Genomic DNA, 57,334 nt, shown 5'->3' with positions numbered 1-57,334 from the left:
GACGTGTTCCGCGTGTTTGATGCGATGAACGATCCGCGTAACCTGGAAACAGCCATCAAAGCTGTGCTGGAAAATGACCGTCATGCTCAAGGTACTATCGCTTACACCATCAGTCCGGTTCATGATCTAAATTTGTGGTTAGACATGGCTAAACGTATTGAAGACATGGGTGCCCACTCTTTATGTATTAAAGATATGGCTGGTTTGCTTAAGCCTTATGTGGCTTATGAATTAGTTCAAAGCCTTAAGCAAACGATTGATATCCCAATTCATATGCAGTCTCACGCCACTACTGGCTTATCAACCGCCACAATTATGAAGTGTGTGGAAGCCGGTATCGATAATGTTGATTCGGCTATTTCATCGATGTCTATGACCTACGGTCACTCGGCAACAGAATCTGTGGTGTCCATTTTTGAGGATACGGATCGCGATACGGGTCTTAATATCGAACTCCTTGAAGAAGTCGCCGCCTACTTCCGTGATGTGAGAAAAAAATACGCCCAGTTCGAAGGTTCATTACGTGGTGTAGATTCACGTATTTTGGTTGCACAGGTGCCTGGCGGTATGCTGACGAATATGGAAAGTCAGCTGCGTGAGCAAAATGCGTTAGATAAAATGGATGCAGTTTTAAAAGAAATTCCACGTGTTCGTGAAGACTTAGGCTTTATTCCTCTAGTCACGCCTACCTCACAAATTGTCGGTACACAGGCCGTTATCAATGTGCTGACTGGCGAACGATACAAGACCATTGCGGCAGAAACCGCCGGCATTTTGAAAGGTGAATATGGTGCAGCGCCAGCGGCATTCAATAAAGAGCTTCAAGATCGCGTTCTGGAAGGCGCCGAGCCTATCAGTTGTCGTCCTGCTGATCTCATTGAAGCAGAGATGGAAAAACTCACCACCGAACTCCTTGCTGTCGCCGATGAAGAACAAATTAACCTGGCAGAAGGCGAACATCAAGTCGATGATGTTTTAACGTATGCCCTGTTTCCACAAATTGGTCTTAAATTTCTTAAAAACCGTCACAACCCAGATGCATTTGAACCTGTTCCTGTTATCGATAACACACCATCAGCCAATCGTTCTGCAAGTCAGGAACAAGAAACTTATACCATTAAAGTCAATGGTCAGAGTTACGTCGTTCAAGTGAATGAAGGTGGTGATATCAGTCATGTTGAATCCTCATCACCCGCGCCAGCTCAGAGTACACCGGCAGGTGAAGGTGACCCCGTTGAAGCGCCGTTGTCAGGCAATATCTGGAAAATTGAAGTCAGCGTCGGTCAACAAGTCAACGAAGGTGACACCCTGTTAATTCTCGAAGCGATGAAAATGGAAACACAAATTGTGGCTTCCAAGTCTGGGACGGTGTCGTCCATTTTTGTTAAACAAGGTGATTCCGTCAAAGTCGGTGATCAGCTGGCCACTATCGCTTAATTGGGGGATCTTATGGATAAACTACTTCATCTCTGGCAAGTAACAGGTTTTAACCAAATGACACCAGGCCAAGGTGTCATGATTCTTATTGGTATGTTGCTGCTGTATCTGGCCATCAAGAAAAACTTCGAGCCGTTATTACTGGTACCTATTGGTTTTGGTGGTGTGTTAGCCAATATTCCAGGTGCTGGTTTGGCAGAAGCCAATGGTATTTTGCATATTTTCTACAGTGTCGGTATTGAAAGTGGTGCCTTCCCACTCATTATATTTATGGGTGTCGGTGCCATGACGGACTTTGGTCCATTGCTTGCCAACCCCAAAACGCTGTTTCTTGGAGCTGCCGCTCAGTTTGGTATTTTTGCGACATTGATGGGCGCTGTTGTTTTAGCTCATTATGGTATTTTTGACTTTAGTCTGGCTGACGCAGCAGCGATTGGTATTATCGGTGGTGCAGATGGACCAACATCTATTTATGTGGCGAGTAAGCTTGCCCCAGACTTATTGGGTGCTATTGCTGTAGCGTCATATTCATACATGGCATTAGTGCCATTAATTCAACCTCCTATCATGCGTGCGCTGACTAGCGAATCAGAGCGCAAAATAAAAATGGTACAACAGCGTCACGTTTCACAACGTGAGAAAATCGTCTTCCCATTGTTATTACTGATTCTTGTCGCCTTTTTACTACCCGATGCAGCGCCATTACTCGGTATGTTCTGTTTTGGTAACTTAATGAAAGAATGTGCGGTAGTGGATCGTTTAAGTAATACGACTCAAAACTCGCTGATTAATACAGTCACCATCTTTTTAGGATTAGCTGTAGGCTCAAAATTAAGTGCTGATAAATTCCTGGATTTACAAACTCTAGGGATTTTGGTTCTGGGTATGGGCGCATTTGCTATTGGTACGGCATCAGGTGTCATCATGGCTAAAGTGTTAAACAAGCTGATTAAAGAACCTATCAACCCACTGATTGGTTCGGCAGGTGTTTCTGCTGTACCTATGGCAGCTCGTGTATCGAATAAGCTTGGCTTGGAATCTGATCCGCATAACTTTTTGTTAATGCACGCGATGGGACCGAACGTTGCCGGTGTCATCGGCTCAGCCGTGGCTGCGGGTATTCTGATTAATTACGTTGGTGCATAAAAGACTAATAGACACCTTATCTCTTTGATAAGGTGTCTATTCTTCATCGATGATTCTGGCATTAGCGACTTTATTGGCTATACCGCTGATCGCACAACGGTAATCAGAAATGGTCGACTTGGCTCTAACTTCGGCCAACCAATGCCCTTTTTCTACATATCCTTCTTCCAAACCGCTCAACTTGAGATGATATTCATCAGCAACTTCCATCAGTCTTACATCCGTCATGCCTGGTTTGATTTCACGGCAGAAATTATCAATATGCTCCGTCTCCCATATATAAAAGATGGGATAAATGATCACCCCAATCACCAAAATTTGTATTAGATTTACCAGTAATTTCATTCACAAACACTCCGTGTTAACTCAGCCAATATATAAGTATCTGAGTTAATAGTGCGCGACTTAATTCACAGTACGAGATAAATTAGTGGTGTTGACTTCACAAATCGTTATCACCCTGTCATAGATACCCTTTATGATGGGTATTTTTTGAGAGAAGCGACCTATGTCCCAGACAATCGAAGTAGAGCTGACCAGCTCACCCGTAGAGTTATATAAAGTGCTTAAGTTTGAAGGTATTGCAGCCAGTGGTGCTGAGGCCAAGCTATTCATAGAACAAGGCCTCGTTTCTGTGAATGGTGAATTAGAAACACGCAAGCGCAGAAAAATTATCCCAGGTGATGAAATCGATTTTGAAGATATCACCTTAGTCATTACTGAATAACCATTTATTATTAAATAATTTTTCATAGTGGTCATTACGCTACTTGAGAATCACTACCTATACTTACAATCTTATATGCAACTGAATACGACCGTGCCCTGGGGACGAAGTCTGCAGGAATATCAAGACATGTTTCTACTTCGCGAAAGTGAGTTGCAATCGTCTATATTGGCGTGTGCTGATGGACCAGCCAGTTTTAATACTGAAGCAAGAAAACAAGGGGCAAAGGTCACGTCTGTGGATCCCCTCTATCAGTTTACTGCTGAGGAGATTAAAACACGTATTAATGTGGTGGCAGAGGAAGTTATCGGTCAGGTAAAAGCACATCAAGATGATTTTTTCTGGACAGCTTTCGCTAATCCCGAGGCCTTGTATCAGCAGAGAATGCGATCGATGCAACTGTTTTTAGATGACTATGCCATGCCAGCATCATCTCCCTTTTACATTTCTGCTCAACTACCAGAATTACCTTTTGCAAATAAGCAGTTCGACTTGGCGCTATGCTCACATTTTTTGTTTTTATATAGTGAACATTTCGATGCTCAATTTCATCTCGATTCGATGCATGAACTTTGTCGAGTTGCGAGCCAAGTCAGAGTCTACCCTCTTGTTGGGTTGGACAATACACCCTCACCTCATCTAGGCTTAATAGTAAAAGAATTAAGTCGACAAGGGCACGAGGTAAAACAACAGACAGTCGACTACCAGTTTCAAAAAGGCGCCACACAAATGTTAGTGGTCAATACAGCCCCATAAGACAACATACAAAAAGGGAGACACATGCGAATTTTAATGATTTTGACATCTCACGATACCTTAGGTGATACAGGTAAAAAAACCGGTTTCTGGTTAGAGGAGTTTGCCTCTCCGTATTATGTATTCAAAGATGCTGGCGTTGACATCACGCTTGCCAGCCCAAAGGGTGGCCAGCCCCCACTGGATCCCAAAAGTGACGATCCAGACGCACAAACAGAATCAACAACACGCTTCAAGCAAGACAAAGAAGCTCAAGCAGCACTTGCCAATACTCTGGTCTTAGAGAGTGTTCAGGCAGACGATTATGATGCGGTGTTTTATCCAGGAGGCCATGGTCCTTTATGGGATCTGACTGTCTCTGAGAAATCGATTGAACTCATTCAGCAATTCATCTTTCAAGATAAACCAGTGGCCGCAGTCTGCCATGCACCAGCCGTGTTACTCAATGTAAAAACACTCACCGAAGAACCATTGGTTAAAAACCTGTCAGTCACTGGGTTTTCAAATTCAGAAGAAGATGCTGTGGGCCTTTCCGATGTTGTTCCATTTTTACTTGAGGATGAATTAAAAGACGCTGGTGGCTACTATCATAAAGCTGATGACTGGGCTCCGTTCTGCTGTGAGGATGGTTTATTAATCACTGGACAAAACCCACAATCATCAGAAGTCACAGCTCAAGCCTTACTGAGTCGCCTCCGTAAATTTGCCTAAACTGATATAATGCGGCCTTTATCACAAATTAGAGAGATAACATGGCAAAAGCAACAGCAAGACATATCCTGGTTGATAGTGAAGAAATCTGTTTAGAACTTAAACGTGAAATCGAACAAGGTGCCGATTTTGCTGATATTGCTAAAGAACACTCTTCATGCCCTTCTGGTCGTTCAGGTGGAGACTTAGGGGAATTTGGTCCCGGAATGATGGTGCCTGAGTTTGATAAAGTGGTTTTTTCTGCTCCAGTCAAAACTGTACAAGGCCCTGTAAAAACACAGTTTGGTTATCACTTATTAGAAGTCACCAGCCGTACTGAATAAGGCATAAAAAAACCCGGCTTTCGCCGGGTTTTTTATTTCAATCTGAAACGTGCTTATGATTGACGAGCGTGCGTCTGTAAATAAGCATCACTGACAGGGTTGAACTGTTGCTTGCGCAGCAGTGATTTTTGGCTATCCAACTGCTCTTTGAAACTTAAAACAACAGGCTGTTTTTTTGCTTGTATTTGCATGTAACGGTCAGAGAAAAAGTTGAAAGCATGTGGGCGTAACTGTGTTTTTTGTAACTGTAATTGCTCAGAAAATGTTCTGCTTTCAATATCAGCAAATGCAGGCGCTACGACAAGGCTCAATGCAGTTAAAGCAGCAAGAGTTGTTTTTTTCATTTCAGATTCCTTCCTCAGGTTAAATAAAATTCAGTTGTTCTAGGACTATCTAGCTTAGGAAATAGAATAGAATAATGAGGATGAAATAGATGCAGCAGAACCTCCCATTCGCCATGACAGAAAATCCTTTTGATTTAGGAAGCGCTTCCTGCTCGACGGGAAGATATGACCTGCAGGATTAGCAATTAAGACTGTTCAAGTTGATAATCGGGTAGATGTGCCAGCAGTTTTTTACCATAACCTTTTGTTAATAAACGTTTATCAAGAATAGTAATTCTTCCCGAATCGGTTTCCTTTCTCAGTAACCTGCCACATGCCTGAATGAGTTTTACGCTCACGGCTGGCAATGACAGCGCAGTGAAAGGCTGCCCCCCTTTACGGATTATCCACTCTTGTTTCGCCTGTTCTATAGGTCTGGTAAATACAGGAAATGGCAGTTTAGTAATAATCACATGCGTGCATAAATGACCGGGGAGATCCACACCTTCTGCAAACCGATCCAAACCAAAAATAATACTGCCTTTCCCTGATTCGATCTGACGAATATGCCGATGCACCATATTTTTAGGTGACAAACTATCGCCCTGCACCATAGTTATGGCTGTAATTGCTGCTGGACATTGTCTGTATACCGCCTCCATGACCAGTTTTGAGGTAAACAGCACCAGAGTTGCCTCTTTTGTATCAATAATATCGGTCAGTTTTGTAACGACTTCCTGTTGCCATTGCTGCTGTTGTTCATTTGGCTGAAAGCGCATATCAGGAATATGCAGGATCGCTTGTTTTTGATAGTTGAACGGCGATGGCACGGCGAGAAAATGCTGTTCATCAAAGCGATGCAAACCGCAGTCAAGTCTAAAACGGTGGAACAAGCCCATACCCCGTAAAGTCGCCGAGGTCAGCACCACACCATAGGAACGTGACCATAAACTTCGATCAAGAAAGTAGGCAGCGGTCATCGGGCCAGCATGGATGACCAAGGTTTGCTGCTTAGAAAACGATTCCACCGAAAGCCAACGCACATTAGGCGGGCGGTCCTCCTGATCTGGCTCGAGAAATAAAGCCATAAAATCAATCAGGTAACCGAATATATTCTGGACGGTGCCCACTTGTGGCAATAAGGCCTCACCCACTTTATTGGATAATTGTGTTTTTTCCAGTCCCTCTTTGATCCATTTTGCTAATACCGAGTAATGTTTGTATATGGAATTGGCTCGCTGCAATACCCCCTGACACGGGATTAATAAGGCATTCACCAAGGGACTATTCCAGAAAATACGCGGCTCACTGATATGCTTTTCTAATAAATCCTGCACGACGCCATCACTGTGCAAAATCGTCTCAATCTGTTGCAGATGGCTGATGACTGCCGGTAAGTCCCGTCGTAATTCTGACAGCATATAACCAAAATCATGTTGTCGATAAGCTAAAGCGGATGGAATTTTTTTCAGCACACTGTCTGCTGTTTCAGTAGTTTGATAAAGCTGAATAAAATTTAATGCTTTGGCGGCATGATCCAACGCTTTTCGTGGCAAGTTATGGGCTTCATCAAATACAAACAGGATTTCTTCCGGATTTGGCAATACCAGTCCGCCCCCCAGATCGGCATCGCTTAAAATTAAATCATGGTTTGCCACGATAACCTGAGCAGCCGTCATTTCACGACGTAATTTATAGTAGGGACACCGCATATAAAAGGAACAGCTTTTTCCGGCACAGCCTTCTGAGTCTGTCGATATCTGCTGCCACAGTTCTGCATCAATTTTATCGCGACGGCTATCTCGATCGCCATCCCAGCTTTCCTGCTCCCACTCGCTCATCAACTGTTTCGCCTGGGCGAGATGAAGCACCTGCTGATACTTTTCATCTACATCGATATTGAGGGATTGTTGTTCAGGAGTCGTAGCGGTTTGACTTAATTTACTCGGACAGACGTAACGACGACGCCCTTTTACCTGAACAAAGCGTATAGGTTCTTCCAGCGCGGCAGAGAAGCGCGGTAAATCCTTTTGAATAAGCTGTTGTTGTAAGTTAACTGTCGCCGTACTAATCACCAGCGTTTTCTTTTGTAGCAATGCGGTTTGAATCGTGCCCGTCAGATAAGCAAGAGTTTTACCCACGCCAGTCGGTGCCTCGACGACAGCAATTCGCTTTTGTGGTGGTTTTAACATGGCCTGAGCAATAAACTCGCTCATTTGTACCTGTTGTGGACGCGCCTTAAAATCAGGCATCGTCGTTTCGATGCGCTCGAATAGTGTTGTTACTGCCGTCACACGCCTACTCTATTTTGTAAACGTTCACCGTTGAGATAAGCCAACACATTCGTCACTGTCGTTTCGGCAATATGTTGAACGGCTTCCTGCGTGAAATAACCTTGATGACCCGTCACTAACACGTTTGGAAAGGTTAACAAGCGTTGAAACAAATCATCTTGAATAATATCGAGTGAATGGTCTTCAAAAAACAAGCTACCTTCTTGTTCATACACATCAATACCAAGATAGCCAATTTGTTGAGATTTCAGCCCATCTAACACAGCCCGTGTATCCATTAACGCACCGCGACTGGTGTTAATTAACATAACACCCGCTTTCATATTGGCAATGCTGTCATGATTAATCATGTAACGAGTGTCACTGGTTAACGGACAATGCAGGCTGATAATATCTGATTGTTTCACAAGTGTCGTTAAATCCGACGTTTGAATGCCTTGTTTAATACAGTGTTGCGAATTAATAGGTTCATAAACCATCACCTCACAACCAAATGCCCGCATCCTCTCTGCGACTAATAAACCGATTTTGCCACCGCCAACGATCCCAACTTTTTTCTGGTAAAAATCAAAGCCGAGCAAACCATCCAGAGAGAAATTACCATCACGCACACGGTTATAGGCACGAGGAATTTTCCGGCTCAATGACAGCATCAGTGCAATAGTATGTTCAGCAACTGCATAGGGTGAGTAGGCCGGAACGTTGACCACACTCAACCCTAATTCTTTAGCAGCTCTGAGATCGACCTGATTATAACCAGCACAGCGCAAAGCAATCAGTCGTGTGCCACCTGACGCTAAGATATGAAGGGTTTCCCGGCTTAAATCATCATTCACAAAGGCACTGACAATCTCATAACCTTGTGCCATCACCGCGGTTGATGGATTGAGTGTGACTTCATGACAGATAAACTCAATCGTAGGCACAGTCGCTTTTAATAAAAAGCGTTCATCGTATGACTTGGCACTAAACACAGCAATTTGATGAGTGGACATGGCTTATCTACCTAATATGACTGATGGTCAGTTATGTGTATCTGTATTCGCTGGCATTAATTCATCAACCAGGAACTGCAAGGATTTTTGGCCACGAAATTCGTTCACAGCTATTTTATAACGGACTAATACTAAACTGTTTTCAGCTAACCAGCTCGGTTTATCCTGACCAAATGCCATGGCATTGATTTGACTGTTCCCATTCATCTCAAGTTGCAATCTTAGATGGTTCTGCTGCTGCCCTACCAGACGAAAATGACTTACTTTAAACACGCCATGAAACCTGGGCTCTTCGAATCCCTGTCCCCATGGTGCGGCTTCTGTTAATAGCTCAGCAAAAGATAATTGGCAGTCTGCTTCACTTAGTTCACCATCTGAAGGTAACTGCTGCAAATATGTCTCGGATGACACCATTTCATTGAGTGCAGATTCAAAAGCCTGATTAAACTGGGCTAAATCCCCTTTCTTTATTGTTAAACCTGCTGCCATGGCATGCCCACCAAAGCGCTCTAACAGTTCAGGATATTTTGCTGCTACACGAGCTAGGACATCTCGAATATGTATGCCAGGAATAGAACGAGCCGATCCTTTGACTTCATCGTCATTCCCAGGCGCGAAAGCAATCACCGGACGATAGGTTTTTTCTTTAATGCGAGAGGCTAAGAGACCAATCACGCCTTGATGCCAGTCTTCATCAAATAAGCAATAGCCGGTCCTTAAGGTATTTTCTTCAATATCAATCTGTTCCAGCATCTTCAATGCATCTACTTGCATTGTTTGCTCAACAGCGCGCCTTTCCAGATTAATACTGTCCAGCTGTGTGGCGATATTCAGTGCCTGCTGAACATCCTCTGTCAGCAATAAATTAATGCCGAGGCCCATATCTTCCATACGTCCAGCCGCGTTCAATCTGGGCGCTATACTAAATCCTAAATCTGAAGAGACCAGTTTTTCTCTTTCACGGCCGGCGATTTGAATCAATGCTTGTATTCCTGTACAGCCTCTCCCCCGCCGAATCCGCTGCAATCCATGATTGACCAAGGTGCGATTTAATTTATCCAGTGGGACCACATCCGCAACTGTCCCCAAGGCGACAAGATCGAGCCAATCCCCCACTTTGGGTTCAGGCACAGACGCCTGTTCAAACCAGCCTATTGTTCGTAAATGCTGCCTTAGTCCTAGTAACACATAGAAACAGACACCCACACCAGCCAGGTTTTTATAAGGGAATGGATCATCTGCTTGATTAGGATTCACAATGGCATCGGCTTCCGGTAATGTCTCACCGGCAAGATGATGATCAGTCACCAACACTTTCATGCCACGTTGATGCGCCGCTTTTACCCCTGATATGGATGCGATGCCATTATCGACAGTGACAAGTAAGTCAGGCTGTTCCAGCGCTGGAATATCATCAAGTAAAGCCGGCGTCAGCCCGTAACCATGGATAAAGCGATTAGGGACGATATAATGAATCTGTTTCAACCCCATTGACTGTAAACCACGTATCGCCAAAGCACAGCTAGTGGCACCGTCACTATCAAAGTCAGCCACAATCGTGACTTTCCATTGTTCTTTTAACGCCGTTGCTAATAATTCAACCGCCGCCTGCATACCAAGCAGTTGTTCTGGCCTAGGTAAGTCAGCCAGTTCAAAATATAACTGCTTCACATCAGTAATCCCGCGTGCGGCCATGATTTTTCGCAAACTGTCTGGCCATGTCTCAGGGAGCTTTTCCCAGCCATCATGAGACCGCTTAACAATGTCAGGCAATACACTCATAACCAGATTTTCCAGACAGATGCAGCGGTTAACTGGTAATGTCCCCAGCCCGGAATAATGATATTGATGCTATCGAGTTGAAAACGTTTCAATGCTTTATAGATAGGTGTAAACCAATTTTTATCAAGTGCTTCCAATTGCGAAGCCCAATCTTTATCTGAATCAAAGTTCACGAGATGAAGCGCCTGATTTGCCTGAATATTAGAAAAATCATGAATATCATCTCGCCATGTCGAACCACTATGGTCACTTAAAGACGCCAGTATTTCATCCTGACCAGACACATGTGACCAAGCCTGCCACTCAGTAGGCATGGCACCCTTCCCCCAGAACCAGACACTATTGACCGGCACTTTGCCTTCAGCTTCTCTAGTTTGATTCACCGGACAATCAAATAGCGCCATCTGAATCTCATTCCATAAACGGATCCATAAACCCGCATCAGCACCACGAGGTAAAAACTCAACCACCGCATGATGGTCCACCCTATCAAGCCCCATAAATTCAACATCTGGATTGATAGGCATCGTCAGTAACCATTGATTGGGGGAATGCATAGTCAGAGACCCACCTAAATCATCAAAGAGATATGCAATAGTATCAATAAGTTGCTCAGCTTCAGTTGGCTTAAGCGTTAAGCCTCGATGAAATAATAACAGCTGATCTCTATCGGCCTGCAAATAACATGGATCTACACAGAGACTGAACGCTGTTCCGCCTCTTAAGCTAGCCATTGGAAAGTCATCACAACGCATTGTTTCTTTTGAAAACAATGCTATTAAGCGCTGCATCAATTTATCTTCAGACGCGATAAATTGGCCTCTTTTTATCAGTTTTCTTAACGACTGGGGTAAAAGAGATTGATTTAATGGATTGGCGACAATGGCCGAGAATTCAGTAAGAATTAACGTCAGTGTTTGCCTAGCCATTCGCCAAAACTTGTCGAATAAATGGAATAGTCAGCTTCCGTTTTGCTTGTAATGATGCTTTATCTAACTCTTGTAAAACCGCCATAAGAGCGGGCATATCACGCCCATAATGACGCAGTAAATATTGGGCAACATCCGTTGTCAGCATTAACCCACGAGATTGTGCCTGTAAAATAAGCGCCTGCTGTTTTTGTTCATCTGTCATCATTACCAGTTGATACACAAGCCCTGTCGCTAATCTCGAACGCAAATCCGGTAAGTGAATTGAACTATTCGCTGGCGTCTGTTGTGCAGACACTAACAAATGCCCTTTCGCATCATGTAATCGATTAAAACAATGGAAAACCGCCTCTTCCCACTCAGGCAAACCAGCGATAGCATCAACATCATCCAAGCAGAGTAGATCAGCCTGCTCAATAGCCTGCAAGGCAGCAGGCTCTGCCGTCTTTACCAGCTCAGATAGGGACAGATATATCACCCTTTTTCCCATTTGCTGAACGGACTCAGCACAAGCAATCAAAAGATGCGTTTTTCCCGTACCACTTTCACCGGCCAGGTATAAGAAATCCAGCTCTTCTAGCTGACAAAACGTCTGCAAGGCATGTTTGGTTTCTTGTTTGGCAAACAAGAAGTTATCTAGCCTGTAAATCTCCTGTGGAGACAAGCGTAGCGTTAATTGTGTTTCAGCTAATGACATAAACTCGACTAAGACTTAGGAATATAAATGGCTATCAATATAGCGTTGATGTGCATAGCGTAATAACACCATCGCCACAGCTGCTGCGGGTAAAGCGAGTAAGACACCGGTAAAACCAAACAACTGACCACCGGCCAACACAGCAAAGATCACAGCCACAGGATGCAAACCGATACGTTCACCAACAAATCGTGGGGTCAGCACCATGCCCTCTATCGCCTGTGCAACAGCAAACACAATAGCCACTTGCAATACTGGTAACCATTCACCAAATTGAAAAAATGCGGCCAAACCCGCCAATAAAATTCCGACAATCAGCCCTAGATATGGCACGAAGCTCACCAGACCGGCAATCACACCAAGCAATAAAGCTAACTCCAAACCGATGAGAGTAAGACCCAGCGTGTATATCACCGCAAGTGAAAACATCACCATAAGTTGGCCGCGCATAAAGCCAGCTAACATATCATCACATTGTACTGACATCTCAATAAAGGTCTCAGCATAACGTCGTGGTAGTAACTCTCTGAACCTAGCTACTAAAATGTCCCAGTCACGTAAGAGATAAAAAGTGAGCACAGGAATTAGTACTAAATTACCCAGCCACTGAACCAACACCATACCGGAGCGAGTCATGTAGCTAAAAATACCTCCCGCGACCTGCCCAACTTCAGACCAATATTGACTGAGCGCCTGCTTCACCGTTTGGAAATTGAATACATCGGTAGGTAAGCCCACAGAGTTCAACCATGGTTCGATGAGTCTTTGCGTCTGAGTTAAATAATCAGGCAGGTTAGTAAACAATTTTGCTATCTGAGCACTTAATAGAGGCAGCATCACCAATAGCATTAAGGCCACGACAATAAAAATAGCAGCAAACACCAGGCTGACAGACATGGTTCTGGATAATTTCCAACTTTCTAATTTATCTACCAGGGGATCCCCCAGATAGGCAAAAAGTGTCGCAATAAAAAAGGGCATCAACACAGGAGAAAGTTCAAAGAGTAACCAGCCTGCGATAACGAACAACACCACTAACAAAAATTTGTTGGCATCACTCATTAATGGTTTGCTTTCTGCTTCCATGCCTTATTTCCCCAGGTAAGAATATATTCAAGACCGCTAAAAATCACACTCACTACCACGGCCCACACGCCAATGCTGATAAGAAGTGTTAGTTCAGCAAACCACTGTTGCGAAATAATGACCAATAACACCAATATGATTTGCAAAGCGGTATTGATCTTACTGCTCCACACGGGCAGCAATTCAAACTCACCGATGAAGTAGTGATATGCCAAGCCACCAGAAACGATAATCACGTCACGAGCCAACACCAACCATAACAGCCACAATGGCAGCAGATCCATCCAGGCTAATGTGGCAAAGCTTGCCACTAAAAGGAGTTTGTCCGCTATTGGGTCTAAAATAGAACCTAATCGAGACTGCCAGTGAAAATGTTTTGCCAGAAACCCATCAATACCATCTGAAATACCCGCAACAGCAGATAAAATCAGTGCCAGCGCAAAACGTTCATCTACCAGTGCCCATACCACTGGAATCACCAGTAAAATTCGTAATATTGATATCAGATTAGGAATGTCACGTAAGCTCAAGGGGTTAACCGATAATATTTTTTATCTGTCATGGCCTGCTCTGCTGACGTCAACTCAGTTAACAATCCTCCAACAGACAAGATGCGGTTCAATACGTCTAGATCACCACTGTAACGGATATCTAAGTCGAGAATATTGTCGCCAAGATTGTTAACACGAATATTTTCTATGCTATCGATTTGATTCAGGTAGGCCATCACTTTTGAAAAGTCACCGTAATTATTTACCTCATCAATCTGCATGGAGAAGGTGTTACCTGTATCAGTAGGCAAACTATGTTGGGCATATTCTGTCGCCAGTGTATCCACCAACACACCCAAGCCTTTACTAATTGAAGCATCCACTAAACCTTCAGAGCTCCAGCGTTGAGACGACTCATCAGTACCCGATTGCCAGGTGATTTTTGCAGTATCGTTACTGACCGACATATTGATAATCAGAATTTCATCCGCTCTGTAACGTTCAGAGGCGGCTCGAATTGCCTCGTCATTCATAGACGAGATGTCCTCAACGCTCAGAGCAGATTGATCCTGCAAATCCATCAATGGCATAAGAATGGGCAATCCACGCGCTTGTGCTGCCTGTTGTAAAGATTTGAAGATAAACTGTGGAATATTTTCTAAACCCTGTAAGGTTTGCTCACCCTCAATATCGGTGGCCAACCATACCAGTACGTCAGGTCTGACTTTCCCCCAGCGTTGCAAACCGAGCTTTTGAATAACATCATTAACGGCATTTTTATCAAAACTCAATCGCAATGAAAGCTGATCCGGCTGAGTTAAATCCGCTGCTTCAATATTGTTGCGTATGTATTCATAGCGTTCTACGAGTTGCTGTGCATTGGCCAATACGGGAGCAATATTAGCTTCGCTAACTTTGGATTGATTTCCGACGACTTTGATGAGGACTTGCTTGAGTAATTCCGGTGCGAGTTCGTCGCGTTCCTTTTGTTGTTGCGTGGAGACAGGAGCGGTTGCCTGATAAAGATCATCCACCTCAGCAGCATGGCTACTGAAACTGAAAAACAACAAAATAAGGGCATAAAATAATCGGTGCATTGTGGTATTCTAACACGCTGTTTTAAGCATGTGATGCACAACATTTTCAGGAATACATTATGACCGACAGTGTGGACTCTTCTCGCACCTCTCTTAGTTATCGTGATGCTGGCGTTGATATCGAAGCTGGTAACGCCTTAGTCGATCGCATTAAACCCCACGCAGCAAAAACCCGTCGACCTGGCGTCATGGCAGGTTTAGGTGGTTTCGGCAGTCTTTTTGAACTACCCGTCGATAAATACAAACAGCCTGTTTTAGTTTCCGGTACGGATGGTGTCGGCACTAAATTACGCTTGGCGATTGAGTCTGGTATCCACAACACCATCGGTATCGACTTAGTCGCTATGTGTGTCAACGATATCGCTGTATTAGGTGCCGAGCCTTTATTCTTCCTCGATTATTATGCCACCGGCAAACTGGACGTAGACATAGCTGAATCTGTCGTATCAGGCATAGCAGAAGGCTGTCTGCAAGCGGGTGCAGCCTTAGTAGGTGGTGAAACCGCCGAAATGCCAAGCATGTATGAAGAAGGTGATTATGATCTTGCGGGTTTCTGTGTAGGTGTAGTGGAAAAAGAAGCGGTCATAGATGGCTCAAAAGTGGCCGCTGGTGATAAGTTAATAGGTCTTGCTGCATCAGGCCCTCATTCAAATGGTTACTCACTCATCCGTAAAATTCTTGAACGTAGCGGTCAATCATTAAAAACTGAATTTGATGGTGCTACTTTGGGGGAGAAGTTATTGGCCCCTACCAAAATCTACGTTAAATCACTTTTACAGCTTAACGAGAATGTCAGTATTCATGCTTTATCACACATCACTGGTGGCGGCCTGCTGGAGAATATTCCACGTGTTCTCCCTGAAGGTGTGAAAGCCGTCATTGACTCTGGCAGCTGGCAACGTCCTGCTGTATTTGATTGGCTTCAAGACAATGGCAATGTCACTGATAAAGAAATGTATCGCACATTTAACAACGGGATAGGTATGGTAATCGTGGTTGCAGAGAATGATGTATCTGAAGCTTTAGCCGTACTGAATAGTGCTGGCGAACAAGCAAATTTAATCGGTCAAATTGAAACAGCCAATGCGGCTGACGAAATAGTCGATATCCAATAACGATGATGAGCAACGAAAACAAAACGCGGCTGGTGATTTTAATCTCAGGCCGCGGTAGCAATATGCGCTCGATAATTGAAGCCATTGATGCTCAACAGATCGATGCGACCGTCAGTGCCGTCATCAGCAACCGTCCTGATGCTGCGGGGCTTGACTATGCTAAAGCCCAGTCTATCACCACGGCAGTGGTCGATCATAAAACATTTTCTGACAGAGACAGTTTTGATAAAGCTTTAGCTGAGCGGATTGATGACTATAAACCTGACTTTGTCATTTTAGCTGGGTTTATGCGTATTCTCACCTCAGGATTTGTTAAACACTATCGCAATAAATTGATTAATATTCACCCCTCCCTGCTACCTAAGTTCAAAGGACTCAATACACATCAGCGTGCTATTGATGCTGGCGAAAAAGAACATGGCGCCAGTGTTCATTTCGTTACAGCTGAACTGGACGATGGGCCCGTGATTATGCAGGCAAAAGTGAATATCCTGGCTGATGATTCTGCTGAAAGTCTTGCCGCAAGAGTGCTCGAGCAGGAACATCAGCTCTATCCTGCTGCCATACAAAAACTGGTGAAGTCTAAACAGGATTAATCATGCGTAAATTGTTCAGTGTTTTTTTGCTGCTCATTGCCTCAGAAGTGTCTTTGGCAGCAGATATTCCTGACTTTTCAGCTAATTACGCCGTTAAATTAAATGGGATTCAAGCAGGTGAATTAAAGCGTACCCTTGAAACCGATCAGACGGGTCTCAGACACTTTACTTCTATCTCCCAGGCCAAAGGCGTATTTTCCTTCTTCAAACCGGACATTATTGAAGAAACCAGTTTGTGGAGATTAAAAAACAACGTGGTACAACCACAGTTTTATCGCTACCTTCGAACAGGTGGTAAAAAAGAAAAACGGCTGGAAATGAAATTTAACTGGCTGGATATGACAGCCCAGATTGATGATAGAAAACATCCGTGGCAATTGGATATCGAACCCAATACGCTTGATAAACTGGTCTACCAAATCAGCTTGATGCGCGATTTAATCAAACATAAAGGTGATCAAATTACTTATCGTATTGCTGATGGTGGCAAACTAAAAACCTATCAAATACGCATATTGGGTGAGGAACGCATCAAAACCCCCATGGGTGAAATTGATGCCGTAAAGCTCACGCGCCATCGTGACAAGGACAATAAACGTGAAACCACACTCTGGTGTGCCCCTTCCCTTGCATATTTACCTGTAAAACTTGAACACATAGAAGATGGGACAACTTTTACTGCTGTCCTTCGCCGACTCAAGGGCATGGACTATGAGCAGGCATTTATCCATTACAACAACACATCCACAATAGACTCACATGACTAAAAAGTCGTTTAAAGTACTCAATCAGAAAACCGTATACAAAGGCTTTTTTAGCGTAAAGAAATACACACTCCAGCATACGCTTTATCATGGTGGTTGGAGCCAGGTTGTTGATCGAGAAGTTTTCCATCGTGGCGACTGTGTTGCAGTGCTGCTTTATGATCCTTATCGTGATGAAGTGGTGATTATTGAACAGTTCCGCGCCGGAGCCATTCTGACAAAACAGCAGGAAGAAGCCTGGTTACTTGAGATTGTCGCTGGTGCAGTTGAAGAGAATGAAACACCAGAAGACGTCGCTATCCGAGAAGCTCAGGAAGAAGCTGGCTGTGAAGTGATGGAGCTGATGAAAATTAATGCTTTCTATACCTCTCCCGGTGGTACATCTGAATGTCTGACCTTATTCTGTGGAAAAGTAGACACCTCTGAGGTGGGTGGCGTTCATGGTCTTGCCGAAGAGGATGAGGATATTGCGGTTAACGTTGTGAAATTCGAGGAGGCTTATAAGCTGGTTGAAACTGGCCGTATTCAGTCTGCGATACCTATCATCGCTATTCAATGGTTAAAAATTCATCGTGAATCACTGCGGAAACAATGGACCTGATTTAGTCATACTTCAACGGTTCACTGCCTGCACGCTGCCGTAACCAGTCAATTGAGCGTTGGACACTTTTTTGTTGAATTAACCATTTTTCGAGACGATATTTTCCTGGAAAATTCAGACAGATCAGACCGATAAATAAAGTTAACAACCCCTGCCCTGGTAAAACTAGCATGGCTAGTCCCATTACCACTAACACAAGTCCCAAGCAGTTTTTCAACGTAATAAGTACTGTCCTGATAACAATATGCTTATCAGCCCATGGTGTTTTATGTCTCTTTTCTGCTGTGAAATAATCGGCTGGCATTCTCACAATCAGGTAAGGGATAAAGACTAATGAAGCAACAAAACTTAGGATGGAAATGATGCCTAAGGCCCATAACCATGTTTCGTTACTCCATATTGTCTTAAACAGCTCTTCCATTAAGGTGACGATGCTGTTGAACTTACGTTGTATTTAACCTGCATCTGATGCGATGCACCAGATGCAATAATAACGCTATTGGCCAGCGCATTGGCGGTCTCAACACAGATAAAATGCCCATAATCGTCTGCATCCATATCATTCAATAATGATGCTCGAGTCCAGGGATTCCAAACCACAATATTATCTGCGCCAGATTGTTCAATATCAATCTTTCGGCTCAACGATTGGTCAATAATCTGAACATGAGCAGGAGATTCTAGATAGACACGATCGGTCTCAGCAAAGGGCGTAATGTCACCCACCTGTGTATGTTTAGAAAAGTCTAAAGTTTTATCCAGATAATCGACCCCATCTAAACCTACCACCATGGTTTGAGAAATCTCACCAACCAAAAAATACGTGTGTAGCGCTTTTGAGATACTAAATGGTATTTCACCTCTATTTTCAGTAGTCAGGGAAATATCGAGCTGATCACCAATGACAATTTTCTTGCGTAGACGAAATTCACTCGGCCACCACTGTTTACTGGTTGCTGTAGATTCCAAACCTAATGTGATTTCAGCAATATCATCGTGTAACTGACAGTCAAGCACATTCCATAGCAAATTACGGGCAAAACCATGAGCTTGCCGACCTAAATTACTGGGATCTTCACCAAACCATGGCCAGCAAACGGGTACACCACCACGTATCGCTTTGCCTTGTTGGTAGATGGCTTTGTCACTCAAATAAAAAAGATCATGTTCCATTCCATTTGATTTATACGACAATATTTGCCCTCCATAGAGAGCAATAGTCGCAGAAGCTTTTTTTGTGCTTACCTCAATGATGGGCATACCTGTTTGCCCCTCAACAAAGCACACTTTAGCCTCTTTACCAAACAGACGATTAAGTGTTTCTAAATCCTGCATATTCACTATTCCAAACGAAAAAACGGGCTTACGCCCGTCTCTCCATAGACAGTTAAGTCATCAACTATAAGGACAAATCCTTATTAGTGATGATGACCGCCTTCGCCATGAACATGACCATGCTCAAGTTCTTCAGCACTTGCTTCACGAACTTCACGGACAGTTACATCAAAATTCAAATGCACACCTGCTAACGGGTGATTACCATCTACTGTGACGGTTTCATCTTTGATATCAACAACAGTCACAAGCACTGGGCCTTGCTCTGTTTCTGATTGAAACTGCATACCAACCTGAACATCATCAACACCGCTGAATAATTCGCGTGGTACATCTTGTTTTAATTCTTCGTGTCTTTCGCCGTAGGCTTTTGCAGGTTCTATGCTTGCTTTCACTGCATCACCTGCTTCTTTACCATTCAGTGCATCTTCCAGACCTGGGATAATATTACCCGCACCGTGAAGGTAGGCTAATGGACCTGCTGCTTCAGAGCTATCGATGACGCTGCCATCGTTATCTGTCAGGGTATAGTCGATGACTACAACAGTATTATCTGCAACTTTCATTTACGTTCCTCACTTAGATGTTTTGGATTACAGCTGCAGCATAATCACTACAACCTATTGATGCTATCACCATTAAACTCGATAGATTTAATTATGGTTTTTCACATCCACAGTTATTAATGCCATAAAGACTCTTTGAGTAATATGGAGATAATAACTGTTACGCTAACAATATCAGGATGTCATATCCATCGGCTTTTGCTAGCCTGCACTGGTATAGTATCAATACTTGGCCCGCCATTAAAAGCCATCATCAGCTTAATTTTTTATCATCCAGATAAAGCGTAGTTGATTGATATTAAACGTGATGCTTAACCATCACCTGACCAATAAACGTTTTAACTAAACAACTCTATGATAAAAAAGTTGAGCATTTTATCATTAAACGGTTTCACACACTAATCATGACTAAGCTGATACTTTTTAACAAACCCTTTGATGTGCTGACACAGTTTACCGATGAAGCTGGTCGTAAGACGCTAAAGGACTATATCAATCTCCAACATATTTACCCTGCTGGGAGACTGGACCGTGACAGTGAAGGACTTGTATTACTCACTGATGATGGTCAGTTACAACACTTAATAGCGAATCCCAGATTTAAATTAGAAAAAACCTACTGGGTTCAGGTAGAAAATATTCCAGACACTAAGGCGTTAGAACAATTAATCACAGGTATCGAACTAAAAGACGGACTCACTCAACCTGCAAAAGCACGTCTGATAAGTCCACCGACTATCTGGGATAGACAGCCACCAATTCGTGAACGAAAATCTATTCCAACACAATGGCTGGAGCTGAAAATTACAGAAGGACGTAATCGTCAAGTCAGACGTATGACAGCAGCTATCGGACATCCAACACTTCGTTTAGTACGAGCGGCAATTGGCCCGTGGCAACTAAATAGTCTGGAACCAGGTCAATGGCTCTCCGTTAATGCCAATGACGTGATAAAATGGCGAGATGATTTGGAAGCCTCGAACAACAGTCGCCGCCGTCGTCGAACAGGACGATCGATTCCTTCTGGTCGAGGAGGAAATCAACGGCAAAATGACATTAAACCAGCCAGCCGGCCATCTCGAACCAGACGAAAGTCTTATCGACGCAGTGATTCGTGAGACAAAGGAAGAGACTGCCTGGACGTTTCATCCGCAATCACTGGTCGGAATATATCGCTGGATTCACCCGCGTAAGGGCGAAACCTATATTCGTTACTGTTTTTCAGGAACAGTGTCGGATCATGATCCTGACCAACCGCTGGATGATGATATCCACCAGGCCCTCTGGTTACCTTTTGAAGAGGTACGCCGCAGACAAGCGGATCTGCGTAGTACACTTGTAAGCGATTGTTTCCAAGACTATATTGACGGTCACCGCTATCCTTTGGATATTTTACGTAACTAAATATGAGCAATGTAAATAAAGTAGTCGTCGGACTTTCCGGCGGCGTCGATTCTTCTGTCGCCGCATTATTGTTAAAACAGCAATTTGAGCATGTTGAAGGCCTGTTCATGAAGAACTGGGTCGACTTCGCTGATGAAAGTGAGTGTACTGTCGAAGAAGATCGTAAAGATGCCAGCTCTGTTGCTGAAACTGTTGGCATCTCCTTTCATGAAGCAAACTTTGCCATGGAATACTGGGATTACGTTTTCAAGCACTTTTTAGACGAATACCGTGCCGGTCGTACACCCAATCCAGATATTCTTTGTAATCGTGAAATCAAATTTAAAACCTTTCTCGATCATGCTATTGAGCTTGGTGGCGACATCATTGCTACCGGCCACTACGCACGTGTTGAAGAACGAAATGGCCAATTTCATCTGTTAAAAGGCAGAGACCACAAAAAAGATCAAAGCTACTTTTTATATACGCTTGGTCAGGAACAATTATCACGAACACGCTTCCCGCTGGGTGATTTACCAAAAACCGAAGTTAGACGTATTGCTGAAGAAGCCGGTTTTATTAATCATGATAAAAAAGACAGTACGGGTATATGTTTTATTGGCGAGCGTCATTTCCGTGAGTTCCTAAGCCGCTATATTCCGGCTCAGCCTGGTGAGATGCGAACACCAGAAGGTGAAAAAATTGGTCAGCATGCGGGGCTTATGTATTACACATTAGGTCAACGTCAGGGACTGGGTATCGGTGGTCGAAAAGATAGCACTGGCGAACCTTGGTTCGTCGCCGGTAAAGATATGGATAATCAGATTCTTTACGTTGTTCAGGGAGATCATCCCTGGTTGTGGAGTCAAAACTTAACGGCAGACGAACTCTCTTGGGTAGCTGGCCATCCGCCACAGTTCCCATGTCGTGCAGCAGCAAAGACACGCTATCGCCAACCCGATCAAGCTTGTACGATAACTCAGGATGAGAACGGTCATATTCAGGTTGAGTTTGATGAAAAACAACGTGCGGTGACACCGGGCCAATCTGTTGTGTTCTATCTGGACGATGATTGTCTGGGTGGTGGGATTATTGTCTCGACTGATGCACCAGGAATCCATCCATGAGTATAAGTCCCCGTTTACGTGATCGAACCATTGCTATTACAGCCGTCGTGCAAGCTGCATCACTAGTTCAACAAGTCGCTGAAACCGGTCAGGTAAATAGTGCTGATATGAAAGTCATGTTGGAAAGTTTGCTGGTTGAGAATGCGCCAGATACTGAATCTGTGTATGGTTCAGTCAGTCAATTACGAACAGGAATTGAGGCACTCAACACCCAGCTTTCCAAGAAAAAAGACAAGAAAGATGTAAACCTATTGCGTTATGTTATCAGCCTGCTTCATCTTGAACGTCAATTAGCCAAGCAACCTGAAATGCTGGCATTAATAGATCGCGAAATTCAGCAGGTGCCCTCTCAGATAGATTACTTCGGTGACATACTGTCACCACAAGTAATTGCTCGTTTTGCTGATATTTATCAACGCACCTTAAGTGAGTTAAAACCACGCATTCAAGTCTATGGTGATCCCGGCTTTCTACAACAGCCTGATAATATTAATCGGGTAAGAGCTCTGCTTCTTACGGGTATTCGTGCTGCCGTGTTATGGCAACAAAAAGGTGGACGACGCTGGCAGTTTCTATTTCAAAGCGGAAAACTCCTTAGCGCTACCGAAGCACTGTCGCGTGAAATTTAATTCATTCGTGCTTTAAACAGCCATAAGAAAAATACAATCGATAAACCTGAACCACCAAAAATCATACACATCACTACAATTTGATAGTGAGCAGCTGTGATGGGAGACACCCCTGATAAGATTTGTCCGGTCATCATGCCTGGCAAAGACACTAAACCAACAGCTAACATCGAGTTAATCGTTGGTATAAAAGCAGCCTGAAAAGCCTCATACCTGGCGGTGATGAAATCGATATTTCGTGATAATTCTGTAGATAACCGCTCTGCTGCCAAACTCACACTGTTCATCGCGTTAGCAAAAATCATCCCGGCTAATGGAATCATATACCGTGGTTCATACCAGGGAGAAAGACCGATCACACTTTGCGTAATTAGCAGCAATGTCAGCCCACTACCTAGTAAAATACTGATGAAAACAACGGGATAAAGTGCGCGCCGTTGGTCTTTGACCGTTCCCAATGCAATCCAGCTGGCAGTGCTAACCATGACTAACATCACCAGCATGACGATCCATGATTGTTCCGCAGCAAATACCGTTGTTAATACATACCCCACCAGTAATAACTGAATCAGCATGCGAATTAATGCATACACCGCAAAGCCAGCTTTTAATGACCAGCGCACCATCATCAGTAAAACCACAATGACTGGGATAAATGCCAGCGCCAATTGAAAGTTTGAAATAACTTGTACAGATGTATTCATTTACTACCCTGGATATAAAAAAGGCTGCTTCTAATAAAGAAAACAGCCTTTTTTGCTTGATACCACTATAGGTTAACTGGCAGTACGTCGATATTCATCCATTTCATGGAAATTAAGATAACGATAAATTTCCGCTGCCATTGGTTTAATCCCTGCAACCGCTTCTAGATATTCAGCCACGGTTGGCAGTCGTCCGATACTTGCTACCACCGCTGCAAGCTCAGCAGAAGATAAATAAACATCGGCATTGTTACCTAAACGATTCGGGAAGTTACGTGTAGATGTCGAAACAACAGTCGCGCCATCAGCTACACGTGCCTGATTCCCCATACACAGGGAACAACCCGGTGTTTCTGTACGAGCACCAACACGACCAAACGTACTATATACGCCCTCTTCGGTCAGCTGGAATTTATCCATTTTGGTAGGCGGAGCAATCCATAACTTAACAGGTAAGTTACGCATATTTTCCAACACTTTACTTGCAGCGCGGTAATGACCGATATTGGTCATACATGAACCAATGAACACCTCGTCGATTTTATTACCTTGAAGCTCAGACAACGGTTTGATGTCGTCAGGATCGTTCGGGCAAGCCAATAGAGGCTCTTTAATTTCGTTCAAGTTAATTTCGATGACTGCAGCGTATTCTGCATCAGCATCAGGTTCTAATAACTGTGGATCATCCAACCAGGCTTTCATGCTATCAATACGACGACGCAAAGTACGCTCGTCCTGATACCCTTCCGCAATCATCCATTCCATCAGCGCCATATTTGAATTTAAGAACTCAATAATAGGTTCTTTATTCAAACGCACGGTACAACCATTTGCACTACGTTCAGCCGAAGCATCAGATAATTCAAATGCCTGCTCTACTTTGAGATCAGGTAAACCTTCAATTTCCAACACACGACCATTGAAAATATTTTTCTTACCTTTTTTCTCAACAGTCAGCAATCCTTGTTGAATAGCAGCGTATGGGATTGCATTAACTAAGTCACGTAATGTGATACCTGGTTGCATTTCACCTTTAAATCTAACTAGTACGGACTCGGGCATATCTAACGGCATAACCCCTAAAGCTGCACCAAACGCCACTAAACCTGAGCCAGCCGGGAAACTGATACCAATTGGGAAACGCGTATGTGAGTCACCACCAGTACCGACGGTATCAGGCAAAATCATGCGGTTTAACCAAGAGTGGATAATACCGTCACCAGGACGCAATGAAACACCACCACGTGTACTGATAAAGTCCGGTAACTCATGCTGTAATTTAATATCAACCGGTTTTGGATAGGCAGCGGTATGACAGAAAGATTGCATAACCAAATCAGCAGAAAAACCTAAACAGGCAAGTTCTTTTAACTCGTCACGTGTCATCGCACCGGTTGTATCCTGAGAACCAACGGTGGTGACCTTAGGCTCGCAGTAACTGTTAGGACGAACACCTTCAACACCACAAGCACGACCGACCATTTTCTGCGCTAATGTAAAGCCTTTACCTGTATCCACAGGTTCGACTGGGCGTACAAAAATATCCGATGGCTCTAAACCGAGGGTTTCTCGGGCTTTATCTGTCAGACCACGACCAATGATTAATGGAATACGGCCACCGGCACGGACCTCATCAGCCAGCGTGGTTGGACGCATACTAAATTCGCTGATGACATTACCCGCTTCGTTTAATATTTTGCCTTCATAAGGCAGAATGGTAATGATATCGCCAGTTTCCATATTCTGGACATCACATTCAATTGGCATTGCACCAGAGTCTTCCGCAGTATTAAAGAAGATAGGAGCAATATTATTACCGAGAATAACGCCACCCTGGCGTTTGTTAGGCACATAGGGAATATCATGTCCCATATGCCACAACACAGAGTTAATGGCTGATTTACGTGATGACCCGGTACCCACAACATCACCGACAAACGCCAGTGGATGGCCTTTTTCTTTCAACTTCTCGATGTCGCCAATAGGGTCATCCATTTTGCTGACAAGCATGGCTTTAGCATGCAGTGGAATATCAGGACGGCTCCAGGCTTCTGTCGCGGGTGATAGATCATCCGTATTTGTCTCACCTGGCACTTTAAATACGGTTAACGTGATCTGTTCAGCTAATTTAGGACGGGAGGTAAACCATTCTGCATCAGCCCAAGATTGTAATACGCGCTTGGCGTACTCATTATTCTCTGCTTTTTCAACCACATCATGGTAGGCATCATAAACCATCAATGTTTTGCATAAGGCTTTTTCAGCAGTCGCGGCTGTTTCTTCAATATCGAGTAGCTGGATCAATGATTGCACATTGTAGCCCCCCATCATCGTTCCGAGTAACTCGGTCGCTTTTACAGGAGAAATCAATGCACATGTCACTTCACCTTTTGCGATATCAGTGAGGAAGCCGGCTTTCACATAGGCCGCTTGGTCTACACCTGGCGGTACTCTATGAATAAGAAGTTCTAATAATTCTTCACTGTCATCGCTTCCGGATTTGAGCTGTTCAACTAAGGTAGAAACCTGTTCAGCATCAAGTGGTAACGGTGGTAAGCCAAGTTTGGCGCGTTCTTCAACTTGCGATTGATATTCTTTCAGCACGTATGTGTACCCCAAAGTTTGAGAATGAAACGGTGACATTTTACCTGAAAGCGTTTAGCACGAGCGAACTCTGCTATAATTTCGCACAAATTTATTAACTAAATCTTTCATCGGAGTATTCATGGATTTAACCGCTTTGACCGCGATTTCACCGGTTGATGGCCGCTATGCCGGAAAAACTGAAGCGCTACGCCCATTCTTTAGTGAGTATGGACTTCTGCGCGCCCGTGTAGAAGTAGAACTTCGCTGGCTACATTTACTCGGTAACAATGCCAGTATTCAGGAAGTACCGAAACTTAGTCAAGAAGCAGAAGCTTTTTTAGACAACATCATCAATAGCTTCTCTGTTGAAGATGCCCAAGAAATAAAAGATATCGAACGTGAAACCAATCACGACGTTAAGGCCGTTGAATATTTCATCAAAAGAAAATTTAAAGACAATGCAGAACTGAACGCTGTTAGCGAGTTTGTTCACTTTGCTTGTACTTCAGAAGATATTAACAATACCGCTTACGGTATCATGCTGAAAAATGCCCGTGAAAAAGTCATTTTGCCTGAAATGGATACGGTCATTGCTGCTATTCGTAAGATTGCACAGCAACACGCTGATACACCGATGATGTCACGCACTCATGGCCAGCCAGCATCGCCTACGACTCTGGGTAAAGAATTGGCTAATGTGGTTCAACGTCTCGAGTTACAACGTACTCATGTGGCTGCAGTTTTACTCTACGGGAAAATGAATGGTGCAGTCGGTAACTACAACGCTCACTATGCCGCCTACCCTGATGTTGACTGGCCGATGATGGCAAACGCGTTTGTTACAGGACTGGGACTGCGTTGGAATAAATACACCACGCAGATTGAACCCCATGACTACATGGCTGAACTATTCCAGGCAATGATTCGCTTCAATACGGTATTAATTGATTTTTGCCGTGATGTTTGGAGCTATATTTCTATCGGTTATTTCAAGCAAAAAACAGTGAAAGGCGAAATTGGTTCATCCACCATGCCTCATAAAGTCAATCCTATCGACTTTGAAAATGCTGAAGGTAACCTCGGCATAGCGAATGCCGTGTTTGATCATTTGGCTCTGAAACTGCCTATTTCCAGATGGCAACGTGACCTGACAGACTCGACTGTGTTACGTAATTTAGGTGTCGGTTTTGCACACTCTTTATTGTCATATAGCTCCGCCTTGAAAGGTATTGGTAAACTCGATCCAGCACCAGAAGTTATGGCCGCTGATTTGGATGCTAACTGGGAATTATTAGCTGAACCAATCCAGACAGTAATGCGTCGTTACGGTATTGAAAATCCTTATGAAAAGCTGAAAGATTTAACTCGCGGCCAGCGCGTTAATAAAGACATCATGCAAGCATTCATTGATGGACTGGATATGCCTCAAGAAGCCAAGGATAAATTAAAGGCAATGACTCCCGCTAATTATCTGGGTAACGCGGCAGAACAAGCAACAAACGGTTAACAATGATTGAAGCTATCCCGACTGACGATCCAGCAATCCCATTCGACAGTCGGGAATATGCAAGCCAATACACTATCGAACTCATTGAGTCAGCTAGGCAAGAAATTTGTTTTTTCGGTCCTGAGTTGGATAGTGTTTTATTCAACAATCAAATGGTCATCGATAAGTTAATCACATTTATCAACCAGAGTCAGCGCTGTACAGTTCGGTTACTTGTTCACAATACACGGCAATCTACAGCACAAAGGCATCTGCTCATACCTCTTGCTCAGAGACTCTCCAGTAAAATTCAAATTCATATTGCTGACAGACAAGAGCAAAAACTACGGCATATGAGCCTGTTGGTTGATAAAAAAGCCTTTTTATATTGTCCAAATGCTAATCGCTACGAAGGTGTAGTTGATTTTGATGCCACGGGTCAGGTCAGTAATCGCAAGAAAGACTTCGACGATATGTGGGCCAGAAGTGAGTTTGATTTGAATACGAGGCGTCTGCAGTTATGAAAAATCACATTTTGACAATTGCGTTACTCATGTTCTACTCAACGATATTAGCAGATACAAACATCCATACCATTGCATTGAAACATCGTCTCGCCAATGAAGTCGTAGAGCAGGTTCGGCCCTTTTTGCCTGAGACAGCGACAATAAGAGCCTATGACAACATGCTGATTTTAAAGTCGGATCGAGCCACGCTTGCTAATGTTGAACAGCTCATCAAAAAACTCGACACACCATTAAAGTCTGTCGTCATTACTGTCTTGCAAACCTCACAAGAACTTCAGCAACAATCAGGGAGTGAAGCCAATATTACACTTTCAGATTCAAAGCCAAATGCTTCAGTCAAACTCAAGGCATGGTCAACAAAAGGTAAAGACGATCAAGACAATCAATATCAAGCTCAGGGGATTGCTGGTCAGCCCATCACCATTAAGTTAGGTAATGCAAAACCTGAGAAAGACTATCTTTATTTCATAAACGGCAGCGGCGACATTGGTTTGGCTACCAATACGTACTATACGTCAACGGCAAATGGTTTTAATGCTGTCCCATTTTTATTGGCTGATAACAGAGTTAAAATCGATATTCACCCTTTCTTTTCAGATAGAGCTCAACAAGGGCAAATTAACTCAAGTGAAGTGATTACTTCGGTACAAGGTGAGTTAGGTAACTGGATAAAACTGGCCTTTGTTTCAGAAGATCAACACGCCCAGCAAAATGGGATGAAACGTTATCAATCACATCAAGCACAACAGCAAACTATCTATCTGAAAGTTGAAACATCTTCAAATTAATCACAAGAGTATTTATGGATATTAAAGAAGCGATTCTTACACGTCGTTCTGTTAAGCATTATGACCCTGAACATCAAATGACCGCAGAAGAAGTCAACATGCTGATGGAGCATGCGATTTTATCTCCAACAGCCTTTAACCTTCAGCATTGGCGTTTTGTTAATGTTGAAGACAACGCTCTGCGTCAAGCTATCCGTGAAGCCAGTTATGGCCAGGCACAAGTCACTGATGCCTCAATGTTATTAATTTTATGTGCTGACTTAAATGCCTGGGAGAAAGATCCGCAACGTTATTGGCGACATGCGCCAAAAGAAGTTCAAGATTTTATGTTGCCCGCTATTGAGGGCTATTACACTAATCATCACCAAGGACAACGTGACGAGTGTTTTCGTTCAGCAGGCATTGCTGCAGGAACAATAATGCTGATGGCTAAAGGTATGGGCTATGATTCTTGCCCTATGGATGGCTTTGATTTTGATAAAGTCGCCAGACTAATTAACTTGCCACATGATCACGTGATCGTAATGATGATCACGATAGGTAAGAAACTACAGGATGCACGCCCTCGTTCAGGACAGCTTGATCTTGAGGAAGTATTTTTTACAAATACGTTCCCAGAACAAACTAAATAATAGGCGGTGGCGCTTCTGATACGCAGTTGCGCCCTCTCCTTTTCGACATATAAAGCGCTCTATCTGCACGTTGCATAAAGCTTTCACTGCCTTCAGATGGTACATAACGAGCGACACCAAAAGACAAAGTAATCGTGCCTAAGGATTCCCGGGTATCTTTACGCTGAATTCGTTTTGAGGCAATCTCCAGACGAATATTCTCAGCAACGTTTTTAGCATTTTGCAAGCTGGTATTCAATAAGACTATAGCAAACTCTTCACCACCGTATCTCGCCACCAGATCTCGCCCCTTAACACTATCCTTTAGTGAATTGGCAACAACACGCAACACCTGATCACCGACCAGGTGTCCATGCTTATCATTGATATTTTTAAATAAATCCAAATCAGCAAAAATAATACACACATCTAAGCCAGAGTCATCTGCATCATGTGTCACCTTTGTCACGACTTCATCGAAAGCCTTACGATTTGCTAATCCAGTAAGCGTATCGGTTTTCGCTTCCTGCTTAGACACATCAAATTCTTTCTTAAGTTTTTGTAACTCAGACATCGCCGTGTCTAAGCGCTCAGTTAATAATTCACCACTGTTCATGGCCTGGCGTGTTTCAGCCAAAATATCATCGACTATTTGATGAATTTCGGCTGCAGACATATCACGGTTAATTCGACTTAACAAATCATTTAAACGTTGATTTGTCTTATCAGTATGCATAACACTGCTGTAGATGAAGTTGATCACTTCTTTCAGCAAACGCGCCAGTTCAAGACGCATTTGGAACACTTCTTCGCGCTCTTTTTCAATATTGAAATAGCTTTTAAATAAGTGCTGACATTGATTCTGCGTTAATACTGGCGTTTCTTTAACCATGGAATTAATAGCTAAAGAAAGGGCTTCATTGGCACCGGAAACATGTTCATACCATACGGTATAATTATCTGGCGTCATTGGCACCCCATGCTTTCGCATTAGGGGCAACGCAAGCCGCATATATTCCGCGGCTTTATCAGATAATTCGTTGTAGTCCATATTTCAGTTTGGCCTTATTAAGCGCTATCAGAACTTACGTTTTGCTTTACCAGCAATTTTCAAACGCAGCGCATTCAGTTTAATGAAACCTTCAGCGTCCTTCTGATCATAAGCCCCCGCATCGTCTTCAAATGTAGCAATAGATTCATCAAACAGGCTGTCCGTCTCAGAAGCACGTCCAACAACAGAAACACTACCTTTATATAATTTGACACGGACTTTACCGTTAACGGTGGTTTGCGATTCATCAATCATCTTCTGCAGCATCACACGCTCAGGTGCCCACCAATATCCGTTATAAATTAATTTGGCATAACGAGGCATTAATTCATCTTTAAGGTGAGCTACTTCACGATCTAAGGTCAATGACTCGATAGCACGGTGGGCTTTCAACATCACTGTCCCAGCGGGTGTTTCATAACATCCACGTGACTTCATACCGACATAACGATTTTCAACGATATCAAGACGACCAATACCATTTTCACCCGCTACTTTATTCAGGTAAGTCATGACTGTCGCTGGTGACATAGCCTCACCATTGATAGCGGTGATATCACCTTTTTCATAGGTCAGTTCAAGGTAAGTCGCTTTATCTGGAGCATTTTCTGGAGAAACTGACCAACGCCACATCGTTTCTTCAGGCTCAGCCCATGGATCTTCTAAAATGCCACCTTCATATGAGATATGCAGCAGATTAGCATCCATTGAATAAGGTGATTTTTTACCTTGTTTCATTTCTACAGGTATGCCGTGTTGTTCTGCATAATCAAGTAATTTCTGACGAGACAATAAGTCCCATTCACGCCAAGGGGCTATCACTTTGATGTTCGGATTTAGTGCGTAGGCGCCAAGTTCGAAGCGGACCTGATCATTTCCTTTTCCGGTCGCGCCATGAGAAACCGCTTCTGCACCAGTTTGTTGAGCAATTTCAACTAAACGTTTAGCAATCAGTGGACGAGCAATAGAAGTACCTAATAAGTATTCACCTTCATAGATAGCATTTGCACGGAACATAGGAAAGACATAGTCACGAGCAAATTCTTCACGTAAGTCCTCAATGTAGATTTCTTTGATACCTAAAGACTGTGCTTTTGCTCTGGCTGGTTCAACTTCTTCACCCTGCCCTAAGTCAGCTGTGAAAGTGACCACCTCACAATCATATTTATCTTGTAACCACTTCAAAATAACTGAGGTATCTAATCCGCCAGAATAGGCTAATACGACTTTGTTGATTTTAGACATGGGTGATATGTATTCCTGTAAAAAATGAACTGACTTAATTCCTAAATCACCATAGTTATAGCATCGGCAATCTTGGCATTAACTTGAATAAAAAAGAACGCGTATTGTATCAAAAACCGCGGATCGCAAGCACTTCTTTCACCGCTTTCCGCCCATTTCCTTTACAGCTAATTAAACGTGGTGCATCAAGGTAACGCAGCCTGAAACCCAGCTGACGGTAAAGCTTGATGACTCTGTCTGTCGCCTGATTAGACAAAAGAACTGGCCCCTCATGATGACTTAACCAATATGCCAGACGCTCCTGGTCTTCCCATTTAAATCCTTTTTGTGAGTATTGATGGAAGGGTGTGTCATATGGAGGATCGGCATATACAAAGTCATTCGCTTGGAGTGGTATCGATTCAAAATCCTCACAAGAAAATTGCCATCGAGACAGGATTGGCTGATAGTGAACAAAACTCTCTAAATAATTGATGGTTTTATAACGTCCGAAAGGGACATTGTAACCGCCCTGACTATTAAACCGACACAAACCATTGTAGCCAGTGCGATTCAGATAATAGAAGAGTTGTGCCGCCCGCGCTGGATCACTTTGTTTAGCATTAAGCCGATTAAATTCGTCACGACATTGATAGTAGTTTGCCTCATCATTAATAAACGCTATTTCGACTTCCAGGCCTTGGCTTAGATGCTGATAAAAATTGATTAATGAGGGGTTTACATCATTGAGTAATGCATTATCTGGGGCTAAACCAAGCGCAACCGAAAGCCCGCCACAAAAAGGTTCCACCAGTCTGCTCGGCTGATGTTTATTCCAGTAGCGTTTAAGAACAGGTAATAACCAACGTTTCCCACCCGCCCACTTGAGTGGCGGTTTTAACGTGGCATCAAAATGGCCCTTGCTTGTCATTAACTCAAAAAAATAATAGGCAAAAAAACGGGTATATCTGTGTTGAACACAGATATACCCTCATCAATTGCTGGCAACAGCCAGTTTACGCATTGTTACTTAGAGTGCAAAGTCTTGCGTGGCGGCATCAGATCGGTGATTGATCCTTCGGCCATTTCTGCAGCAAATCCTAATGTCTCAGATAAAGTTGGATGAGGATGGATAGTCAAACCAATATCCTCAGCATCTGCTCCCATCTCGAGAGCGAGAACAGCTTCTGCAATTAATTCACCCGCATTAGGACCAACAATACCTGCACCAATTAATCGGCCAGTTTCTTTTTCAAAGATAGCTTTTGTCAGACCTTCATCTCTACCCAGGCTTAAGCTTCTACCACTGGCAGCCCAAGGGAAGGCACCTTTCACATAATCAATGCCTTGCTTTTTGGCTTCGTCTTCGCTCATTCCCATCCAGGCCACTTCAGGATCGGTATAGGCAACAGATGGTATCGTCATAGGTTCAAATACGGATTTCTGACCAGCAATCACCTCAGCAGCCACTTTCCCTTCATGCGTTGCTTTATGGGCAAGCATCGGTTGACCTACAATGTCACCAATAGCAAAGATATGCGGCACATTCGTACGCATCTGGCCATCCGTTTCGATAAAGCCATGATCAGTCACGATGACACCCGCTGCTTCAGCATTAATCAGTTTACCGTTTGGTGAACGACCAACAGCAACCAGTATTTTGTCAAACATCGCTTGTTCAGGTGCATCTTTACCCTCAAAAGTGACGAGTAAACCATCTTCTTTTGGCTCAATGTTACTGACTTTTGTGTTCAGATATATATTGTCGTATTTTTGCTCTACACGCTTGAGCAACGGCTTAACAATATCTTTATCCGCACCCGGAATCAGACTATCTTGTAACTCAACGACAGTGATCTTGGAGCCTAAAGCATCATAAACAGTCGCCATTTCAAGTCCGATGATACCACCGCCAATGACCAATAATTTTTCTGGTACATCTTCCAGTTCTAATGCATCCGTGGAATCCATCATTCTTGGATCGTCATTTGGGAATACAGGGATTTTTGTTACGCGTGAACCGGCAGCAATAATACAGTGGTCAAACGAGATCGTTTTCTCACCGTCAGGACCTTCAACATTCAAAGTGTTTGGGCTGGTAAAACTACCCTCGCCTTGCACTATGGTGACCTTACGTGTTTTAGCTAATGCTTTTAAGCCGCCAGTTAACTGATTAACAACACTGCTTTTCCAAGATTCTAATTCGCGAATATCGATCTGAGGTTTATTGAATTTCACCCCATGATGCGACATTTCTTCGGCTTCATTAATAATCTGCGCTGTGTGTAACAATGCTTTTGAAGGAATACAGCCGACATTTAAGCAAACACCACCAATTCGTTCGTGACGTTCAACCATGACGACTTGCTTACCCAGATCAGCCACTCTGAATGCGGCAGTATAGCCACCCGGTCCAGAACCGAGCACCAATACCTCGGCATGCAGATCCGCATCACCTTGCGGAACAGCCGCTGGTGTTGGCCCTGCTTTTTCTGGCGAGCTTGCTTTAGTTTCCGTTGCTTCAGGTGTTGACTCGGTGTCTTCAGTATCAGCCTCGGCCTGCTCAGCTTCTAACGTTAAGATAACATCACCTTCAGCCACCTTATCGCCTACAGATACCTTTAAGCTGACAATTTTTCCTTTGGCTGTGCTAGGAATTTCCATTGCCGCTTTATCTGATTCAAGAGTGATAATATCCTGATTCTCTTCAACAATATCGCCTTCACTCACAAGTACTTCGATGATTTCAACAGCATCAAAATCACCAATATCAGGGACTTTTACTTCTATTTCACTCATAGCAGCACCTTACGAATATCAGACAACATCTGGCTGAGCATCACGGTAAAGCGTGCACCTGCCGCACCATCAATTACGCGATGGTCATAAGAGACAGATAATGGCAGCATCAGTCGTGGAACAAATTCTTTGCCATTCCAGACCGGTTTCATTTGATGACGGCTCACACCCAAGATCGCCACTTCCGGCGCATTAACGATAGGCGTAAAGAACTGACCACCAATACCACCAAGACTTGAAATAGAGAATGTACCGCCTTGTAAATCTTTGGCTGTTAATGAACCTTCACGAGCACGGGCACTAATATCACCAAGTTCACCAGCTAATTCCAAAAAGCCTTTTTTATCGACATCTTTGATAACCGGCACCATAAGCCCATTTGGTGTATCCACAGCCACACCCAGATTGTAATAATTTTTTAGAATCAGGCTTTCTTTATCTTCACTAAGTGAAGCATTGAATTCTGGGAATTGTTTTAAGCAAGCAACCACCGCTTTCATAATGAAAACTAAAGGTGTTAAGTTCACACCTTTCTTCGCTGCCATTTCTTTATTTTCTTTGCGGAAAGCATCTAACTCAGTGATATCGGCTTCATCAAATTGTGTAACGTGTGGGATGTTTAACCAACATGCGTGAAGGTGTTTGCCAGATATTTTCTTGATACGAGACATCTCTTGTGCCTCGATATCACCAAACTGTTCAAAATTAACCACCGGTACTGATGGAATTGCACTACCACTTTGCGCTGGCGCAGAGGCAGGTGTCGTCATCACCTGTTTCACATAGTTTTGAACATCATCTTTAGTGATACGCCCTTTTGGACCAGTGCCACTGACCGATGTCAGCACAACACCTAAATCACGAGCAAATCGACGCACTGAAGGCGAGGCATGAGCACGACGAACACCTGCTTTATTGTCAGGTGCGTAGGGAATCGCCTCAGATGTGGATGCTGCAGATGCCGGAGTTGATTCAACCTTAGTCTCCGCTTTGGCTTCTGTTTTTTCTGCTGATGCGGGCGCATCTGGTTTTTCAGCTTTTTCTTCAGGTTTAACGTCTTCTTTTGCAGCAGAAGCGCCTTCAGCCACTTCAAGCATAGCAATAACGGTACCTTCACTGACCTTATCACCAACCGCCACTTTCATTTCTTTTATCGTGCCTGCTTGCGATGCTGGAATTTCCATCATCGCTTTATCAGACTCTACAGTAATGACTTCTTGATTTTCATCAATGCTATCGCCTTCAGCAACAAGCACTTCAATGATTTCAACTGCTTCAAAGTCACCAATATCAGGAACTTTTAATTCAATTAATTCTGCCATTATTTATGCCTTAACTGGGTTGATTGCTTCTGCATTAATCTCATACTTTTTGATTGCATCAGCAACCACGTCATATTTGATCTGACCTTCGTCGGCTAATGCATGTAGTGTTGCAACAACGACATGATAACGATCCACTTCAAAGAAACTTCTCAATGCTTCACGAGTATCGCTTCGGCCAAAACCATCCGTACCTAAAACGGTATAGCTCGCTTTAACCCACGGACGGATTTGTTCTGCATATAAACGTATGTAGTCTGTTGCAGCAACCACGACACCAGCCGCATCATCTAAGCATTCAGAAATATAGCTGCGTTTTTTCGGTGCGGTTGGGTTGAGGCGATTATGGCGTTCAACTTCCTGTCCATCTCGAACCAACTCGTTCATGCTAGTCGCACTCCACACATCAGCAGAGACTTTCCAGTCTTTTTCAAGCAGCTCTGCAGCTGCTTCCACTTCACGCAGAATAGTACCGCTACCCATAAGCTGGGCTTTAAGCTTATGTTTACCGCCAGTTTTGAGCTTATACAACCCTTTGATTATGCCTTCTTCAACGCCTTCGGGCATTTCAGGGTGTTTGTAATTTTCATTCATGGCCGTGATGTAGTAGAAAACATTTTCCTGCTTCTCATACATACGTTTCATACCATCATGAACAATCACCGCAACTTCATAGGCGTAAGTCGGATCGTAGCTGATGCAGTTTGGAATAGCATTTGCCATCAATAGGTTATGACCATCTTGATGCTGTAAACCTTCACCATTCAATGTCGTACGACCTGCAGTCCCCCCGATGAGGAAACCTTTGGCCTGAATATCACCAGCTAACCACCATAAGTCACCAACACGCTGGTAACCAAACATGGAGTAATAGATATAGAACGGCACCATGTTAACGTTGTAGTTACTGTAAGCCGTTGCAGCTGATACCCACTCAGCCATTGAACCGGCTTCGTTAATCCCTTCTTCAAGAATCTGGCCTTTGGTATCTTCACGGTACCACATGACTTTTCCTGAATCTTCGGGCTCATAACGCTGGCCAGAAGAAGAATAAATACCCACACTACGGAACAAGCCTTCCATACCAAAAGTACGGGCTTCGTCCGGCACGATTGGAACGATATTTTTACCGATTTGTTTATCACGAATCAGTGCAGTCAAGACGCGAACAAACGCCATTGTGGTTGAAAGTTCACGATCTCCGCTTGATTTCAATACAGCATCAAACAGTTTTAATTCAGGAATTTTCAGAGCAGGTGCACTGTTGTTACGTTTAGGTAAGAAACCGCCCAATTCTTTACGGCGTTCCAGTAAATATTTTTTCTCTGGGCTGTCATCCTTAAGTTTGATGAATGGGACGTTGTCTACTTCTTCATCTGTTAAAGGAATGTTGAAACGGTCACGGAACCGTTTCATTTGTTCAATTTCCAGCTTCTTCTGCTGATGCGTCGTGTTTTGACCTTCACCCGCTTCACCCATGCCATAACCTTTAACGGTTTTAGCTAAGATAACGGTAGGTTGTCCAACATGATCGACGGCACGTTTATAGGCAGCATAAATCTTTCTTGGATCGTGACCACCACGACTTAAATGCCAGATATCTTCATCTGTCATGTCAGAAACCATTTCTAACAATTCAGGGTATTTACCAAAGAAGTGTTTACGCACATAAGCACCATCTTTGGCTTTATAGTTCTGGTATTCGCCGTCAACGACTTCTTCCATTCGTTTAAGCAGTAAGCCTTTTGTATCACGAGCCAGTAACTGATCCCAGCCACTACCCCATAAAACTTTAATAACATTCCAGCCCGCACCACGGAATAAAGCTTCTAATTCTTGAACAATTTTGCCGTTACCACGTACAGGGCCATCAAGGCGCTGTAAGTTACAGTTAACGACATAGATAAGATTATCCAGCTTCTCGCGACCAGCCAAGGTAATCGCACCTAATGATTCTGGCTCATCCATCTCACCATCGCCCAGATAAGCCCAGACATGACGGCCTTCTGTTTTGACAATATCACGGTGCTGCATGTATTTCATGAAGCGAGCCTGATAGATGGCTAAAATAGGACCAAGCCCCATTGATACAGTTGGGAACTGCCAGTAGTCAGGCATTAGCCATGGATGTGGATAAGAGGACAGACCTTTACCGTCTACTTCAAAACGGAAATTTTCTAATTGTTCTTCAGTCAGTCTGCCTTCAAGGAAAGAACGCGCATAAATACCTGGAGATGAATGGCCTTGAACAAAAACCATATCAGCACCATTGCCATATTCATCACCTTTAAAGAAGTGGTTAAAGCCCACATCGTAAAGGGTGGCTGCTGATGAAAAACTCGCAATATGACCACCGACAGAACCGGGTTTCATATTAGCTTTCACTACCATCGCCATAGCATTCCAGCGAATATAAGATCTCAGCTTGTGTTCCATCGCCTGGTCACCAGGGATGCGTTCTTGCTGATCAACAGGAATCGTGTTGACGTATGCAGTGTTAGCGCTATACGGGAGGTTAATCCCAGTACGACGAGCCATATCAATGAGCTTCTCAATGATAAAGTGCGCTTTTTCCTCACCACCGGCCTCAATTACAGACTCAAGGGCGTCGAGCCATTCTTGAGTTTCCTGTGGATCGTGATCGACAAAATCAGTCATAAATACCTTCTCAAATCATAACGCGATGAATAACAGCGGAACATTGTAACAGTTTTTGTTTGAATTCATGACTCAAACCACTATATACAATGCCACTTGACACACAATTTAAACAGAAACTTGTTTACTGACTTATGGTTAGTTCACACCACAACGTTGAGGTGTTGTATATCAGTTTGCGAAAAAAATCAGCGAGTGACCAGCTTTTTTTTATTAAATGAATGTAAAAACCTGACAAAAAACAAGGCTAAAAGCAACAGTATGTAAATGACTGGTTCACGAATATCGGCCTTTACCAGCATAAGAAAATGAAGACACGACAAAGAAGCAACTAAATATGTCAGACGGTGTAACCTTTTCCAGCGTTTACCACCCAACCTTTTTATCATTTTATTAGTTGAGGTTACGACCAAGGGTAACAGCAAAATAAAACTGATGAAGCCCACAGTGATGAATGGACGTTTGATGATATCTTTCCAAATGTCATGAATATTAAAAAGTTGATCGAGACCAAGATATAACAGCATATGGACAAAGGCATAGAAAAAGGCATAGAGACCTAACATGCGTCGATATTTGACGACTGCCGTCAGACCTGTATACCAACGGATAGGTGAAACCAGCAAAGTGATTAATAAAAAACGTAATGCCCATAAGCCAGAGTTTCTGGTTAATGTCTCAACTGGATTAGCACCAAGGTTCTCAGTAAAGAGTCCCCAGATTAGATAAATGAGTGGCACAAGACAGATAAAAAACACTCCTGCCTTGACCATGCTTGCTTTGTTTTTTGCTGACATCTAGTTTTCAGAAATAACGTTTAAGATCCATGCCAGCATAGAGATCTGCCACTTGCTCGCCGTAACCATTAAACATCAGCGTTTTACGCTTCAAGAATTCACCGATACGGCGTTCTTTTGCCTGACTCCAACGTGGGTGGTCAACATTTGGATTCACATTTGAATAAAAGCCATATTCTCTAGCATTAGCTTTCATCCATGCCGTCTGAGGCATTTTTTCTACAAACCGTATACGCACAATCGATTTAATGCTTTTAAAACCGTATTTCCAAGGCACAACTAATCGAATTGGTGCCCCATTTTGTCCTAATAACTCTTTGCCATAGAGCCCCACTGACAAGAGTGTAAGAGGATTCATTGCTTCATCAATGCGTAAGCCTTCTACATAAGGCCAGTCAAGCACAGCGCGTCGCTGCCCCGGCATTTGTTCTGGGTCATATAATGTCGTGAATTCAACAAATTTTGCATTCGCATTTGGCTGCGCTTTTTTTAGCAAATCAGCCAGCGGAAAACCAATCCATGGAATCACCATAGACCACCCCTCCACACAGCGCATTCGATATATTCGTTCTTCTAAAGAGAAGGGTTTAATCAATTCATCGTAATCGTATGTACCAGGTTTTTCACACTCACCATCTATAACGACTTTCCATGACTCAGACTTATCTGGAAAAGCGGTCGCATTCAGTGCGGGATCCGTTTTTGATGTGCCAAACTCATAGAAATTGTTATATGTCGTAATTGACTCAAAATCCGTTTTTTCTTCTTCTGTAGAAAAAGGACTATTACTCAAGTCTTTGAAAAGTTGAGTCGGATTATCTTCGGTCGCAGCTAACACCATTGATGGAAATGCACTGGCTAGACCAATCGATATGCTGGTATTGAGAAACTGTCGACGGTTTTGATAAATATTAAAGTCAGTGACTTCTGATTCAGCTATTTCCCAGGATTTTTGTTTTCTAAAAAACATTTACTTACCCTCCTCGCTCGGCTGACAGTATTGGCTTATCCAGTAATCAACACTGAAGTACTTACCAGCCCCGATAAAAAACAACACTAGCAACATCAGGAAATAGGTGGCGGCAAATTCAATACCATTATTAAGCACAACGAAATTACCATGTTGTGTTAACCAGTCGTAATGCCCATATTCCTGCAAAATCTCTTTCGCCTTGTGAAGACGCTCTATAGCTTCATTGACATCATTTGATGCAAAAGGACTCATCGTGTCATGTATTGCCTGCCAACCGTTTTGCCAATGGACAGTGACAGCAGCGACAATCATAGTAAACATTAACGGTAGTGTGACTAAGTGAATGCCCAAGCCCAGAATGAGAAAAATTGCACCAAAGTATTCCGCTCCCCAGGCCAGATAAGCCATCAATTCAGGAAAAGGTAACCCCAATCCCCAATCAGGATTCGCAAACCAAGCGATTGTGCTATTCAGAGAGCTATCAGCATCAAACGGATTCCATTTGTTGTTGGCAGCCACCCAAAAAACAGGCGCGAGATACACACGTAATAATAGTGGTGCCATAAAATCGACGGCACGCGTTTTATTTAAGCTGGTTGAGACACCATGATAAATATGACAGATAGACATACCTGTTCTCCTTAATAAATAAGGGCTCAAAGAGCCCTTATTTAGAAACTGCCAGTGTATTTTTAGTGATTACCACCACAGCTGGCTTCATGTGCTTTTTTATCTGCACCGCATTTGGCTTCTTCAGCTTTTTTATCGCCACCGCATTTAGCTTCTTTTGCTTTTTTATCCGCGCCACATTTGGCTTCTTCAGCTTTTTTATCACCACCACACTTTGCTTCACCACATTTCGCTTCGTCTGCATGATGTTCAGCAAGTTGCATATAACCACTCGAAAGTTCTGTTGAAGAGAATGGGTTGCTGTCGGCACTGGCTAAAGATGGTGACAAGGCCATACCTGCTGCTAATGTGGCTATAGCGACTGATGATTTATTTAAGGTTGCCATGATGATTACTTCCTTCTATTGTTATTAAAAAATAAACGGGCATTGTTGTCCGTCTTGCATAGTAGACGAGCCTCACGAAGGATTGTTACAAACATAATGAAAAAAAATGTGAAGCATAGTCCAACACAAGAGCGCCTCTTAATTCAGCAGTTGATAGAGGGTGAAGCTAAAGCGTTTGACTATGTTGTATCTGAATACCATGGCTTAATGCTCACGATTGCCAGAGCTATTGTGGGTGAAGCGTTCGCTGATGAGATTGTTCAAGATGCCTGGCTGTCAGCCATCAAAGCATTACCAAACTTCGAGGCACGTTCCAGCTTAAAAACCTGGCTTTTGCAAATCACCAGTAATGCTGCCAAGACTCGGTTCAAGCGAGAGCAACGACAAGTTTCTCTGGATGAAGGCTGGGAATCAGTCCCTCGAGATAAATTTGATCAACGAGGCCATCGCTTAGATGATGTTTTACCCTGGGAACAGGAGACACCTGATGCCCTTCTTGAAAACGAACAACTAAAAGAACTGATTGAAACAAGCTTTCGTCAATTACCCGCAAACCAGCGTGCTTTGTTAACTATGTATGATATGGAGGGCTTATCAATGTCAGAGATCTGTAACATTCTAGATATCAGTTCGTCTAATGCTAGAGTGCTCTTGCATCGGGCCCGCACGACCATACACCACAAAATCGAAGAATACCGAGGAAGATAACAGATGTTTCAATGTAAAGATGTGGCAGAAGAAGCCAGTAATTATCTTGAAGGTGATCTGCCTATTAGAAAGCGACTCGGTCTATTTTTACACCTGCTTGTCTGTAGTTGCTGCCGAAATTATCTACAACAACTTCGTCAGACCATTTCGACTGTTGCCACACTTCGACCAACAGAAGAAGATGCTACAGATACCAAAGCGCTGGCAGAAAAGCTGCGAACATTATCTGAGTCAAAGCCCAGATAAGCGCGCATTTCATCCATTATTTTTTTGGGCCTGTCTGATATCTGTCCTTCCATTCACTATATGGCATGCCATAAATATGCTCACGCGCTTGATCGTAATCCATATCAATGTGCTTTTCTTCTGCTGCAGCCAGATACCACTTTGATAAACAATTCCGGCAAAATCCTGCCAGATTCATTAAATCAATGTTTTGTACATCGGTATTTTCACGCAGATGTTCAAGTAAACGTCTGAACGCGGCGGCTTCAAGTTCAGTTTGTGTTTGCTGATCCATAATTTTCCTCAAATAAAAAACATTTCACATGATGTGTTGGACTGAGCGGCGTTGAGTCAGGATATAGCTCCAAACATATAGGCATAGCATGTGGACAGCGCTGATGAAAGTGACAGCCTTTAGGTGGATTCGCTGGCGAAGGCAGTTCACCATCAAGTTGATGAGCGACCACCACATTCTCATCTGCATGAATTCTGGGAACCGCTGCAAGTAATGCCTGAGTGTATGGGTGCTTTGGATTATTTAACACTTCATCCCGTGTGCCCTGCTCAACAATGCGGCCAAGATACATTACTGCCACACAATGAGCCAAATAATCTACCACACTGATGTTATGGGTTATAAATAAAAATGATAATCCAAACTCATGCTGAATATCTCTTAGTAAATTTAATATCTGTGCCTGAACAGATACATCCAGTGCACTCGTGGGTTCATCACAGATAATTAATTCTGGTTCAGCGGCTAATGCTCTTGCTATACATATTCGTTGGCGCTGACCACCTGAAAACTCATGTGGATAACGATGTTTGATATCTGTCCTCAATCCCACTCGAAGCAGTAATTCATCCACTTTTGCTTCCTGCAACGCAGGATCTTTAATTGAAGATGTCAGCATCCCCTCTTTGATGACATTGTTAATGGTCATTCGCGGGTTCATTGACGCAAAAGGATCTTGAAAGATAATCTGCATAGAAGCGCGAGCTGAACGTAAGGCTTTAGATGACAATCGATTAAGCGTTTGTTTCTGAAAAATAACATTGCCAGAGGTGACAGGCACGAGTTGCAATATTCCTTTGCCAACTGTAGTTTTGCCACAGCCAGACTCGCCAACTAATGCCAACGTTTCAGCAGAACGAAGCTCGAAGCTTAAGCCATCAACCGCCTTCACTGCACCAATAGTCCGTTGGAACAATCCTTTTTTGATAGGAAAGTGAACTTTTAAGTCGTTGACTTGCAGTATCGCATTATCTGCTGGCACAACCTGTGAAAGCTTTGAGCTATGGAAAGACTGTTGATGGGCTTTTTGCTCAGCATGGACATCACTATCATATAAATGACAGCGAACACCATGTGCCTCATTACTTATCCAACGTGGTTCAACTTCATGACAGTCATCCCAAGCTAGCTCACAACGTTCAGCAAAACGACAAGCATGAAACTGGCGATTTAATGGCGGCACGCTTCCTTGTATCACCGTGAGTTTTTCTTCCCGCTTCTGCTTTGAGGGAATAGCCTGAAAAAGCTTTTGAGTGTACGGATGTTGAGTATTATTAAAGAATTGTGTTCGGCTGGCTGATTCGACAATTTGCCCGGCATACATCACGGCTACATGATCGGCCATCTGAGCAACAACACCTAAGTCATGCGTAATCAGCAGAATGGCCATACCTGTTTTCTGCTGAATAGCTTTCAGCAAATCAAGTATTTGAGCCTGAATGGTCACATCTAAGGCGGTTGTTGGTTCATCTGCAATCAATAACTCAGGTTCACCGGCAAGCGCCATAGCAATCATCACGCGTTGTTTCATGCCACCAGACAACTGATGAGGGTAAGCATTGATGCGTTCATTAGGATCAGGAATACCTACCGATCCAAGTAAGTCTATCGTTTTGTGATGAATCGCTTCCTTATCAAGATTGAAGTGCCATTTAAATACTTCAGCAATCTGCTGTCCTACAGTGAGAACAGGATTTAGTGAACTTTGGGGTTCTTGAAAAATCATGGCTATTCTACGACCACGAATTTTTTCCATTTCTGCTTCAGAAAGAGAAAGAATATTTTGTCCACCCAAACGGACCTCGCCAGCCACAATGTGGCTGGCTGGATAAGGGTTCAACCTCAGAATAGACAATGCTGTCATGGATTTGCCACAGCCAGACTCTCCCACTAGCGCATAGGTTTGACCTTTCTCAATACAAAAATCCACCCCATCAACCGCTCGGTATGGCGCCTTATCATTTCCAAACCATGTTTTTAATGCTTTGACTTCTAGTAATGCGCTCATAATGTACCTTGCATTCTAGGATCAAATGCATCGCGAACAACATCTGCAAACAAGTTCGCAGCAAGCACCAACACAAACATTGAAATAAATGCTGCAGTTAGAGACCACCAGACGACAGGTTCTCTTGCCATTTCAAGGCGTGCACTATTAATCATATTGCCCCAGCTAATCATGGAAGGGTCGACACCAACACCAACATAAGAAAGCACGGCTTCCGCCAGAACCAAGCCACTAAAGTCTAAGACCACGGCAATAAGTACTAAATGCATCAAGTTCGGCAAAATATGTTTACGTAGAATACTAAAACTCCCCGCCCCTAAAGCACGAGATGCCATGACGTATTCTGCTTCACGTAACTTAAGTGTTTCTGCTCGTAGAATTCGACACAGACCAGTCCAACTGGTCATGCCCAAAATAATGCATAAAAACAACAGCCGAATATCTGCACGCTCAGCAATGGTTTTAAAGTTCTCAGGATGATTATTCATATAAACCTGAAGAATTAATACGGCTGCAGCAATCAGTAATACACCTGGGATGGAGTTCAAAGTGGTGTAAATATATTGAATAAGATCGTCTATCCAGCCTCGGAAATAACCTGCGGCAATGCCCAGCATAATGGCCATAGGCAACATCACCAAGGTAGTTAACGTCCCAATCACTAAGCCTGTACGGATACTCTTTAAGGACTGGTATAAAACATCCTGTCCCACTTTATCCGTACCAAACACATGATAGTTCTGACTCAGTAAAGCTAAGTTACAGATGAGTAATAAAAGACAAAAAGCGGTGAAATAAAAAGTATGAAGTGGATAGTCGGAGTGATTGAGAAAGATGCGTTTGGTTTGCGGGAAGATCTGGCTTACATGAGCACGCGAGGCAATGGCAGTATGACAAACATAAATCAGAAACAGCAATAACAGGCTTAACAGACTGGCTTTTAAAATTGTTTGGTAAATATCAGACGTTTTGTGATCAGAACTTGCTAAATGGGCAGCGCCATATTTCAATTTTGGATAATCATAGTTAATGGAACCATCATCCATCGTCTGTATTTCTTTAACAAACAAACGATCAGCAAAAGGCGCTGAATAGGTTTTTTCTAATTGTTGTTTCAGTGGTAAAACAAGCCAATCAAATACACTGAATACTTCTGATGAATAATAAACTTCTTTTGCGTTCTTTGTTGCGTCTAATGCCGGACGATAATGTAAAGAGTCCAGCAGGCCAACGATGATATACACACCGAGGATCATAACGGAAATCATGCCTCGCTTGCGCTTTATTACTGATTTCCAGGGCGTACTTAAATGAGGCTGTGTTCTTATATAAAAGGCTGCTACAGCGATAACGGCTACCAGCAGGAAGATGAGAATGTCTGTCCAAAGAAATACGGGCAAAAACGACATGGTCGGCCTTGTTTATTTTTTCAGACTTGATGTATCAATCTTTAGTTCTCGTGGTAATGAGAATTCAATGTTCTCTTTTAAACCGTCATCTTCGTATGACGAATCAACACCTAAGTCACGTAATTTTTCAACAACTTGGTTGACGAGTATTTCTGGTGCTGATGCACCTGCCGTCAAACCAATTCGATTTTTATCTACAAGCCATTGTGGATCTATTTGATCGGCATTGTCTATTAAAAAAGCAGGCGTGCCTAACTTCTCTGATAATTCACGTAAACGATTCGAGTTAGAGCTATTTACCGAGCCTACCACTAAAACAAGATCACACTCGTTTGCGAGTTTTTTCACGGCATCTTGTCTGTTTTGTGTGGCATAGCAAATATCATCTTTGCTTGGGCCGATAATGTCGGGAAAGTGTTGACGCAGAGCATCAATCACAACCGAGGTATCATCAACAGAAAGTGTGGTTTGGGTAACAAAGGCCAGTTGCTGTGGATTTTTGACTTTTAGTCTGGCGACATCTTCAGGCGACTCAACTAAGTACATGCCGCCTTCTGTTGATGTGTATTGGCCCATAGTCCCTTCTACTTCGGGGTGTCCTGCATGACCAATCAGAATACATTCCATATTCTGTTTTTCATAACGTGACACTTCCATATGCACTTTAGTCACTAAAGGACAAGTCGCATCAAACACTTTTAGATCACGCTTTTTCCCCTCACTCTGCACCTTTTTCGATACGCCGTGAGCACTAAAAATCAAGGTACTTCCGTCGGGGACCTCATCCACTTCTTCGACAAAAATAGCGCCTTTGTCTCTAAGACCATCGACCACAAAGCGATTATGAACCACTTCATGACGCACATAAACGGGGGCACCAAACAACTCCAGTGCGCGCTCTACGATATCTATTGCTCTATCGACACCGGCACAAAAGCCACGTGGATTGGCGAGGATAAGTTCTTTGCTCATAACACTGCCTTTGGATAAGAACCTAAAATGCGAAACATGGATGACTCATTCTCTAATAGAGTCAACGCTGATGCTACTGCTGGCTCGTCAATATGTCCTTCAATATCAATAAAAAAAACATATTCCCAAATACCTTTTCTCGAGGGTCTCGACTCGATACGGGTCATGCTGATGCTGTAATCCGCTAATGGTTTTAACAGAGTCTGCAAAGCGCCAGGTTTATTCTTGGTCGCGACTAAAAGCGCTGTTTTATCAACACCTGAAGGTCCAACATTCTGTGATCCAATCACCAAAAAGCGTGTCGTGTTATCGACCTCATCTTCGATATTACTGGCTAAAATGGATAAACCATAAATATCTGCTGCACGATTCGCAGCAATAGCGGCGGTATTTTGAGGTTCTGCTGCAACACGCTTGGCAGCTTCGGAATTACTGTTGAGCGGTATCAACTCAGCCTCAGGTAGTTGCTCCATCAGCCATTGGCGACACTGCGCGATGGCTTGAGGATGAGCATAAACTTTGTTTATATCTTCGAGCCGCTTCTCTTTACTGAGTAAATAATGGTGTATACGTAATGTGACTTCACCATTAATTTTTAACGGTGAGGAAATAAACCGGTCTAAGGTATGCGAGACCATACCTTCGGTTGAATTTTCTACTGGCACTACGCCGTAACAGGCATGCGAGGTTTCAACAGCATGAAAAACATCGGCAATGGTACTCATCGGATGAAGCTCAACGCTGCCACCAAACTGTTTTTGAGCCGCCGCTTGAGTAAAAGAGCCTTCAGGACCAAGATAAGCCACTTGTAAAGGTTTTTCAGCTGCCAGACATGCAGACATGATTTCACGAAATAATCTGGCCACCTCAGCAGAAGCTAATGGGCCCTCATTCCGTTCCATCACCGTTCTTAGCACCATCGCTTCGCGTTCAGGACGATAAAAGTCGGCCTGTTCACCACTATCCATTTTTATCCGGGCAACTTCCTGTGCCATCGCCGCTCGGTCATTCAGCAATTGCTGGATTTTTAAATCGATATCATCAATTTCTTGACGAATATTGGCTAAGGCTTCTTTTTCATTCATTGGCAATAATTACCCGTGCTTACGCTCAAATTCATTCATGAAACTGATCAGTGCATCGACACCCGCCTCTGGCATAGCGTTGTATATGCTTGCACGCATACCACCCAAGTCTCGATGACCTTTGAGTGACAGTAACTTGTGTTCTGCGGCTTGCTGCAAAAACAGTTTATCAAGCTTATCATCCGCCAATGTAAAGGGGACATTCATCCACGAACGATATCGGATATCGACAGGATTACTATAAAAGTCACTTCCATCAATAGTGGCATATAGCTTAGCTGCTTTACGTTTGTTTAGTGCAGCCATTGCCTCTAATCCACCCTGCTGTTTCAACCAGTCAAACACTAAACCAGCTAAATACCAGCTATATGTGGCTGGTGTGTTAAACATTGATCCGTTATCAGCATGAGTTTTGTAGTTGAGCATGGTCGGTGTACCAGGCAATACATCACCCAGTAAATCCTTGCGTATAATGACAATGCACAAACCAGCAGGACCAATGTTTTTCTGTGCACCTGCGTAGATCATACCGAATTGCGACACATCAATCGGCCGCGACAAAATGGTCGATGACAAGTCGGCGACTAACGGCACATCTCCAACATCAGGAATCTCCGCAAACTCAAGTCCGTGTATGGTTTCATTAGGTGTGTAATGAACATACGCAGCCTGTTCTGACAGAGACCACTCGCTTGGGTTGGCAATTGTGGTGAAATGGTTAGCTGTTGAATCTGTAACAATATTCACATCACAAAACTGTCTAGCTTCAGCGATGGCTTTGGTAGACCACGCCCCAGTATTGAAATAGTCCGCTGTTTTTTTTCCACGCAACAGGTTCATTGGAATCATGGGGAACTGTAGCGATGCTCCGCCCTGTAAAAACAACACAGCGTAGTCATCAGAAATGTCCATTAATTCACGAAGATCAGTTTCAGCTTGCTCAGCAATGCGAGTGTATTCAGGTCCGCGATGGCTCATCTCCATCACAGACATACCTGTTCCATTCCAATCTAGCATTTCCTGCTGAGCCCGTTCCATGACGGCATCAGGCAACATCGCAGGACCAGCACTAAAATTATAAGCTCTCAAATTTATTCTTCTGTTGTTTCGTCAGTATCATCCGCATCATCGATCGCTAAATCGACATCTGGGTCTTCATCTTCAATAACGCGTTCCAAACCGACGAGTTTTTCACCATTGCTGAGATTAATTAATCGAACACCTTGCGTGTTACGTCCGACCAAAGACACATCTTTCACCGGTGTTCTAACCAAAGTGCCACCATTTGTGATTAACATGATTTGATGTTCATCACAGACCTGTACAGCCCCGACCACACAGCCATTTCGTTCAGATGTCTGAATTGAAATGATGCCTTGTCCACCACGGCCTTGTACACGATATTCAGCCAGATTAGTGCGTTTACCGTAACCAAATTCGGTCGCCGTTAGAATGGCACCATCTTCTTCAGCAATAATCAGAGAAATAATTTTCTCATCATCGCCGATACGCATACCACGTACACCACGAGAAACACGTCCCATTGAGCGGACATCTGTTTCAGCAAACCGGATAACCTTACCGGTATTACTAAATAACATCACATCAGAATGTCCATTAGTGACAGCCACATCGATCAACTGGTCGTCTTCTTTCAGATCTACGGCGATAATGCCGTTTGCACGCGGGCGCGAATAATCTACCAGAGGTGTTTTCTTAACCGTACCTGACGCTGTCGCCATGAAAATAAATTTATCCGCTTCAAACTCACGAATAGGTAGAACAGCATTAATCTTCTCACCTTCTTCTAACGGTAATAAGTTAATGATGGGTTTACCCCGTGAAGCGCGGCTTCCTTGTGGCAGTTCATAGACTTTTTTCCAATACACTTTACCGGCGCTGGAGAAACATAAAAGCGTGTCATGTGTATTGGCAATAAACAAATGCTCAATGAAATCTTCATCTTTCATGGCAGTCGCCGCTTTACCTTTACCACCACGCTTTTGTGCCTGATACGTATCAAGCTGCTGGGTTTTGGCATAACCAGCATGTGATAGCGTCACTACCATTTCTTCTTCGGTAATTAAATCTTCAAGCGTTAGATCAAGATGATTGGCCAGAATTTCTGTACGACGCTCATCACCGTATTCGGCATTAATAGCAACTAACTCTTCACGAATCACCGCCATCAAATTATCCGGATCACTCAAAATAGCTAACAACTCTGCAATGACCTCCAGAACTTCTCGGTACTCTTGCAGAATCTTATCTTGTTCCAGACCTGTTAGGCGGTGTAAGCGCATATCCAAAATAGCTTGTGCCTGGACTGGCGATAGGTGATAGAGATTGTTCACTAAGCCATATTGTTCAGCCAGATCCTCTGGACGAGAAGCTTCTGCGCCAGCAGCACCTAACATCTCCAGAATCATGCCTGAAGCCCAGCCTTTTGCTAACAGAGCTTCTTTTGCTTCAGCAGGGTTGGGAGAAGCTTTAATAAGCTCGATAACTTCATCAATATTGGCTAATGCGGTTGCCAGACCTTCTAATACGTGTGCACGCTCACGCGCTTTTCTGAGATCATAAATCGAGCGACGTGTCACGACTTCACGACGGTGGCGAATGAAGGCATCCAGAATTTCTTTCAGGTTAAGCGTACGAGGCTGTCCATCAACAATCGCAACCATGTTGATGCCGAATACAGTTTGCATCTGTGTCTGCTGATACAGATTGTTAAGGATGACCTCAGGGACTTCACCACGCTTAAGGACAATCACCATGCGCATACCGTCTTTGTCAGACTCATCGCGCAATGCCGAGATCCCTTCAATTTTTTTATCTTTAACAAGCTCGGCGATTTTTTCTAATAATCGGGCTTTGTTGACCTGGTAAGGCAGTTCTTTAACAACAATACTTTGTTGACCTGAAGCCTCATTGGTCTCAATGTCAGCACGCGCACGAATGTGTACTCGGCCACGACCAGTTTGATAGGCTTCAGCAATACCACGAGCCCCATTAATGATGCCCGAAGTCGGGAAATCAGGCCCCGGTACATATTCCATTAACTCATGTGTTGTGACATCTGGATTGTCGATAATAGCAATACAGGCATTCAGAATTTCTGTGAGGTTGTGAGGCGGAATATTGGTTGCCATACCCACCGCAATACCAGAAGAACCGTTGACCAGAAGTGCTGGAATTTTTGTTGGTAGTACCGCAGGCTCTGACTCTGACTCATCATAGTTGGGAACAAAGTCAACAGTTTCTTTTTCAAGATCGGCCAGCATTTCATGAGCAATTTTTGCCATGCGTACTTCGGTGTAACGCATCGCTGCCGGAGGGTCACCATCCACTGAACCAAAGTTACCTTGCCCATCGACCAGCATGTATCGCATGGAAAATGGCTGAGCCATACGTACCATGGTGTCATAAACAGCCGTATCACCATGAGGGTGATATTTACCGATAACATCACCGACAATACGGGCAGACTTTTTATATGGGCTGTTCCAGCTATTACCTAGCTCTCTCATCGCGTAGAGAACACGACGATGAACAGGTTTTAATCCATCACGAACATCCGGTAGCGCACGTCCCACGATAACGCTCATCGCGTAGTCAAGGTACGACTGCTTCATCTCGGTTTCGATACCTATCGAATCCAGTTCTAAGGCAATTTCACTCATTTATTGACCGTCCAAATAAAGCATAAGGCTACAAATGCTGTTGCTCAGTATGATTATTCTGAACACATTTGTAGCGTAGCCAGTTCTACATAGTATGGTTTACCAACCAGCTTCAGAAGAGGAAACCAGTCGAAAGAATTCCAGCCACAACGTTGAGAAAAACACCAACTTCTTCGTCGTGCTCTGGAAAACACACTCACGCCAGAATCCGGGTAAACGTGTCTAAACCACCAAACCTCTTATCCTACCACTAAAGCCTATATCCTGCACGCTAAAGTCAAGATGCTACCTAGCATCTACTTTTGAAAAATATGCGCTTAAATCCTGCTCTAAAGTCGTTAGAAGTTCTTCGGTTCCTTGTTTCCAGCCAGTAACAACATGACTCGGGGTGGCTTGTTCAATGTCGACATCCACGCGTAACCCTGTCTGAAATAACAATTTTTCCGGGTTGTCGGCAGGTGACATAAAGAACTGCATTTCAATGACTGATTGTGGAGAATAGGCAGGACGTTTTTCGCCGTAAAAAGCCGTGACCGCGGCATCCATCACAAAATCCGCGGGTATAGAATCATCTGTAACCACATGACTGAATTGACCACTTTTTTGTAACCAGCGTTTAACGATATTGGTGAACATCACCTCAGGGTCAACCAGAAACTGATGAGGCTCAATAGCTTTATATTCATTTTCACCGATTCGAAAGATTAAGGTTTTACTTCTGAAATGAGGTACAACACGGACTGGCTTCAGCAGTAATACACGCTCTGCTGGGAAGTCAGAGGCTATATCTGTGCGGTCTACGTCCAGTGCATAATATCGCGGTGTCATGTCGACATCTTTTTCTTCACCACCCCAGCTAAAGCACGAGCTTAAAAACAGTGATGACAACATAATAAAAAAAGAAAAAATCAATCGTGAGTGTAAAGTCAACATACTTCCTTTTGGGTTAATTTGTTGTGTCATTAAAAACCGGGCAATGACTGCCGATATAATAGACGCTAATCACCTTTTCGCTCAATGAGATTATTATGGAAAAGCTAAAAGCTAAAATCAGAGATGTTAATGACTTTCCTTCACCAGGCATCGTGTTCAAAGACATCACCCCTCTGGTACAGGACCCCATCTTGTTGAGAGAATGTGTAGCAGCATTAATTCAACCATACAAGGGAAAGGCGATAACCGCTGTCGCAGGAATGGAAGCAAGAGGCTTTATTTTTGGTTCATTAGCAGCATGGGAATTGGGTGTTGGATTTATTCCACTGCGTAAGCCAGGTAAATTACCTTACGATGTTCAACGTATCGACTATGATCTTGAATATGGTTCAGCTGCTCTGGAAGCACATATCGACGCAATTAAAGCTGGCGATAAAATACTAGTCATAGATGATGTCCTGGCCACAGGGGGTACGGCACGAGCCAGCTGTGAACTTATACAAAACTTAGGGGGCGAGGTGGTTGCCTGTGCCTTTGTCATGGAGCTTGGTTTTTTGCATGGTCGTGATGTCCTAGCCCCATACCCTATCCACACTCTAATAAGCTATTAAGATTATGTTGAAACTCTTTATCGCCGCACTCTTAGTCTCGTCACCTTTATTTGCTGAAGAATTTCAGGCCCCCGTTACCGATACAAATTGGCAAGTCATTGAATCACCGCTTGAGTGTTCATTAATGCAAACCATTCCCAGTTTTGGCAAAGCCGGTTTTTATAGACGAAATGGACAACCATTACAACTGACGTTTGATACCGATAATCAACCTGCTGAAAATAGTCATGTGTCATTTGAAATGTCTGCAGCGCCGTGGCAGAACACTGAGGAGTTTGACACTTTAAAGCGTATACCCACCTCTTCAGGACAAAGACAATTCCAAATCGAAGGGCCCCTGGCACAACAAGCACTGGTAAAAATGCAGGATGGCCGATTTCCTATCATTCGTTACCGTTCTCAAGCATACGCTGATGAGATCACTGTAAAGTTATCCACTATTAAGTTCAGTGACTCATTACCAGCGTTTCAGCAGTGCTTAAACAACCTCTACCCAGATAGTTTTTCTGACATCAGAAAACTGACTGTTTATTTTGAGTCGGAAAGGACCAATTTAGACAAAGCTTCTCTTCAAGCACTCACTCGTGTAGCAGAGTACGTAAAAGTGGATGACAGTGTCAGTCAAATCACTATCACCAGTCACACTGACAGTTTTGGTCGCAAACGTTTAAATGTCCCACTTTCAGAGGCAAGAGCAAAAACCATACGAGACTTTTTTGTCGGCCAATATGAGATACCGGCAGAAAAAATTATCATGCGGTCGTTTGTCGATCATGATCCCGCAGCTACGAATAAAACCGCTAAAGGGCGTGCTTACAATCGTCGCGCTGAAATCGAATTAATCCGGTGAAAGGCTTTTCGGCGAAGCCAATTAGTGTCACCATTACATTCCGTTTAATCGTGCTCCAGTGAGCTAAAGGAAGAGAATGAATCACGAAGCAGTCATGGCACTGTCAGTCATTGGAATTATCGCCATTGTATGTCAATGGCTAGCTTGGTGGATAAAACTGCCTGCCATCGTCCTGTTACTGATCGCGGGTATTGTTCTGGGACCTGTGACAGGTTGGTTGGATCCCGAGGCATTATTCGGTGACCTGCTCTTCCCTACTGTCTCACTTGCTGTTGCTGTCATCCTGTTCGAAGGAAGCCTGACCCTCAAATTTGAAGAAATTCGAGGACTTCAAAAAGTCGTCCGCAATATTTTGACGCTGGGTGTGATGATCACCTGGTCTGCCATCGCCATCGCGACCCATCTTTTATTAGATTTCCCCTGGGCTCTGGCTATTTTATTCGGTGCCATTATGGTCGTAACAGGTCCCACTGTTATCGTCCCTATGCTCAGGACTGTGCGTCCCAATGCCAAAATCTCTAATATTTTACGTTGGGAAGGTATTGTTATCGATCCATTAGGTGCAATTCTGGCCGTTTTAGTATTTGAAGTACTCTTATCTATCCAGCTTCAGGGGCATGCCGAAGTCGGACATACTCTCTATATGTTTGCCAAAACGATTGTAGTCGGACTCAGCATTGGTGCTATCGCTGGTTACAGTTTTGGCTTGTTATTACGCCGTCATCTATTACCTGAGTATCTGCATAATGTGGCAGCACTGGCACTGGTATTTGGTACCTTTGCTGTGTCCAACGAAATCTCTGAAGAATCAGGCTTGCTGACGGTTACCGTGCTGGGTATCTGGTTAGCCAATATGAAAAATGTTCAGGTAGAAAATATCTTAGACTTCAAAGAAGATCTGAGTATTTTCCTGATTTCTGGCTTATTTATTCTGCTGGCTGCACGCCTTAATCTGGACTCATTCACTCAATTGGGTCTGGGCGCGGTTATTTTATTTTTATTTATTCAGTTTGTTGTGCGTCCCGTCAAAGTGTTTGTCTGTTCCATCGGCTCAGACTTAACTTGGCAAGAGAAAGCGATGATTAGCTGGATTGGACCTCGTGGTATTGTAGCTGCAGCCGTTACGGCATTATTTGCTCTGCGTTTACAAGATATCGGTTACGAAAAAGCCGACCTGTTAGTACCCTTATCGTTTGCCATCATTATCGGTACAGTTCTGGTGCAAGGTGCCACAGCTAAATTTATTGCAAAACGTCTCGGTGTGGCAGAGCCAGAAGATAGTGGTTTCCTGATTGTGGGTGCCAACTCTGTCGCGCGTGTGGTGGCACAGGCACTCAATGATAACGGCTTCAGAACTCGTCTTACTGATGGTAGCTGGAGTAATGTCAAAGAGGCTCGAATGAAAGGCATGGATACTTACTACGGTAATGCCGTTTCTGAGCATGCCGATCGTCACTTGGATCTGATAGGTCTTGGCCAGATACTCGCACTGACACCACAAAGTGAACTCAACGCTTTAGCCTGTATGCGTTATAAGTCAGAATTCGGCAGCAACCGCGTTTACTTTCTATCAACAGATAAAGAAAAAGATAAGGAACGCAGTGTTGTTAAATCACGAAAAGCAATAAGTCATGACTCTCATGTCTTGTTTGGCAGTGAAATCACCTATGCCAAAATGGCCAGCCTGATTTCCCAAGGTGCCAAAATCAAACAAACTAAATTAACTGAAAACTTCAGTTTCGCTGATTACTTGCGTGAGCATGGTCGTCGTGTGACACCGTTATTTGCCTTCAATCCTCGGAAACGTCTGCGCTTTTTCACCGCAGCAGAATCATTACAGCCTGAAATGGGTTGGACTATTGTGGCCTTAGTGCAAGATGAAACTGATCTGACGCCAGCAGAAATGAGTGCACCAGAAGTGGATGGAAGTCTTGATGAAAATCGTTTACCAACATAACAAAAGAATTCAGCTTTCAGGCCGATATATCAACTAGGAACACTGAGTTGAAGTAAGGGTAAAGTTATACCATGGCTGAAGACAATAACGACATTCTTGAAGAAGAAACAGAGACACCTCCCGCATCAGACGACACACCTGAGCGAGAGGTGGATCCTGAAGATAACGATACAGCCAAAGCCAACAGCAAAGATAAGCCATTGTTATTTGGCTTATCAAAATCACTGTTAATAAAAATAGGGATCGGTGTAGCTGCCCTCTTGCTTATCACAGGCTTAGCCCTATTTTTTCTGATGGATTCTTCAGATACAGAGGAAGAAGCAGAACCTATTTTGCTGGATGCTCCCACGGATTCAGACAATGAAGATACGGATAACCTCTCATCAGCAGATGAACAAAGCGCTGTCTTACCTGAAGTGGATACCAGTCTAGAAGATGACGAAGAAGAAGGCGTGGTCTTACCGACAGTAGTAAAAAAACAAACGGATGAAAATGGCAACGTCATCCCAACAGAAAACCTTATTGATCCCATGCCTGGTAATGAGACCGCTTTGAACGAGAATACTGCTTCAAGCGAAATGGCCAACCAGCAAAATAATGAAGCGGACACATTACCATCCATCACAACGGATTCCACAGACCCCAATATTGACGGTAGTTCACCAGACAAATTGCTGAAAGAAGTGATGGCATTACAACAACAGCTCAATAAGCAGCAGTCGACTAATCAAGAACTGATCAGGCAGATACAAGAGTTATCAAATGAAAATAAATCGCTGAAAAATGAAGATCTAACAGCAAGCAATTATGTGGCACCGGCGGCACCTTCATTCACAGATAATAATGAAGCTCAGTCAGATAACGATAAACCTATTCAGTACCAGGACTATCGTTATAGCCAGCAACACAAACTCAATATAGGGCCACAATGGGGTGAGGTTAACCCCAATCTAGACAAGTGATGATTATTGCCACATTGCTAACAATTGCTGGGTCACGTGTTGATAGTCATTTGCTTTTGTGATGGCTGTAATCATGGCCACTGAGTCTACCCCAGTTTTTCTGAGCTGCTCAGCTCTTTCAACATTAATACCACCTATCGCCACGACGGGATATTGCCCTTTCAATAAATCTACCCACTGCTGC

General features: G+C 43.5%; 58 protein-coding genes (1 of these 58 only partly in view). 24 read left to right on the top strand and 34 right to left on the bottom strand.

Annotation, left to right across the window (positions count from 1 at the left end):
* Nucleotides 1–1,437, top strand: a 1,437-nt coding sequence (locus B3V56_RS13640) for a pyruvate carboxylase subunit B (protein WP_289284417.1), incomplete at its 5' end; no start/stop codon positions are given.
* 12 nt (nucleotides 1,438–1,449) lie between these two features.
* Complete coding sequence (locus B3V56_RS13635) at nucleotides 1,450–2,583, top strand: sodium ion-translocating decarboxylase subunit beta (RefSeq protein WP_286304487.1); 1,134 nt, start codon at nucleotides 1,450–1,452, stop codon at nucleotides 2,581–2,583.
* Between the two features lie 36 nt (nucleotides 2,584–2,619).
* On the opposite strand, the gene B3V56_RS13630 is transcribed toward B3V56_RS13635, so the two are convergent.
* Nucleotides 2,620–2,928, bottom strand: coding sequence for a hypothetical protein (locus B3V56_RS13630; RefSeq protein ID WP_289282316.1), 309 nt, complete (start codon nucleotides 2,926–2,928; stop codon nucleotides 2,620–2,622).
* Nucleotides 2,929–3,091: 163 nt separating this feature from the next.
* Here B3V56_RS13630 and B3V56_RS13625 point away from each other — a divergent pair, with 163 nt between their 5' ends.
* The 4 genes from B3V56_RS13625 (at nucleotide 3,092) to B3V56_RS13610 (ending at nucleotide 5,100) form a co-directional block, all read left to right on the top strand.
* Nucleotides 3,092–3,310, top strand: a complete 219-nt coding sequence (locus B3V56_RS13625) for an RNA-binding S4 domain-containing protein (protein WP_286304485.1) — start codon at nucleotides 3,092–3,094, stop codon at nucleotides 3,308–3,310.
* A gap of 75 nt (nucleotides 3,311–3,385) precedes the next feature.
* On the top strand, nucleotides 3,386–4,066 hold the full coding sequence (locus B3V56_RS13620) for an SAM-dependent methyltransferase (RefSeq protein WP_286304484.1): 681 nt from the start codon (nucleotides 3,386–3,388) through the stop codon (nucleotides 4,064–4,066).
* 24 nt (nucleotides 4,067–4,090) lie between these two features.
* Nucleotides 4,091–4,777 (top strand): type 1 glutamine amidotransferase domain-containing protein, encoded by a 687-nt coding sequence (locus tag B3V56_RS13615; protein ID WP_286304483.1) that lies wholly within the window; start codon nucleotides 4,091–4,093, stop codon nucleotides 4,775–4,777.
* A 41-nt stretch (nucleotides 4,778–4,818) separates the two neighbouring features.
* A complete protein-coding gene (locus B3V56_RS13610) occupies nucleotides 4,819–5,100 on the top strand; it encodes a peptidylprolyl isomerase (protein ID WP_286304482.1) in 282 nt (93 codons plus the stop codon).
* A 53-nt stretch (nucleotides 5,101–5,153) separates the two neighbouring features.
* On the opposite strand, the gene B3V56_RS13605 is transcribed toward B3V56_RS13610, so the two are convergent.
* The 9 genes from B3V56_RS13605 to B3V56_RS13565 form a co-directional block, all read right to left on the bottom strand.
* The gene (locus B3V56_RS13605) at nucleotides 5,154–5,444 is read right to left on the bottom strand and encodes a hypothetical protein (RefSeq protein WP_289282315.1); all 291 of its coding nucleotides are present in this window, start codon (nucleotides 5,442–5,444) and stop codon (nucleotides 5,154–5,156) included.
* Nucleotides 5,445–5,629: 185 nt separating this feature from the next.
* Nucleotides 5,630–7,717 carry an ATP-dependent DNA helicase DinG gene (gene dinG / locus B3V56_RS13600; RefSeq protein ID WP_289282314.1) on the bottom strand — a complete coding sequence of 696 codons (2,088 nt, stop codon included), beginning with the start codon at nucleotides 7,715–7,717 and terminating at the stop codon, nucleotides 5,630–5,632.
* A complete protein-coding gene (locus tag B3V56_RS13595; RefSeq protein WP_289282313.1) occupies nucleotides 7,714–8,712 on the bottom strand; it encodes a 2-hydroxyacid dehydrogenase in 999 nt (332 codons plus the stop codon). The genes dinG and B3V56_RS13595 overlap by 4 nt, the downstream gene beginning before the upstream one ends.
* Nucleotides 8,713–8,739: 27 nt before the next feature.
* Nucleotides 8,740–10,494 (bottom strand): single-stranded-DNA-specific exonuclease RecJ, encoded by a 1,755-nt coding sequence (gene recJ, locus B3V56_RS13590; protein ID WP_289284416.1) that lies wholly within the window; start codon nucleotides 10,492–10,494, stop codon nucleotides 8,740–8,742.
* Nucleotides 10,491–11,423, bottom strand: coding sequence for a hypothetical protein (locus B3V56_RS13585; protein ID WP_289282310.1), 933 nt, complete (start codon nucleotides 11,421–11,423; stop codon nucleotides 10,491–10,493). The genes recJ and B3V56_RS13585 overlap by 4 nt, the downstream gene beginning before the upstream one ends.
* Nucleotides 11,416–12,120, bottom strand: a complete 705-nt coding sequence (gene hda / locus B3V56_RS13580; RefSeq protein WP_289284415.1) for a DnaA regulatory inactivator Hda — start codon at nucleotides 12,118–12,120, stop codon at nucleotides 11,416–11,418. The genes B3V56_RS13585 and hda overlap by 8 nt, the downstream gene beginning before the upstream one ends.
* Nucleotides 12,121–12,135: 15 nt before the next feature.
* Nucleotides 12,136–13,206, bottom strand: a complete 1,071-nt coding sequence (locus tag B3V56_RS13575) for an AI-2E family transporter (protein WP_289284414.1) — start codon at nucleotides 13,204–13,206, stop codon at nucleotides 12,136–12,138.
* Nucleotides 13,182–13,736: a CDP-alcohol phosphatidyltransferase family protein gene (locus tag B3V56_RS13570; RefSeq protein ID WP_289282306.1), complete on the bottom strand. Its 555-nt coding sequence runs from the start codon at nucleotides 13,734–13,736 to the stop codon at nucleotides 13,182–13,184. Before B3V56_RS13570 ends, B3V56_RS13575 begins: the two co-directional genes overlap by 25 nt.
* Nucleotides 13,733–14,794 carry a DUF2066 domain-containing protein gene (locus tag B3V56_RS13565; RefSeq protein WP_289282305.1) on the bottom strand — a complete coding sequence of 354 codons (1,062 nt, stop codon included), beginning with the start codon at nucleotides 14,792–14,794 and terminating at the stop codon, nucleotides 13,733–13,735. Before B3V56_RS13565 ends, B3V56_RS13570 begins: the two co-directional genes overlap by 4 nt.
* A 59-nt stretch (nucleotides 14,795–14,853) precedes the next feature.
* Here B3V56_RS13565 and purM point away from each other — a divergent pair, with 59 nt between their 5' ends.
* Genes purM through B3V56_RS13545 form a run of 4 tightly spaced genes read left to right on the top strand, consistent with a single transcriptional unit; the run spans nucleotide 14,854 to nucleotide 17,870 of the window.
* Complete coding sequence (gene purM, locus B3V56_RS13560) at nucleotides 14,854–15,909, top strand: phosphoribosylformylglycinamidine cyclo-ligase (protein WP_289284413.1); 1,056 nt, start codon at nucleotides 14,854–14,856, stop codon at nucleotides 15,907–15,909.
* A gap of 2 nt (nucleotides 15,910–15,911) precedes the next feature.
* The gene (gene purN, locus B3V56_RS13555) at nucleotides 15,912–16,505 is read left to right on the top strand and encodes a phosphoribosylglycinamide formyltransferase (RefSeq protein WP_289282303.1); all 594 of its coding nucleotides are present in this window, start codon (nucleotides 15,912–15,914) and stop codon (nucleotides 16,503–16,505) included.
* Between the two features lie 2 nt (nucleotides 16,506–16,507).
* The gene (locus B3V56_RS13550) at nucleotides 16,508–17,272 is read left to right on the top strand and encodes a DUF3108 domain-containing protein (RefSeq protein WP_289284412.1); all 765 of its coding nucleotides are present in this window, start codon (nucleotides 16,508–16,510) and stop codon (nucleotides 17,270–17,272) included.
* A complete protein-coding gene (locus B3V56_RS13545; protein ID WP_289282301.1) occupies nucleotides 17,265–17,870 on the top strand; it encodes an NUDIX domain-containing protein in 606 nt (201 codons plus the stop codon). The genes B3V56_RS13550 and B3V56_RS13545 overlap by 8 nt, the downstream gene beginning before the upstream one ends.
* 1 nt (nucleotide 17,871) lies before the next feature.
* On the opposite strand, the gene B3V56_RS13540 is transcribed toward B3V56_RS13545, so the two are convergent.
* The 3 genes from B3V56_RS13540 to slyD form a co-directional block, all read right to left on the bottom strand.
* A complete protein-coding gene (locus tag B3V56_RS13540) occupies nucleotides 17,872–18,291 on the bottom strand; it encodes a PGPGW domain-containing protein (protein ID WP_286304467.1) in 420 nt (139 codons plus the stop codon).
* On the bottom strand, nucleotides 18,291–19,205 hold the full coding sequence (locus tag B3V56_RS13535; RefSeq protein ID WP_289282300.1) for a D-hexose-6-phosphate mutarotase: 915 nt from the start codon (nucleotides 19,203–19,205) through the stop codon (nucleotides 18,291–18,293). The genes B3V56_RS13540 and B3V56_RS13535 overlap by 1 nt, the downstream gene beginning before the upstream one ends.
* Nucleotides 19,206–19,288: 83 nt before the next feature.
* Nucleotides 19,289–19,771, bottom strand: a complete 483-nt coding sequence (gene slyD, locus B3V56_RS13530) for a peptidylprolyl isomerase (RefSeq protein WP_286304465.1) — start codon at nucleotides 19,769–19,771, stop codon at nucleotides 19,289–19,291.
* 404 nt (nucleotides 19,772–20,175) lie between these two features.
* Between slyD and B3V56_RS13525 the strand changes: the two genes are divergently transcribed.
* From B3V56_RS13525 to hflD, 4 genes are read left to right on the top strand one after another with little or no spacing between them, the layout of a single operon-like run.
* Nucleotides 20,176–20,889, top strand: a complete 714-nt coding sequence (locus tag B3V56_RS13525) for a pseudouridine synthase (protein ID WP_289282299.1) — start codon at nucleotides 20,176–20,178, stop codon at nucleotides 20,887–20,889.
* Nucleotides 20,795–21,175, top strand: coding sequence for an NUDIX hydrolase (locus B3V56_RS13520; RefSeq protein WP_289244793.1), 381 nt, complete (start codon nucleotides 20,795–20,797; stop codon nucleotides 21,173–21,175). The genes B3V56_RS13525 and B3V56_RS13520 overlap by 95 nt, the downstream gene beginning before the upstream one ends.
* A gap of 2 nt (nucleotides 21,176–21,177) precedes the next feature.
* Nucleotides 21,178–22,281 (top strand): tRNA 2-thiouridine(34) synthase MnmA, encoded by a 1,104-nt coding sequence (gene mnmA / locus B3V56_RS13515; RefSeq protein ID WP_289282298.1) that lies wholly within the window; start codon nucleotides 21,178–21,180, stop codon nucleotides 22,279–22,281.
* The gene (gene hflD / locus B3V56_RS13510; RefSeq protein ID WP_289282297.1) at nucleotides 22,278–22,910 is read left to right on the top strand and encodes a high frequency lysogenization protein HflD; all 633 of its coding nucleotides are present in this window, start codon (nucleotides 22,278–22,280) and stop codon (nucleotides 22,908–22,910) included. Before mnmA ends, hflD begins: the two co-directional genes overlap by 4 nt.
* Here the strand turns inward: hflD and B3V56_RS13505 are convergent.
* Both B3V56_RS13505 and acnB read right to left on the bottom strand, forming a co-directional pair.
* Complete coding sequence (locus B3V56_RS13505; protein ID WP_289284411.1) at nucleotides 22,907–23,614, bottom strand: ABC transporter permease; 708 nt, start codon at nucleotides 23,612–23,614, stop codon at nucleotides 22,907–22,909. The two genes, hflD and B3V56_RS13505, sit on opposite strands and share 4 nt — an antisense overlap.
* 72 nt (nucleotides 23,615–23,686) lie before the next feature.
* Nucleotides 23,687–26,218 (bottom strand): bifunctional aconitate hydratase 2/2-methylisocitrate dehydratase, encoded by a 2,532-nt coding sequence (gene acnB / locus B3V56_RS13500; protein ID WP_289284410.1) that lies wholly within the window; start codon nucleotides 26,216–26,218, stop codon nucleotides 23,687–23,689.
* A 121-nt stretch (nucleotides 26,219–26,339) separates the two neighbouring features.
* Between acnB and purB the strand changes: the two genes are divergently transcribed.
* From purB to B3V56_RS13480, 4 genes are read left to right on the top strand one after another with little or no spacing between them, the layout of a single operon-like run.
* Complete coding sequence (gene purB, locus B3V56_RS13495; protein ID WP_286304459.1) at nucleotides 26,340–27,707, top strand: adenylosuccinate lyase; 1,368 nt, start codon at nucleotides 26,340–26,342, stop codon at nucleotides 27,705–27,707.
* Between the two features lie 2 nt (nucleotides 27,708–27,709).
* On the top strand, nucleotides 27,710–28,210 hold the full coding sequence (locus B3V56_RS13490) for a hypothetical protein (RefSeq protein WP_289284409.1): 501 nt from the start codon (nucleotides 27,710–27,712) through the stop codon (nucleotides 28,208–28,210).
* Nucleotides 28,207–29,001, top strand: a complete 795-nt coding sequence (locus B3V56_RS13485) for a secretin N-terminal domain-containing protein (protein ID WP_289284408.1) — start codon at nucleotides 28,207–28,209, stop codon at nucleotides 28,999–29,001. Before B3V56_RS13490 ends, B3V56_RS13485 begins: the two co-directional genes overlap by 4 nt.
* 14 nt (nucleotides 29,002–29,015) lie before the next feature.
* Complete coding sequence (locus B3V56_RS13480) at nucleotides 29,016–29,633, top strand: nitroreductase family protein (RefSeq protein ID WP_286304456.1); 618 nt, start codon at nucleotides 29,016–29,018, stop codon at nucleotides 29,631–29,633.
* Here the strand turns inward: B3V56_RS13480 and B3V56_RS13475 are convergent.
* The 10 genes from B3V56_RS13475 to B3V56_RS13430 form a co-directional block, all read right to left on the bottom strand.
* Nucleotides 29,626–30,663, bottom strand: a complete 1,038-nt coding sequence (locus B3V56_RS13475) for a GGDEF domain-containing protein (RefSeq protein ID WP_289282289.1) — start codon at nucleotides 30,661–30,663, stop codon at nucleotides 29,626–29,628. The two genes, B3V56_RS13480 and B3V56_RS13475, sit on opposite strands and share 8 nt — an antisense overlap.
* A gap of 27 nt (nucleotides 30,664–30,690) precedes the next feature.
* Nucleotides 30,691–31,908: an argininosuccinate synthase gene (locus tag B3V56_RS13470; RefSeq protein WP_289282288.1), complete on the bottom strand. Its 1,218-nt coding sequence runs from the start codon at nucleotides 31,906–31,908 to the stop codon at nucleotides 30,691–30,693.
* A gap of 109 nt (nucleotides 31,909–32,017) precedes the next feature.
* Nucleotides 32,018–32,818: a DNA adenine methylase gene (locus B3V56_RS13465; protein ID WP_289282287.1), complete on the bottom strand. Its 801-nt coding sequence runs from the start codon at nucleotides 32,816–32,818 to the stop codon at nucleotides 32,018–32,020.
* A gap of 95 nt (nucleotides 32,819–32,913) precedes the next feature.
* Entirely contained in the window at nucleotides 32,914–34,686 is a 1,773-nt protein-coding gene (gene lpdA, locus B3V56_RS13460) for a dihydrolipoyl dehydrogenase (RefSeq protein WP_289282286.1), read from the bottom strand.
* Nucleotides 34,683–36,008 carry a dihydrolipoyllysine-residue acetyltransferase gene (gene aceF, locus B3V56_RS13455; protein ID WP_289282285.1) on the bottom strand — a complete coding sequence of 442 codons (1,326 nt, stop codon included), beginning with the start codon at nucleotides 36,006–36,008 and terminating at the stop codon, nucleotides 34,683–34,685. The genes lpdA and aceF overlap by 4 nt, the downstream gene beginning before the upstream one ends.
* A 3-nt stretch (nucleotides 36,009–36,011) precedes the next feature.
* Entirely contained in the window at nucleotides 36,012–38,666 is a 2,655-nt protein-coding gene (aceE, locus tag B3V56_RS13450; RefSeq protein ID WP_286304451.1) for a pyruvate dehydrogenase (acetyl-transferring), homodimeric type, read from the bottom strand.
* A 188-nt stretch (nucleotides 38,667–38,854) separates the two neighbouring features.
* Nucleotides 38,855–39,463, bottom strand: a complete 609-nt coding sequence (locus B3V56_RS13445) for a sulfite oxidase heme-binding subunit YedZ (RefSeq protein WP_289282283.1) — start codon at nucleotides 39,461–39,463, stop codon at nucleotides 38,855–38,857.
* A gap of 7 nt (nucleotides 39,464–39,470) precedes the next feature.
* Nucleotides 39,471–40,433 (bottom strand): protein-methionine-sulfoxide reductase catalytic subunit MsrP, encoded by a 963-nt coding sequence (gene msrP / locus B3V56_RS13440; RefSeq protein ID WP_289282282.1) that lies wholly within the window; start codon nucleotides 40,431–40,433, stop codon nucleotides 39,471–39,473.
* A complete protein-coding gene (locus tag B3V56_RS13435; protein WP_289282281.1) occupies nucleotides 40,434–41,066 on the bottom strand; it encodes a DoxX family protein in 633 nt (210 codons plus the stop codon).
* Nucleotides 41,067–41,128: 62 nt separating this feature from the next.
* The gene (locus B3V56_RS13430; RefSeq protein WP_286304447.1) at nucleotides 41,129–41,452 is read right to left on the bottom strand and encodes a low-complexity protein; all 324 of its coding nucleotides are present in this window, start codon (nucleotides 41,450–41,452) and stop codon (nucleotides 41,129–41,131) included.
* 96 nt (nucleotides 41,453–41,548) lie between these two features.
* On the opposite strand from B3V56_RS13430, the gene B3V56_RS13425 reads away from it, so the two are divergent.
* Nucleotides 41,549–42,160: an RNA polymerase sigma factor gene (locus B3V56_RS13425; protein WP_289244762.1), complete on the top strand. Its 612-nt coding sequence runs from the start codon at nucleotides 41,549–41,551 to the stop codon at nucleotides 42,158–42,160.
* A 3-nt stretch (nucleotides 42,161–42,163) separates the two neighbouring features.
* The gene (locus B3V56_RS13420; protein WP_286304445.1) at nucleotides 42,164–42,406 is read left to right on the top strand and encodes a hypothetical protein; all 243 of its coding nucleotides are present in this window, start codon (nucleotides 42,164–42,166) and stop codon (nucleotides 42,404–42,406) included.
* A 16-nt stretch (nucleotides 42,407–42,422) separates the two neighbouring features.
* On the opposite strand, the gene B3V56_RS13415 is transcribed toward B3V56_RS13420, so the two are convergent.
* The 8 genes from B3V56_RS13415 to B3V56_RS13380 all read right to left on the bottom strand — a co-directional run bounded on the left by B3V56_RS13415 (nucleotide 42,423) and on the right by B3V56_RS13380 (nucleotide 52,800).
* A complete protein-coding gene (locus B3V56_RS13415) occupies nucleotides 42,423–42,680 on the bottom strand; it encodes a DUF1244 domain-containing protein (RefSeq protein ID WP_286304444.1) in 258 nt (85 codons plus the stop codon).
* Nucleotides 42,658–44,688 (bottom strand): ABC transporter ATP-binding protein, encoded by a 2,031-nt coding sequence (locus B3V56_RS13410; protein ID WP_289284407.1) that lies wholly within the window; start codon nucleotides 44,686–44,688, stop codon nucleotides 42,658–42,660. Before B3V56_RS13410 ends, B3V56_RS13415 begins: the two co-directional genes overlap by 23 nt.
* The gene (locus B3V56_RS13405) at nucleotides 44,685–46,097 is read right to left on the bottom strand and encodes an ABC transporter permease (protein WP_286304442.1); all 1,413 of its coding nucleotides are present in this window, start codon (nucleotides 46,095–46,097) and stop codon (nucleotides 44,685–44,687) included. Before B3V56_RS13405 ends, B3V56_RS13410 begins: the two co-directional genes overlap by 4 nt.
* 12 nt (nucleotides 46,098–46,109) lie before the next feature.
* A complete protein-coding gene (gene ispH / locus B3V56_RS13400; RefSeq protein WP_286304441.1) occupies nucleotides 46,110–47,069 on the bottom strand; it encodes a 4-hydroxy-3-methylbut-2-enyl diphosphate reductase in 960 nt (319 codons plus the stop codon).
* Nucleotides 47,066–48,154 carry a prephenate dehydratase gene (gene pheA, locus B3V56_RS13395; RefSeq protein ID WP_289282277.1) on the bottom strand — a complete coding sequence of 363 codons (1,089 nt, stop codon included), beginning with the start codon at nucleotides 48,152–48,154 and terminating at the stop codon, nucleotides 47,066–47,068. Before pheA ends, ispH begins: the two co-directional genes overlap by 4 nt.
* Before the next feature lie 9 nt (nucleotides 48,155–48,163).
* On the bottom strand, nucleotides 48,164–49,243 hold the full coding sequence (gene serC / locus B3V56_RS13390; RefSeq protein WP_289282276.1) for a 3-phosphoserine/phosphohydroxythreonine transaminase: 1,080 nt from the start codon (nucleotides 49,241–49,243) through the stop codon (nucleotides 48,164–48,166).
* A 2-nt stretch (nucleotides 49,244–49,245) separates the two neighbouring features.
* On the bottom strand, nucleotides 49,246–51,837 hold the full coding sequence (gyrA, locus tag B3V56_RS13385) for a DNA gyrase subunit A (RefSeq protein ID WP_289244755.1): 2,592 nt from the start codon (nucleotides 51,835–51,837) through the stop codon (nucleotides 49,246–49,248).
* 285 nt (nucleotides 51,838–52,122) lie between these two features.
* Entirely contained in the window at nucleotides 52,123–52,800 is a 678-nt protein-coding gene (locus tag B3V56_RS13380) for an ABC transporter (protein WP_289282275.1), read from the bottom strand.
* A gap of 59 nt (nucleotides 52,801–52,859) precedes the next feature.
* Here B3V56_RS13380 and B3V56_RS13375 point away from each other — a divergent pair, with 59 nt between their 5' ends.
* The 4 genes from B3V56_RS13375 to B3V56_RS13360 all read left to right on the top strand — a co-directional run bounded on the left by B3V56_RS13375 (nucleotide 52,860) and on the right by B3V56_RS13360 (nucleotide 57,150).
* Complete coding sequence (locus B3V56_RS13375) at nucleotides 52,860–53,381, top strand: adenine phosphoribosyltransferase (RefSeq protein ID WP_286306134.1); 522 nt, start codon at nucleotides 52,860–52,862, stop codon at nucleotides 53,379–53,381.
* Between the two features lie 4 nt (nucleotides 53,382–53,385).
* Nucleotides 53,386–54,231, top strand: coding sequence for a flagellar protein MotY (locus tag B3V56_RS13370; protein ID WP_286304438.1), 846 nt, complete (start codon nucleotides 53,386–53,388; stop codon nucleotides 54,229–54,231).
* A 76-nt stretch (nucleotides 54,232–54,307) separates the two neighbouring features.
* Nucleotides 54,308–56,188 carry a cation:proton antiporter gene (locus tag B3V56_RS13365; protein WP_286304437.1) on the top strand — a complete coding sequence of 627 codons (1,881 nt, stop codon included), beginning with the start codon at nucleotides 54,308–54,310 and terminating at the stop codon, nucleotides 56,186–56,188.
* Nucleotides 56,189–56,259: 71 nt separating this feature from the next.
* Nucleotides 56,260–57,150, top strand: a complete 891-nt coding sequence (locus B3V56_RS13360; protein WP_289282274.1) for a hypothetical protein — start codon at nucleotides 56,260–56,262, stop codon at nucleotides 57,148–57,150.
* A gap of 3 nt (nucleotides 57,151–57,153) precedes the next feature.
* Here B3V56_RS13360 and thiE read toward each other — a convergent pair whose 3' ends face one another.
* A protein-coding gene (thiE, locus tag B3V56_RS13355) for a thiamine phosphate synthase (protein WP_289282273.1) crosses the window boundary here: on the bottom strand, nucleotides 57,154–57,334 show its 3' end. Its footprint extends 1,271 nt past the window's final position; the window shows 181 of its 1,452 coding nt (coding positions 1,272–1,452); its start codon lies off the right edge, out of view; its stop codon occupies nucleotides 57,154–57,156.

The organism is Methylophaga sp. UBA2513, assembly GCF_002341285.1.
Taxonomy (GTDB): Bacteria; Pseudomonadota; Gammaproteobacteria; order Nitrosococcales; family Methylophagaceae; genus Methylophaga; species Methylophaga marina.
Note: the sequence above shows the minus strand (reverse complement) of the source record. Positions and strands in the feature narration are given on the sequence as shown.

Bases quoted from the DNA above. Each gene is read 5' to 3' on its own strand.
- B3V56_RS13635 (WP_286304487.1), top strand. From the start codon at position 1,450: ATGGATAAACTACTTCATCTCTGGCAAGTAACAGGTTTTAACCAAATG.
- B3V56_RS13630 (WP_289282316.1), bottom strand. From the start codon at position 2,928: ATGAAATTACTGGTAAATCTAATACAAATTTTGGTGATTGGGGTGATC.
- B3V56_RS13625 (WP_286304485.1), top strand. From the start codon at position 3,092: ATGTCCCAGACAATCGAAGTAGAGCTGACCAGCTCACCCGTAGAGTTA.
- B3V56_RS13620 (WP_286304484.1), top strand. From the start codon at position 3,386: ATGCAACTGAATACGACCGTGCCCTGGGGACGAAGTCTGCAGGAATAT.
- B3V56_RS13615 (WP_286304483.1), top strand. From the start codon at position 4,091: ATGCGAATTTTAATGATTTTGACATCTCACGATACCTTAGGTGATACA.
- B3V56_RS13610 (WP_286304482.1), top strand. From the start codon at position 4,819: ATGGCAAAAGCAACAGCAAGACATATCCTGGTTGATAGTGAAGAAATC.
- B3V56_RS13605 (WP_289282315.1), bottom strand. From the start codon at position 5,444: ATGAAAAAAACAACTCTTGCTGCTTTAACTGCATTGAGCCTTGTCGTA.
- B3V56_RS13595 (WP_289282313.1), bottom strand. From the start codon at position 8,712: ATGTCCACTCATCAAATTGCTGTGTTTAGTGCCAAGTCATACGATGAA.
- recJ (WP_289284416.1), bottom strand. From the start codon at position 10,494: ATGAGTGTATTGCCTGACATTGTTAAGCGGTCTCATGATGGCTGGGAA.
- B3V56_RS13585 (WP_289282310.1), bottom strand. From the start codon at position 11,423: ATGGCTAGGCAAACACTGACGTTAATTCTTACTGAATTCTCGGCCATT.
- hda (WP_289284415.1), bottom strand. From the start codon at position 12,120: ATGTCATTAGCTGAAACACAATTAACGCTACGCTTGTCTCCACAGGAG.
- B3V56_RS13575 (WP_289284414.1), bottom strand. From the start codon at position 13,206: ATGGAAGCAGAAAGCAAACCATTAATGAGTGATGCCAACAAATTTTTG.
- B3V56_RS13565 (WP_289282305.1), bottom strand. From the start codon at position 14,794: ATGCACCGATTATTTTATGCCCTTATTTTGTTGTTTTTCAGTTTCAGT.
- purM (WP_289284413.1), top strand. From the start codon at position 14,854: ATGACCGACAGTGTGGACTCTTCTCGCACCTCTCTTAGTTATCGTGAT.
- purN (WP_289282303.1), top strand. From the start codon at position 15,912: ATGATGAGCAACGAAAACAAAACGCGGCTGGTGATTTTAATCTCAGGC.
- B3V56_RS13550 (WP_289284412.1), top strand. From the start codon at position 16,508: ATGCGTAAATTGTTCAGTGTTTTTTTGCTGCTCATTGCCTCAGAAGTG.
- B3V56_RS13545 (WP_289282301.1), top strand. From the start codon at position 17,265: ATGACTAAAAAGTCGTTTAAAGTACTCAATCAGAAAACCGTATACAAA.
- B3V56_RS13540 (WP_286304467.1), bottom strand. From the start codon at position 18,291: ATGGAAGAGCTGTTTAAGACAATATGGAGTAACGAAACATGGTTATGG.
- B3V56_RS13535 (WP_289282300.1), bottom strand. From the start codon at position 19,205: ATGCAGGATTTAGAAACACTTAATCGTCTGTTTGGTAAAGAGGCTAAA.
- slyD (WP_286304465.1), bottom strand. From the start codon at position 19,771: ATGAAAGTTGCAGATAATACTGTTGTAGTCATCGACTATACCCTGACA.
- B3V56_RS13525 (WP_289282299.1), top strand. From the start codon at position 20,176: ATGACTAAGCTGATACTTTTTAACAAACCCTTTGATGTGCTGACACAG.
- mnmA (WP_289282298.1), top strand. From the start codon at position 21,178: ATGAGCAATGTAAATAAAGTAGTCGTCGGACTTTCCGGCGGCGTCGAT.
- hflD (WP_289282297.1), top strand. From the start codon at position 22,278: ATGAGTATAAGTCCCCGTTTACGTGATCGAACCATTGCTATTACAGCC.
- B3V56_RS13505 (WP_289284411.1), bottom strand. From the start codon at position 23,614: ATGAATACATCTGTACAAGTTATTTCAAACTTTCAATTGGCGCTGGCA.
- purB (WP_286304459.1), top strand. From the start codon at position 26,340: ATGGATTTAACCGCTTTGACCGCGATTTCACCGGTTGATGGCCGCTAT.
- B3V56_RS13490 (WP_289284409.1), top strand. From the start codon at position 27,710: ATGATTGAAGCTATCCCGACTGACGATCCAGCAATCCCATTCGACAGT.
- B3V56_RS13485 (WP_289284408.1), top strand. From the start codon at position 28,207: ATGAAAAATCACATTTTGACAATTGCGTTACTCATGTTCTACTCAACG.
- B3V56_RS13480 (WP_286304456.1), top strand. From the start codon at position 29,016: ATGGATATTAAAGAAGCGATTCTTACACGTCGTTCTGTTAAGCATTAT.
- B3V56_RS13475 (WP_289282289.1), bottom strand. From the start codon at position 30,663: ATGGACTACAACGAATTATCTGATAAAGCCGCGGAATATATGCGGCTT.
- B3V56_RS13470 (WP_289282288.1), bottom strand. From the start codon at position 31,908: ATGTCTAAAATCAACAAAGTCGTATTAGCCTATTCTGGCGGATTAGAT.
- B3V56_RS13465 (WP_289282287.1), bottom strand. From the start codon at position 32,818: ATGACAAGCAAGGGCCATTTTGATGCCACGTTAAAACCGCCACTCAAG.
- lpdA (WP_289282286.1), bottom strand. From the start codon at position 34,686: ATGAGTGAAATAGAAGTAAAAGTCCCTGATATTGGTGATTTTGATGCT.
- aceF (WP_289282285.1), bottom strand. From the start codon at position 36,008: ATGGCAGAATTAATTGAATTAAAAGTTCCTGATATTGGTGACTTTGAA.
- aceE (WP_286304451.1), bottom strand. From the start codon at position 38,666: ATGACTGATTTTGTCGATCACGATCCACAGGAAACTCAAGAATGGCTC.
- B3V56_RS13445 (WP_289282283.1), bottom strand. From the start codon at position 39,463: ATGTCAGCAAAAAACAAAGCAAGCATGGTCAAGGCAGGAGTGTTTTTT.
- msrP (WP_289282282.1), bottom strand. From the start codon at position 40,433: ATGTTTTTTAGAAAACAAAAATCCTGGGAAATAGCTGAATCAGAAGTC.
- B3V56_RS13435 (WP_289282281.1), bottom strand. From the start codon at position 41,066: ATGTCTATCTGTCATATTTATCATGGTGTCTCAACCAGCTTAAATAAA.
- B3V56_RS13430 (WP_286304447.1), bottom strand. From the start codon at position 41,452: ATGGCAACCTTAAATAAATCATCAGTCGCTATAGCCACATTAGCAGCA.
- B3V56_RS13425 (WP_289244762.1), top strand. From the start codon at position 41,549: ATGAAAAAAAATGTGAAGCATAGTCCAACACAAGAGCGCCTCTTAATT.
- B3V56_RS13420 (WP_286304445.1), top strand. From the start codon at position 42,164: ATGTTTCAATGTAAAGATGTGGCAGAAGAAGCCAGTAATTATCTTGAA.
- B3V56_RS13415 (WP_286304444.1), bottom strand. From the start codon at position 42,680: ATGGATCAGCAAACACAAACTGAACTTGAAGCCGCCGCGTTCAGACGT.
- B3V56_RS13410 (WP_289284407.1), bottom strand. From the start codon at position 44,688: ATGAGCGCATTACTAGAAGTCAAAGCATTAAAAACATGGTTTGGAAAT.
- B3V56_RS13405 (WP_286304442.1), bottom strand. From the start codon at position 46,097: ATGTCGTTTTTGCCCGTATTTCTTTGGACAGACATTCTCATCTTCCTG.
- ispH (WP_286304441.1), bottom strand. From the start codon at position 47,069: ATGAGCAAAGAACTTATCCTCGCCAATCCACGTGGCTTTTGTGCCGGT.
- pheA (WP_289282277.1), bottom strand. From the start codon at position 48,154: ATGAATGAAAAAGAAGCCTTAGCCAATATTCGTCAAGAAATTGATGAT.
- gyrA (WP_289244755.1), bottom strand. From the start codon at position 51,837: ATGAGTGAAATTGCCTTAGAACTGGATTCGATAGGTATCGAAACCGAG.
- B3V56_RS13380 (WP_289282275.1), bottom strand. From the start codon at position 52,800: ATGACACAACAAATTAACCCAAAAGGAAGTATGTTGACTTTACACTCA.
- B3V56_RS13370 (WP_286304438.1), top strand. From the start codon at position 53,386: ATGTTGAAACTCTTTATCGCCGCACTCTTAGTCTCGTCACCTTTATTT.
- B3V56_RS13365 (WP_286304437.1), top strand. From the start codon at position 54,308: ATGAATCACGAAGCAGTCATGGCACTGTCAGTCATTGGAATTATCGCC.
- B3V56_RS13360 (WP_289282274.1), top strand. From the start codon at position 56,260: ATGGCTGAAGACAATAACGACATTCTTGAAGAAGAAACAGAGACACCT.